Consider the following 56,486-nt stretch of genomic DNA (forward strand, 5'->3'; position numbering starts at 1 on the left):
AGGACGGCACGCCCGGCGCGCGTGAGCCGTTCGACCGCTGGGGCCGGCCGCTCACCCGCGACGGCGCCCGGACGGTCGTCGCCAGGGAGCACGGTTTCGGGTCCTGGAAGGCACTCCGTGCGCACGTTCTGTCGCTTGTGGACAGCGGGGAGCCGTTCGCGCGCGCGTACCGGGCGGTCGAGGCGCGGGATCCGGAGCGGCTGGAAGCCCTCCTCGGCGAGTTCCCCGGCCTGGTCACCGCGCGCGGCACCAACGGCAACGACCTGCTCGGCATGGCCGGCGCGACCGGCGACGAGCGGCTCAGCCGCGTCCTGCTCGCCCACGGCGCCGACCCCGCCCGCGGCAACGTCCACGGCTGGACGCCGCTGCACCAAGCCGCGTACAGCAACCAGCCGCACCTGCTCGACCTGCTGCTGCGGCACGGCGCCCCGGTCGAGGTCTCCGCGCGCGGTGACGGCGGCACTCCCCTGGTCGTCGCGTTGTTCTGGGGCCACCGCGAAGCCGCGGAGACGTTGGCGGAGCACAGCCGGGCACCGGGCAACCTCCGCGTCGCGGCCGGGCTCGGCGACGCGGACCTGCTCGACGAGCTCCTGGCGCCGGGCCACCCGGCCGCCGGCGCGCACCGCGGCTTTTACCGGCCGCACAGCGGTTTCCCGGCCTGGACCCCGGCGGACGACCCGGCCGAGGTCCGCGACGAAGCCCTGGCGTGGGCGGCCCGCAACGACCGGACCGACGCGTTGCGCACGCTCGTCGCGCGCGGCGCCGACGTGAACGCCGACGTCTACCGCGGCACCGCGCTCGCCTGGGCCGCGGCGCAGGGCAGGGTCGAAGCCGTCCGGACGCTGCTCGACCTCGGCGCCGATGTCGACCGTCGCGGCACCTTCGGCGGGCCCACCCACGGCGACGGCGTCACCGCCCTGCACCTGGCCGCGCAGTCCGGGCACCTCGCCGTGATCGACGTGCTCCTCGAGAACGGCGCGGACCTCGGTGCCCGCGACGCGATCTGGGACAGCACCCCGGAGACGTGGGCGGAGGTGGGCGGGCAGCAGGCGACCCGGGACCGGCTGCGAACCCGGTAGACAACCGGAGTCTGCAGTCCGTATCTTCGGAGCCGGACTACAGACTCCGTTTTGCCCGCTGGGAGGACCCATGACCACACCCCGCGACGTCTTCACCGCGCTGTCCGACGGAATCAGCGAGGGACGCTTCGACGACCTGTCCGCGCTCTACGCCGAAGACAGCGTCGTCGAGCACCCGCAAGCCGTCCCGCGACCGACGCGCATCCACGGCCGCGCGGCGATCCACGAGCGGTTCATCCAGGCGTTGGCGACCAGCCTGCGGCTCGAGCGCAAGAACGTCGTCGTCCACGAGACCACCGATCCCGAGGTGATCGTCGCCGAATACGGCTACGACGCCGAGTCGGTGGAGACCGGCCGCACCACGACGACGGCGAACATCCAGGTGCTGCGGGTCCGCGACGGCCTGATCGTCCATTCCCGCGACTACCACGACTACTTGCGGCTGGCTGTCATCCGCGGCGGCGTCGACCAGCTGGTGAAGGCCTACGAGCAGGCGCCGCCGCGAGAACTGTCCCCGGTCACGCCGGAGAGCGCGGACACAGTGTTCGAACGGCTCGTGCACGGCGTCGCGGGCGGCCGCTGGGACGAGCTGCCGGAGTTGTACGCGACGATGACACACGTCACGCACCCGTTCCTGCCGGGGGCGCCGGTGCTGCGGACGCGCGAAGAACTACGCGAGCACTTCGCGGCGGGGAAGGCGCTCAACCCGCGCTTCACCGTCGCCGACCTCGTCACCTACCAGGGCACAGATCCGGAGGTGCTGATCGGGGAATTCGCCTACCAGGGCGAGTACGGCGGCCGCCCGGTCCGGGTCGCGAACATCTTCGCCATGCGCGTGCGCGACGGCCTGATCGTCGAATCCCGCGACTACGGCGACCACCTGGGCATCGCGGGCGACCTCGGCCAGATCCACGAGCTGGCGGCGAAGCTCTAGTCTCCGGGCAGGTCGAATTCGCCGTCGCGGACGCCTTTGACGAACGCGTCCCACTCCGACGGGGTAAAGACCAGGACGACGCCGTCGGCGTCCGTCGACTTCCGCATCGCGGTGTAGGTGACGCCGTCGGTGTGCGGGACGAACGCGTACTCGACGCACTCTTCGAGGGTCTCGCCCTCGGGCTCGGCGCGGATCCACTCGGCCCCGGAGAGGTCGAGTTCGTGGCGGATGTGCGCCTTGTCATCGGTCATGCGGCCAGCGTAACCAGCAGGAAGGGGACGCCCGGCCGGCGGGCGTCCCCTTCACGCGGCAGAACTCAGGCGGTCTCGGTGATCGGCCGGTCCACCCACGACATGAGCGAGCGCAGCTTCTTGCCGGTCTCCTCGATCGGGTGCTGGTTGCCCTGCTCCTCGAGCTTGGTGAAGTTCGGCCGGCCGGCCTCGTCCTCGGCGACCCATTCGCGGGCGAACGTGCCGTCCTGGATCTCGCCGAGGATCTTCTTCATCTCCTCCTTGACCGCCGGCGAGATGACGCGCGGGCCGCGGGTCAGGTCGCCGTACTCGGCGGTGTCGGAGATCGAGTAGCGCTGGCGCGCGATGCCGCCCTCGTACATGAGGTCGACGATCAGCTTCAGCTCGTGCAGCACCTCGAAGTAGGCGATCTCCGGGGCGTAGCCGGCCTCGGTGAGCACCTCGAACCCGGTCTGCACCAGCGCGGACGCGCCACCGCAGAGCACGGCCTGCTCGCCGAAGAGGTCGGTCTCGGTCTCTTCCTTGAACGTCGTCTTGATGACGCCGGCGCGGGCGCCACCGATGGCGGCGGCGTAGGAGAGGGCGAGCGCCTGGGCGTTGCCGGAGGCGTCCTGCTCCACGGCGATGAGCGCCGGGACGCCCTTGCCGTCGACGAACTGGCGGCGGACCAGGTGGCCCGGGCCCTTCGGGGCGACCATGGCGACGTCGACGTTCGACGGCGGCTTGATCAGGTCGTAGCGGATGTTGAAGCCGTGCCCGAAGAACAGCGCGTCGCCGTCCTTGAGGTTCGGCGCGATGTCCTGCTCGTAGATGAAGCGCTGCTTGGTGTCCGGCGCCAGGATCATGATCAGGTCGGCCTCGGCCGACGCCTCGGCCGGGGTGAGCACACGCAGGCCCTGCTCTTCGGCCTTCGCCCGCGACTTGGACCCCTCGGGCAGGCCGATGCGGACGTCGACGCCGGAGTCGCGCAGGCTCAGCGAGTGGGCGTGGCCCTGGCTGCCGTAGCCGATGACAGCGACCTTGCGCCCCTGGATGATCGAGAGGTCGGCGTCGTCGTCGTAGAAGATTTCCACTGCCATGGGGGTTACTGCTTCCTTTCCTGACTTACGTCTTTAACGCGGTGAAGTAGCGGTGATCGAGCGGGCGCCGCGGCCCACCGCGACCATGCCGGACTGCACCAGCTCGCGGATGCCATACGGCTCCAGCATCCGCAGCAGCGCGCCGATCTTGTCCGACGTCCCGGTGGCTTCGACGGTGAGCGCCTCCGGGGACACGTCCACCACCTTCGCACGGAAGAGCTGGACGGTTTCGAGGACCTGGCTGCGCACGGTGTTGTCGGCGCGGACCTTGACCAGCAGCAGTTCGCGCTGCACGGCGGTCGACTGCTCCAGCTCGACGATCTTGATCACGTTGACCAGCTTGTTGAGCTGCTTGGTCACCTGCTCGAGCGGTAGCTCTTCGACGGCGACCACGATCGTCATGCGGGACACCTCGGGGTTCTCCGTGGGCCCGACGGCGAGGGACTCGATGTTGAACCCGCGGCGGGAGAACAGGCCGGACACGCGCGCGAGCACACCCGGCTTGTTCTCGACCAGGACACTCAGCGTGTGGACGCTCATCGTCAGCGCTCACCTTCCGCAGTGGAGTCCAAGGCTTCGGCCTGCTCGACCGAAACCTCGTCGTCGTCGAACAGCGGCCGGATGCCCCGGACCGCCATGATCTCGTCGTTGCCGGTGCCCGCCGCGACCATCGGCCACACCTGGGCATCCTTCCCCACGACGAAGTCGATCACGACGGGACGGTCGTTGATCTCCATCGCGCGGCGGATGGTGGCGTCGACGTCTTCCTTCGTCTCGCACCGCAGGCCGGCGCAGCCGAGCGCCTCGGCCAGCAGCACGAAGTCCGGGATGCGGTGCTTGTGCGTGCCGAGGTCGGTGTTGGAGTACCGCTCCGAGTAGAACAGGTTCTGCCACTGGCGGACCATGCCGAGGTTGCCGTTGTTGATCACGGCGACCTTGATCGGCGCGCCTTCGATGGCGCAGGTGGCCAGCTCCTGGTTGGTCATCTGGAAGCAGCCGTCGCCGTCGATCGCCCACACCTGCTTGTCCGGGACGCCGAACTGCGCGCCCATCGCGGCGGGCACGGCGTAGCCCATGGTGCCGAGGCCGCCGGAGTTGATCCAGGTGCGCGGGTTCTCGTACTTGACGAACTGCGCGGCCCACATCTGGTGCTGGCCGACACCCGCGGCGTACACCGCGTCGGGCCCGACGATTTCGCCGATGCGCTCGATGACGTACTGCGGCGACAGCGAACCGTCGTCGGGCCACTCGTAGCCCGCCGGGTAGGTCTTGCGCCAGTCGTCGAGCTGGGTCCACCAGTCGGTCAGCTCCGGCTTGCCGCCGTGCTCGAACTCCGTCTTCACCGCGGTGATCAGCTCGCCGATGATCTCCTTGCAGTCGCCCACGATCGGGACGTCGGCCTTGCGGTTCTTGGAGATCTCGGCCGGGTCGATGTCGGCGTGCACGACCGCGGCGTCCGGCGCGAACGACGACAGCTGGCCGGTGACCCGGTCGTCGAACCGCGCGCCGAGCGCGACGAGCAGGTCGGCCCGCTGCATCGACGCGACCGCGGCGACCGAGCCGTGCATGCCCGGCATGCCGAGGTGCTGCGGGTGCGAGTCGGGGAACGCGCCGCGCGCCATCAGCGTCGTGACGACCGGGATGCCGGTCAGCTCGGCGAGCTGCTTCAGCTGTTCGTGCGCCTCCGCCTTGATGACGCCGCCGCCGACGTACAGCACCGGCCGGCGCGACTTCGCGATCAGCTTCGCCGCTTCGCGGACCTGCTTGCCGTGCGGGCGCAGCGTGGGGCGGTAGCCCGGCAGCCGCAGCTCGGTCGGCCAGGAGAACGAGGTCATCTCCTGCAGCACGTCCTTCGGGATGTCCACCAGGACGGGCCCGGGCCTGCCGGTCGCCGCCAGGTGGAACGCCTCGGCGATGGTCCGCGGGATCTCCGCCGGGTCCGTGACGAGGAAGTTGTGCTTGGTGATCGGCATGGTGATGCCGCAGATGTCGGCTTCCTGGAACGCGTCGGTGCCGATCAGCGACCGGGACTGCTGCCCGGTGATGGCGACGACCGGGACGGAGTCCATGTTCGCGTCGGCCAGCGGGGTGACCAGGTTGGTCGCGCCGGGGCCGGAGGTGGCCATGCAGACGCCGACCTTGCCGGTGGCCTGCGCGTAGCCGGTGGCGGCGTGGCCCGCGCCCTGCTCGTGGCGGACCAGGACGTGGCGGACCTTCGTCGAGTCCAGCAGCGGGTCGTAGGCGGGCAGGATGGTGCCGCCGGGAATGCCGAAGACCACCTCGGCGCCGACCGCCTCGAGCGAGCGCACGAGCGACTGGGCGCCGGTGACGCGCACCGGGGTTCCCGCCGGTGGCGCCGGCTTCGGACGTGCTCCGGGCGTTCCGGGCGTCGGCCCGGGTTTCGCGTCGCTGCGCGACGTGGCACTGGTCATCGGTTCTGCCTCGTGGGTCTCGGTGTCACTCGTTCGGGTCGGTTTTGTGCGGTAGGGCCGGGAATCGCTTCCCTTGGGCAACAAAAAACCCTCGCCGACCGTAAGGTCGCACGAGGGTTCGCGCGTCGACGCAGCGGAAAGTCTTCCCTAAGCGTCGACGCGCTTGGGAAGTACGAGGCCGGTCAGCGGTGTCACGGCGATGACGCTAGCCCGAACGCCGCGCGGGTGTCAACTCTGCGGGACGATCCGTCCGCATCGTGGACGCGGGTCACATCCGCGCCACCCGGGTCCGGGCCGGTGAGCGGCGCGGTGCACCATTTCCGGGTGGCCGAAAAAGAGCAGGACGAAGGCCGGAAGGCCGTCTTCCGCATCCCCCGCACGTCGTTCATGGCGATCGCCCTCCTGACGGTCTGCGTGACGCCGGTGGCGCTCGGGGACATCCCGTACCTGCAGTGGCTCTACGTCTTCCCCATCGCGCTGACGGTGTTCGTGATCCGGACGCGCACCGTCGCGACGCGCGAAGGTCTGGCGGTCCGCACGGTGTTCGGCCACCGCGACGTGCCGTGGTCGGCGTTGAAGGGCCTCGCGATCACGAAGAAGGCGCGCGTCCAGGCGGTGCTCAAGGACGACACGAAGGTGCCGCTGCCGACCGTGCGGACCCGGCACCTGCCGGTGCTGTCGCTGGTGAGCGAGGGTCTCGTCGCGGATCCGAGCGGGCAGCTGAAGCAAGAGGACATCAAGCCCGGGACACCGGGTCCGGCCACCGCGGAGTAACCCGGTCCCCGCCCGCCCCCACCCTCGGCGGACGGGTTTCGCCCGGCAGCGTAAATTGGTCCTACCAGTTTCGCCGGCCACCCTTTGACCTGGGAGTTCCCGTGCCGCCTCTCCGTTCCCGGACCACCACCCACGGCCGCAACGCCGCGGGCGCGCGCTCGCTCTGGCGCGCCACCGGCATGACCGACAGCGACTTCGGCAAGCCGATCGTGGCGATCGCCAACTCCTACACGCAGTTCGTGCCCGGGCACGTGCACCTCAAGGACCTCGGCGAGATCGTCGCCGGCGCGGTCAAGGAAGCCGGCGGCGTCGCGCGCGAGTTCCACACCATCGCCGTCGACGACGGTATCGCCATGGGCCACTCCGGCATGCTCTACTCGCTGCCTTCGCGCGAGATCATCGCCGACTCGGTCGAGTACATGGTCAACGCGCACCAGGCCGACGCGCTGGTGTGCATCTCCAACTGCGACAAGATCACCCCGGGCATGCTCAACGCGGCGATGCGGCTGAACATCCCGGTGGTGTTCGTCTCCGGCGGGCCGATGGAGGCGGGCAAGGCGGTCGTCCTCGACGGCGTCGCGCACCCGTCGTCGGACCTGATCACCACGATCGCGGCGTCGGCGAACGCGGCGGTGGACGAGGACGGCCTCGCGGCCATCGAGCGATCCGCCTGCCCGACCTGCGGTTCCTGCTCCGGCATGTTCACCGCGAACTCGATGAACTGCCTGACCGAAGCACTGGGCCTTTCCCTGCCGGGCAACGGCTCCACGCTGGCGACGCACGCCGCGCGCCGGGCGCTGTTCGAGGAGGCCGGGCGCACGGTCGTCGAGCTGTGCCGCCGCTGGTACGAGCAGGACGACGAGTCGGTCCTGCCGCGCTCGATCGCGTCGAAGGCGGCGTTCGAGAACGCGATGGCGCTCGACATGGCGATGGGCGGCTCGACGAACACCGTGCTGCACATCCTCGCCGCCGCGCAGGAGGGCGAGGTCGACTTCACGATCGCCGACATCGACGCGATCGGCAGGCGTGTGCCGTGCCTGTCGAAGGTGGCGCCGAACTCCGACTACCACATGGAGGACGTCCACCGCGCCGGCGGCATCCCGGCGATCCTCGGCGAGCTGTACCGCGGCGGGCTGCTGAACACCGACGTGTGGTCGGTGCACTCCCCCGACCTCGAGTCGTGGCTGGCCGAGTGGGACATCCGGGCCGAGTCGCCCTCCCCCGCCGCGGTCGAGCTGTTCCACGCGGCGCCGGGCGGGGTCCGCACGACCGAGGCGTTCTCGACGTCGAACCGCTGGTCGTCGCTGGACACGGACGCGGCGAACGGCTGCATCCGCGACGTCGAGCACGCGTACACGAAGGACGGCGGCCTGGCGATCCTGCGCGGCAACCTCGCCGAGAACGGCGCGGTGATCAAGGCGGCGGGGATCGACGAGGACCTGTGGCACTTCGAAGGCCCGGCGCGGGTGCTGGAGAGCCAGGAGGAAGCCGTTTCGGCGATCCTGAAGAAGGAGATCCAGCCGGGCGAGGTGCTGGTGATCCGCTACGAGGGCCCGGCGGGCGGCCCCGGCATGCAGGAGATGCTGCACCCGACGGCGTTCCTGAAGGGATCCGGCCTCGGCAAGAAGTGCGCCCTGATCACCGACGGCCGCTTCTCGGGCGGCTCGTCGGGAATCTCCGTCGGCCACATCTCGCCGGAGGCGGCCGCGGGCGGCCTGATCGGCCTGGTGGAGAACGGCGACCGCATTCTGCTGGACGTCCACGAGCGGCGCCTGGAGCTGCTGGTGGACGAGTCGGTGCTGGCGGAGCGCCGCGCGAAGATGGAGGCGTCCGAGCGGCCGTGGCAGCCGAAGGACCGCCAGCGCCCGGTGACAGCGGCCCTGCGCGCGTACGCCCGCATGGCTACGTCGGCGGACACGGGCGCGGTCCGCGACGTCACCAAGTAAGCCCCCTGGCGATGGCCGCCCTTTCGCGGGCGGCCATCGTCGTCACCGCGTCAAGACGATGACCACCACGGCGGCCGCGGCGGCCAGCAGCAGCGACACGAGCCCCAGCGGCAACGGCCGCTTCCGCCACGGCGTGTTCCGCTCCAGCGAAACCGGCCCGGCGCCGGTGAAGACCAGGCTCAACGCCGAAGCCGCCAGCAGCAGCTCGAACTCGAAGCCCTGGCCCTGGCCTTCGAAGAAGCCGCCGTGGAACTTCGCGTACACGGCGTTCGCCGCGACACCGAGCAGGCCCGCCGCGGCCAGCGGCGTGAACAGCCCGACGATCACCAGCAGTCCGCCACCCACTTCGGTGATGCCGGTGAGCCACGACAGCAGCGTCGTCTGCTTGTGGTAGCCGAACGTCTCCAGCACCCGCGCGAACCCGCCGATGCCCGGCCCGCCGAACAGGCCGAACAGGTGCTGCAGGCCGTGCGCGCCCATGGTGACACCGAGCACCAGCCGCAGGATCAGCAGCCCGAAGCCGAGCCCGCCCTGCCGCGGGGTGTCGTCCGCCCCGTCGTCCTCGACACCCGAGAGAAGGCTGGTGGGCTGCTGCGAAAAGTCGTCTCCACTGCTCACGCGCGAAGAGTAGCGGGCGCGGCGGGCTCAGTACTCGCCGTGGACGAGGTTGTCCGGCAACTCGCCGCCCGCGTACCGCGCGATCTCGGCCGCGGCGACGGCGTACGACCGCCCTCGCACCCCGCGCACGGCCCCGCCGACGTGCGGGGTCAGCACCAGGCCCGGCGCCGTCCACAGCGGGTGCCCGGGCGGCGGCGGTTCGGGGTCGGTGACGTCGAGGGCCGCTCGCAGCCGTCCCGTGGCCAGCTCGGCGACCAGGGCGCCGGTGTCCACGACGGCGCCGCGCGCGACGTTGACCAGCACCGCGCCGTCCCGCATCTCGGCCAGGAACGCCGCGTCGACCATCCCGCGCGTGCGCGAGGTCAGCGGCACCATGAGCACGACGACGTCGTGCAGCCCGAGCAGCGAAGGCAGCTCGCGGACGCCGTGCACGCCCTCCCGCGCGGTCATCGCGACCATGGTGCATCGCGCGTCGAACGGCTCGAGCCGGCGCCGCAGGTGCCGGCCCAGGTCGCCGGCGCCGATGATCAGCACGCGCTTGCCCTGCAGCGTGTCGGCGCTCTGCCGCTCCCACCGCCCTTCCCGCTGGGCCGCGGCGAAGACGTCCAGCTTGCGGTACATCGACAGCAGCACGGCGACGACCCACTCGGCGGTGCTGCCGCCGTGCGCGCCGCGGCAGGTGGACAGCAGGACGCCGTCGGGCACCTTGCCGACCCAGTCCTCGGCGCCGGCGGACAGCAGCTGGATCAGCTTCAGGTTGGGCAGCGTGCGCCACAGCTGCTCACCCGGCGGGTGCTTCCCCGGGATCAGCACCTCGGCCTTCGCGGCCTCGGGCGGCACCGGCTCGCCCCACTGGTAGCGCACGGGCAGGACCCGTGGCACCTCGGCGAGCACGGTCATGCCCTCGTCGTCGGGCACCAGCACGGTCAGCGTCATGATCCCCAACGTAATCGAGGAGTACTCACCCATGGTTCACGCACCGGCCCCTAGGCTGGGGGATCATGCGCACTCGGTACCGGTCGGCCCTGCTGGCCATCCTGGCCTGCGGCGTCCTGCTGCCGGCCGGCTGCGCGCGGTTCGACGACACCGCGGCGGGCCAGACGTTCAGCCCCGCGCCCGTGCCCAGCCCCGAGTCGCCGCCCGAGGTCCAGGGCCCCGGCGCGGACTCCGGCGGCGGCGACCACCAGGTGCAGCCCGGACAGGCCACGCCGGTGCCGCCGCCGCAGGGCTGCAAGGACTTCAACCCGGCGGTCATCGGGACCTGCCTGGACACCGTCGCCGCCGTCGCCGGCCTGCCGGGTGACGGCGCCACGCCGAGCGCGCTGGCCGGCGAGCGCAAGAGCGGCCGGGTCCTGCTCGCGACGGCGGGCAAGGACGCCACCGACTTCGCGAAACTCGACGTCCAGGCGGCCGGCGACGGCGGGCTGACCGGGCTCGCGCTCTCGCCGTCGTACGTCGAGGACCAGCTGGTGTTCGCCTACGTCACGACGGCGACGGACAACCGCGTGGTGCGGTTCGCGAAGGGCCAGCCCGCGAAGCCGGTGCTGACCGGCATCCCGAAGGGCGCGACGGGCAACCGCGGCACGATCAGCGCGGACAACCGCGGCGCGCTGCTCGTCGCGACCGGCGACGGCGGCAACCCGAACGCCGCCACCGACCCGGGTTCCCTGGCCGGCAAGGTGCTGCGGATCGACACGTCCGGCAAGGCCGCGGCGGGCAACCCGAACGGCTCGCTGGTGGTGGCGGCGGGCCTGCACGCACCCGGCGGCCTGTGCGCGTCGGCCGACGGCGGCCGCGTCTGGGTCACCGACCGGCTGCCGGACAAGGACGCCCTCTACCGCGTGCAGGCCGGCCAGCCGCTGACGACGCCGGCGTGGACGTGGCCGGACAAGCCGGGTGTCGCGGGCTGCGCGGACTTCGTCGAAGCGAACGGCTCGGTCTTGGTCGGCACGTCGCTGGCCGGGAACCTGCAGAACCTGCCGGTGACGGCGGAAGGCGCCGTCAGCGGGAAGCCGACGGTGAGCCTCGACGGCAAGACGGGCAAGCCGCCGGAGACGTTCGGCCGCCTCGCCGGGATGAGCATGATCAACCCGCAGCTGGCGGTGGCGGGCACGGTCAACAAGGACGGCGGCACGCCGGTCTCGAGCGACGACCGCGTCGTGCTGATCACCCCGGCCACATCCGGCGGCGGAAACGGCAAGGACTGACCCGGCCGGAGTAGCAGGCCCGTCTATTTCTCACCGAACGTGACATTGATCCGCCCCTTCTGGCTCACGATCCGGTGATCTTCGCCCTGTTAAGGTCACGTCCGGGCGGATCCTCACCGTGGTCCGCCGAGGGGGATTTCCGGATGTTCACGTCTTTTCGTGCTGCCCGGACGACGACGCGCGTTTCGCCGTCGGCCGGCTGACGCCTTTCCGGTCTTTTCCCACGCCCGAGCACCGGACGGTGTGGCGCCGGTGCGCGTCCACGGAAAGAGAGCCATGAGACCGGTGAAAAGACTTCGGCGGCTCCGGCGCGGCGGCCTGGTCGTCGCGCTCGTCGCCGCACTGACCACCCAGACCGTTCAGCAAGCCACGGCGGCACCCGCGGCGGCACCCAGAGCCGCCGCGGCCACCACCACCGAGCTGACCCCGCGCGCCAAGGTCCTCACGATCTGGCGCAGCGCCGGCTCCCAGGTCAAGGCCGAAGCCGAAAAGGCGCTGATCGGTTCCGACGCCGACGTCACGGCGTTCCTGAACGACAAGCTGGGCCGCCTCGCCGCACTCGACGACCGGCTGTCGGTCAACCAGATCCTCAACGCCGGCGGCCCGGCTGTGAAAACCGCGGCGCAGCAGGCCCTCGACGCCGCGGACAGCGACCCGGCCGCGCTGCGCACCTTCATCAACGAAACGTGGGTGACCGCGTCGGTCACCGACCTGCGCGTGCGGGTCAACCAGATCATGGCCGCGGGTGGTTCCCAGGTCAAAAAGGCCGCGCAGGCCGCCCTCGACAACGGAAGCTACGACGCGCTCCACGAGTTCCTCGACAAGACCGCGGCGAGCGCCGAGGCGACCGACCTCCGGCTGCGGGTCAACCAGATCCTCGCGATCAGCGGCCCGGAAGCGAAGGCCGCCGCGCAGGACGCGCTCGACGACGGGACGCCGAACCGGCTGCGGTTGTTCATCGACCGCGAATGGGAGGTCGCCGCCGCCCGCGATCAGGAGACCGCGAGCATCCAGCAGCTGGTGGACGCGGCGAAGATCGCCGGCGCCCAGGCCGCGCAGGAGACCCAGGAAGCGAAGGACGCCGCCGATCGCGCGGTGAAGGAAGCCGACCTCGCCCGGCAGGCGAGCGAGCTGGCCGCCCAGGCGGCGGAGGCGGCCAAGGACAACGCGGCGGGCGCGGCCGAAGCGGCAGGCCGGGCCGCCACCGCGGCGGACCGGGCGGCGAGCGCGGCGGTCACCGCGATCGGCGCGGCGAACGCGGCGACGTCCGCGGCCAGGGTCGCCGCCAATGCGGCCACGCGGGCCGCCACGGCCGCGTCGAAGGCCGGACAGGCGTCGACCGCCGCGTGGAACGCCGCCGCGGCCGCCCGCGTCGACCGGGGCAAGGCCGGGGACGCGTCCAAGGCGGCCCTCGACGCGGCCGCGGCGTCGACCAGCGCGCAGCAGGCGGTCGACGCGATCGACCAGGCGAAGGTCGCGCTGGGGCACGCGAAGGAAGCCATCGACGCGGCCAACTCGGCCGGCACCAACGCCTCGAATTCGGCGGCGGCGGCACGCGAAGCCGTCAAGTGGGCGAAGGCGGCGGGCGCGGACGCGCGGCAGGCCGAAGAGGCTGCGGCGACCGCACAGCGGCAGGCCGACCGGGCCAACCGGGCGGCGGCCTCGGCACGCGCGTACGCGGACGAAGCGGCGGACGCGGCCGCCCAGGCACGCGAGCTGGCCGCACGTGCGGCCGCGGATGCCGCTGTCGCCGCCGCGGCGGCGAAGGACGCGGCGGACCACGCCGTCAACGCCGACCAGGCGGCCCAGCTCGCTACCGAACACGCGAACGCGGCGAGCACGGCCGCGCAGATCGCGGTCGACTCCGCCAAGCAGGCCCAGCGGATCTACGACGCGGCCCGCAAGGCCGACACGGACCGGATCGCCCTGCAGGCCGACCAGGCGACCGAAGCCGCGCAGCAGGCGCTCGGCGTCCACGACCAGCTGGGCCTGACCCGCAACTGGAACGCGGCACAGGAAGCCCAGCGCGACGCGGAAACCAACCGGCTGCTGGCGGAGGCGAACGCTCCCGGCACCGACCCGGCACTGGTCACCCTCGACGGCCGCAAGGTCGCCCTGCGGCTGCTGACCACCGGCGGCCCGTGGACGAAGTCGGCCGCCGAAGGCGCGCTTTCCGGCGCCGACCGCGAAGTCCAGGAGTTCGTCCACACCGGACTCGCCCGGGCGGCGGCGCTGGACGACCGCGAGACCCTGCAGGAGATCGCCGACGACGCGAACCCGGCCAAGAAGGCGGCGGCACAGCAGGCACTGGCGGGCAGCGACGCCGACGTCAAGCGGTTCCTCGCCGACCCCGGCTATCCGACCGAGGGCACCGACCTGCGGCTGCAGGTCAACCAGGTCCAGGCGACCGCGCGCGCCGAAAGCAACGCCGTCGTCGTCTCCGAGGCGCAGAAGGCGCTGGACGCCGGGACGGTGGCGGCGTACCGGCAGTTCCTGGACACCGGGCAGAACCTCGCCCGCGAGAAAGACGAGCGGATCGCGCTCAACCAGCTGATCGCCGACTCGGCGACCGGGCCCGAAACCCGGATGCTGGCGCAAGCGGCGCTGGCCGGCCCGCCCGACATGGTCCGGATGTACCGGCTCAACGGCCAGTACGTCGCGGCTCGCCACGACCGGGAATCCGCAGCGCACAACGCGGTCGTCGCCGGCCTGGTCGCCGAAGCCACGTCGGTCGCGGCGACGGCGTCGCAGAACGCCGCGCTGGCCCAGTCCGTCGCCGCGAACGCCCGTCACGCCGCCGAGCAGGCGCTGGAGTACGCCAAGCAGGCCGACGCGTTCGCCGCCAACGCCATCAATTCGGCGAAGGACGCAGCGAAGTCGGCACAGGACGCGCGGGATTCGGCGATCCAGGCCGCGCAGTCGGCCGACACCGCGCAGCAGGCCGCGGCGCGGGCCTCCCAGGCGGCGGTCCGGGCGACGCAGTCGGCGGTCTCGGCGCGGCACTCGGCCAACCTGGCGAACCAGTACGCGCAGAGCGCCATCCAGGCGGCGCACCAGGCGTACCAGGACGCGATCGACGCCGGCAAGGACGCCGACGCCGCCGTCGCGGCCGCGAACGACGCCCGTGACAAGGCGATCGCCAAGGCCAACGCCGAGATCGACGCGGCGAAGAAGAAGTTCGCCGACGACGTCAACGGGGCCTGCAACGCCGTGCCGGCCGGGCCGGAGCACGACGACTGCGTCGCCCGCGCGACGCGGATGATCAACGACCCCAAGGGCGAGTCCGAGCGCAACGTCGCGGTCTGCAACCAGCTCAAGCAGTACAGCGAGCAGACGTTCAACGACTGCCTCAAGGGAGCGTACAACCCGGCGCTGACCTACGTCATCAACAAGGCCATCGCCGACGCCAAGCAGAAGGCCGAGGACGAGGCCGACTCGGAACGCTGGTGGTCGATCGCGGGCACGATCGTCGCGGGCGCGGTGGTCGTCGGCGCGGGCATCTTCTGCGCGGAGGTCTGCACGGCCCCGCTGGTGGGCGCGCTGGCCGGAGCCGAAGCGGGCTTCCTCGCCGAAGCGGCGGGCGCGGGCATCGAGCTGACGATCGGAGCCGAGTTCGTCACCGGAATCGCCAGCGACTCGTTCCTCGCGTCGCGGTTGAGCGCGCTGAGTTCGGAGGAGTTCCTTTCCGGCATCGCCGTCCGGAACACGCTCGGCGACCTCGCCCGCACGATCATCAGCAAGATCGGCGGGGCGTGCGTACCCGGCTTCGCGGCGGCCCACAGCGCCGCGGCGGCCGGGGGTTACTGCCTCAACCCGATCCAGTACGAGCGCTGGGGCAGCGAGCTGGCCGACAAGGCGTACGAACTGCGCCGGACGATGGGTCTGCTCGGGAAGCCGGAAATCAACGTCGCGGTGGCGAAGATCCCCGGTTACACGGATCCGGTTCTCGGCGAGGGTTACGTCGGCGCGATCAGCGGCAGCGGCAAGCACGCCGAGGAACGCATCATCGACACGCTGCGGCAGAAGGGGTTCGACACGAAGGCGATCGAGCGCCTGTTCACCGAGCGCAGCCCGTGCCAGGACACCTGCGCGCCGCTGCTCGGTGAGGCGCTGGCGAACGGAACCACGGTGGACTTCGCGGTCTACTACCTGAAGGAAAGCAAAATGGAAATCGAATCCCTGGAAGCGCTGATCGCCGAGCGCGCCCGGGGATATCGCTGACGGTGAGATCGCCGGTGGCGGCCGCGCGCTACGGCGCCGGCCACCACCGGCCCGGTGTTAAGGTGCCAAAGTGACCGACCCGTTCCGTTACGAGAAGGCCGCGCTCGTCGCCGACGACCCGATGTTCCGCGCCCCGGCCGAGGCGGTGTCCGCGTGGCGGGAACTGGCCGAAGCGGTGCGCGCGGAACTGGCCAGGATGGGCTTCCCGGCCACGGTCCTCGACCGGTTCAGCCCGGCCCCGTGGCCGACCGGCGCGCGGATCCACGTCAACGACATCCAGCCGTTCGGCGTCACGCTGGACTGGCACGCCCCGTTGCAGGAAACGGATTCTTACCGCGAGCACGCCCGCCGCCAGGATCCCGAGGACCCGCTGGTCGGCTACGTGATCACGGCCAACGAACTGATCGTCCGGTCGCTGCTGGAAGTAGTGCGGGCGGCGGGTTTCCGGACGCTCATCGACCACGAAGAACGCCAGACGTACCACTACCGCGTGCTGGAAGCACCCCGGTTCCCGAAGGCCTGACCGAATCCGTTCCACGCTAGGCCAACGGCTTCAGCTCCACCCGCCGCCCCTCGGCCGACGACGTCAACCCGGCCTCCGCCAGCTGCAACCCGCGCGCGGCCGAGAAGAAGTCGTACTGGTGCTGCCGCCCGGCGACGACGTCCCGGACGAACTCCTCCCACTGCGCCTTGAAGCCGTTGTCGAACTCGGCGTTGTCCGGCACCTCCTGCCACTGGTCGCGGAAGCGCTCGGTCGCCGGCAGGTCCGGGTTCCAGACCGGCTTCGGCGTCGCCGAGCGGTGCTGGACGCGGCAGCGCCGCAGGCCGGCCACCGCGCTGCCCTCGGTGCCGTCGACCTGGAACTCGACCAGCTCGTCGCGGAAGACCCGCGTGGACCACGACGAGTTGATCTGCGCGATCACCCCGGACTCGAGCTCGAAGATGCCGTACGCGGCGTCGTCGGCCGTCGCCGGGTACGGCTCGCCTTTTTCGTCCCAACGGCGCGGAATGTGCGTGACCGCCTTCGCCGTCACGGCGGCAACACGGCCGAAGAGGTTCTCGAGCACGTAGTTCCAGTGGCAGAACATGTCGAGCACGATCCCGCCGCCGTCCTCGGCGCGGTAGTTCCAGCTCGGCCGCTGCGCCTCCTGCCAGTCGCCCTCGAAGACCCAGTAGCCGAACTCGCCGCGCACCGACAGGATCCGTCCGAAGAACCCGCCGTCGACCAGCCGCCGCAGCTTCCGCAGGCCGGGCAGGAACAGCTTGTCGTGGACGACGCCGTGACAAATCCCCGCGTCACGCGCGAGCCCGGCCAGTTCCAGCGCCGACGGCAGCGTCTCGGCCAGCGGCTTCTCGGCGTAGACGTGCTTGCCCGCGGCGATCGCCGCCCGCACCGACGGCTCGCGCGCCGACGTCAGCTGCGCGTCGAAGTAGATCAGCGCGTCGTCCAGCGCCGAGGCGACGTCTGTCGTCCACGCGGTCAAGCCGTGCCGATCGGCGAGTTCTTTCAGCTTCGCCGCGTTGCGGCCGGCAAGGATCGGTTCGAGTTGCACGCGGGAGCCGTCGGGCAGTTCGACGCCGCCTTGCTCGCGGATGGCCAGCACCGACCGGAGCAGGTGCTGCCGGTAGCCCATCCGGCCGGTGACGCCGTTGAGCAGCACTCCGACGCTCGTCTGGTTCATCGCTGACGGCCCTCCTGGTCGATGTCGTATCCGGCGCGGCGTCCGCACATGCCGTAGCCGTCCGGTTCGGACGGCGTCGCGACGCGGACACCCGACTGTCCGAGGTGGCTCCCGTCGCCGTCGGCGAGGGCCTTGAGATGCACGCCGGTCAGTTCCGCGGCCTTCAGGGCGCCGGCCCGCCAGCGCGGCACCCAGTCTCCGATTTTCGGCGAAACCAGCGCGACGGCCGCCCGGTGGAACCTGCGCAGCGGCTCCGGATCGCCGTCCAGGAGCGCCTCCCGCAGCGGCAGGTAGCCGCGAATGGCCAGGTCACGGCGTTGCCGCGCGGCGTGGTCGGTTTTCGGCAACGCGGCCGCTGCGGCGTAAGCGGCGGGATCGGCGAGCACGTCGGGCGGGAACGTGAAGACGGCATCGCCCGCCTCGGGCAGCCCGCCGTTCTGCATGAGGACGGTGACGCGCAGGCCGCCGCCCTGCACCATCCGGTGCACGGTGCCCGGCGCGAACCACGCGATCACGCCGGCTTCGAGCGGCGTCTCCGCATACCCGCCGGTGCTCAACGTCTGGACGGCGCCCCGCCCGGCCGTCACGACGTAGGCCTCGGTGCAGGCGAGGTGCAGGTGCGGACTGCCGCCGCAGACGCCGTCCTCGGCCTCCCAATCGTAGGCCCGCAGGTGCGAGACGCCGATGCCGCCCGGTAGCGGGAATTCGTTCATGACCATCCGTGCCTGCCGAGGTATCGGGTCACCTGTTCGCGGTCCCACGCCCCATCGGCGACGACGATCCGGTAGCGGTAGGTGAAGCTCTCCCCCGGCGGCAGGACGAATTCGTCGAAAAACGCCCACGAGAAGGCCACCATCGGCGTCTCCCGGGAGCGGACGAACCAATGCGATTCGTGGATGGCGTGGTCGTTCTCCGGCGCGTGGACGAAGACGAGCGTCGAATGCGCGTCGACGTCGTCGTGTTCGCCGACGAAGGCCAGCCACGGCGCCTGCGCCCCCATCATCGTGTCGCCGCCGAGGTCACCGGGCCCGAAGACGCGGCCGCCGCTGAAGTCGCGCGGACCCCGCCAGTGCAGCCCGGTGTACCCGGCCTGCGCGCGGCCGGCGGTGGTCGGGCTGCCGAACACGAGCGGGGTGCCGCGGATGTTGGTCAGCTCGATACCCCAGTCGATAGCCCAAGCGCCCTCGTCCGGCTCGACGGCGTGAACGACGATGTCCCGCCGCTCGCGCGCCCACTCGTCACCGCGGTTGGCGACCCAGGTGAGCCGTTCGGTGAGGGCCAGCCGGTCCGCCTCGACGGCGAAGGCGGCGAACCCGTCGTGCCGCATGGAGCCGATGCGGTCGGGCAGGTCCTGGTACCAGTGGCCGGGAACGTAGGTGTGGCCACCCCAGAAGTTCTGGCCGGACAGGTGGCTCGCGGTCATCTGCAGGCCCTTGTGCCACCGGTGGTCGGCCGGCCGGTACCCGCTGACGCGCCGGCCGCGCAACGTGCGCAGCGGGTGGGTGTAGGGCTTGCGCGACTCGTAGGCGACGGGGTCCGGCTTGTACACGTAGGACATCAGTGCGATCCCGTCAGCCTCGACGGTCACGCGATCGCCGTGCCGGTGCGTGACGGTGATCGGCCCGCTCACGCGGCATCAACCCCGGCCATCGAGCGGTAGAAGGCGTCCCCGGGCCGGATCTCACCGCGACGAACGCGCTGCCCGGTGAAGGCGGCCTTGTACAGAGCGGCGACGAATTCCAGCACCCGCCGCCCATCAGCCCCACCACACGGCGGCCGCCGCCGGGCACGGTAGGCGTCGAGCACGGGCTTCAACGCAGCGGTGTGCGAGCTGCCGAAGTCTCGCACCGGGGCCGTCTCGACCTGGGCATTGTGCGGCGCGAGGGTGTATCGCCAATTTTCGGCAACGTACCCGTAGAGGTGCGTGAGCTCGACGGTGGCGAGTTCACAGTCGATCCGAATCCGGCTCACTTCGTCGGGCGAGAGGACACTGTTGACGACGGTCGCGAGCGCCCCCGATTCGAACCGGACGAGCGCGGTGGAGACGTCCTCGGTCTCGACGTCGTGCACAAGCCGCGCGGACATCGCCTGGACCTCGGCCCACTCGCCGGCCTGCTTACCATCACCGGCGAGCAGGTGGAGCAGCAGATCCATCTGGTGGATGCCGTGCCCCATGGCCGGCCCGCCACCTTCGGTCGCCCACCGTCCCCGCCACGGAACCGCGTAGTAGCCGGCATCGCGATACCAGGTGGTCTGACAATGCGCGACAAGCGGGCGGCCCAGCTTCCCCATGGCGAGCAGATTCCGGAAGTGAGCAGCGGCGGCCCCGGACCGTTGCTGGTAGACGAAGGAGACATACGGCCCCCCGTCCCGCTCGGCGGCGACCACCTCGTCGTACTCGGCGAGCGAACGACACGGCGGCTTCTCGCACCAAACCCAGGCGCCACGCTCGAGCGCCATCTTGGTCTGCTCGACGTGCAGCCCTGGCGGCGTACAGACGGAGACAAGGTCGGGTTCCTGCTCGGCGAGCAGGGTCTCGAGGTCGCGGTACGGCTTGGCATGCTCGGTCGCGGCGCAGAAGGCCACGGCTCGCGCTTCATCGACGTCCGCGGCGGCGACGAGTTCGACATCATCCCGGAGGGCTCGATAGGCAGCCCGATGCCGCTCGGCGATCGCCCCTGCCCCGACTACGGCGACCCGTAAGCGCTTTCGCTGAGCCAACCTCGGACCTCCCTCCGCGCCCTACCGAGCCGGCGCGACGAACTTCACCGATGTGGGTGGACGTTCTCGGGTCACCGACGCCACAAACGTCTCAGAAAGCGCTTTCTCACGCAACGGCCGCCTCGGATGCCAACGTTGTCAACGCCAGCGTCAACCGAACGGACCACAGATCGCCTCACGCTTCGCGGTAAAGCCCGCAGTCGACAGGCTCCCTTCGCCGAGGACCAGGCGACCGCCACCCACGGGTCAGCGGCTCTTGCTGCGAGGCTGACGTTTCCGCGGCTGCCGGCTTTCGGCCCGCACCGCCCGGATGTCCAAGAAAGCGACCACACCCGAGAGGAGCGCGGCGAGCAGCCCGAGAAACCGGCCGAAGCCGGGCCCGATGGCGATGCCGGCAGCGTCGAAGATGCCGCGCTGGTCGGCGTCGAACTCCCAGTCGATGGTGAACCAGCCGAGCACCATCAGCAGCAGCGACGCGGCGGCGACCACCAGCCACAGGTGCGGCAGGCCGCTGACCCGCACTTTCCGGATTCGCCCGAAAACGACCACGATCAGCCCGGCCAGCAGCAACGGCAGCGGCGGGCACCACGCGAAGAAGCTCGAGTGCCACGCGTCGCGGACGACGTCACTGTGCGGCAACTGCGCCAGGACGACCTCGATGTCCGGCTTGTTGGTGCTGAGCGTGGTCCACGGGAGGAACGTCGACCCCAGCGCGAGCAGCCCGGCCGCCAGGCCGAGCCACTCGCGCCAGGTGACGCTCTTGACCGAAAACGGCTGTGTCATGAAAACGGTCAAGAACCGACGCGTTCGATGATCAGCTCGCGGACCCGCTTGGCGTCGGCCTGACCCTTGGTCGCTTTCATGACCGCGCCGACGATCGCGCCCGCCGCGGCCACCTTGCCGCCGCGGATCTTGTCGGCGACGTCCGGCTGCGCCGCCAACGCCTCGTCGATCGCCGCGAGCAGGGCCGAGTCGTCCGAGACGACCTTCAGCCCGCGCTTCTCGACGACCTCGCGCGGCTCGCCCTCGCCGGCGAGCACGCCCTGGACGACCTCCTTGGCGAGCTTGTTCGTCAGCTCACCGGACGACACCAGCCCGATGACCTCGGCCACCTGCTTCGGCGTGATCGGCAGGTCGGCCAGCTCGACCTCGCGGGCGTTCGCCTCCTGGGCCAGCGTGTTGACCCACCAGCCGCGCGCCTCGTCCGGCGACGCGCCCGCCTCGACGGTCGCCGCGACGAGGTCGACGGCGCCGACGTTCAGCAGGTCACGCAGGGCTTCGTCGGAAAGTGACCATTCCTTCTGGATCCGCTTCCGCCGCTCGGACGGCATCTCCGGCAGCGTCCCGCGCAGCTGCTCGACCCACTCGCGCGACGGCGCGATCGGAACCAGGTCCGGCTCCGGGAAGTACCGGTAGTCCTCGGCGGTCTCCTTGGTCCGGCCCGGCGACGTGGTGCCGTCGGCCTCCTGGAAGTGCCGCGTCTCCTGCTTGATCGTGCCGCCCTCGGCGAGGATCGCCGCCTGCCGCGTCATCTCGTAGCGGACAGCGCGCTCGACACTGCGCAGCGAGTTGACGTTCTTCGTCTCGGTGCGCGTCCCGAACTCGGTCGCGTCCTTCGCCATCAGCGAAACGTTCGCGTCGCAGCGCAGCGAGCCCTGGTCCATCCGGACGTCCGACACGTCGAGCGCGCGAAGCAGGTCACGCAGCGCCGTGACGTAGGCCCGGGCGACCTCGGGCGCGCGCGAGCCGGTGCCGGTGATCGGCTTTGTCACGATTTCGATCAACGGCACGCCGGCCCGGTTGTAGTCGAGCAGCGAGTGCTCGGCGCCGTGGATCCGGCCGGTCGCGCCACCGACGTGCAGCGACTTGCCGGTGTCCTCCTCCATGTGCGCGCGCTCGATCTCGACGCGCACGACCTCGCCGTCGTCCAGCGTGACGTCGAGGTAGCCGTTGAACGCGATCGGCTCGTCGTACTGCGACGTCTGGAAGTTCTTCGGCATGTCCGGGTAGAAGTAGTTCTTCCGCGCGAAGCGGCACCACTCGGCGATCTCGCAGTTGAGCGCCAGGCCGATCCGGATGGCGCCCTCGACGGCCTTGCCGTTGACGACCGGCAGGGCCCCGGGCAGGCCGAGGCACGTCGGGCAGACCTTCGTGTTCGGCTCGCCGCCGAACTCGTTCGGGCAGCCGCAGAACATCTTCGTGTTCGTGTTCAGCTCGACGTGCACCTCGAGCCCGAGCACCGGGTCGAACCGCTCGACGACGTCGGCGTAGTCCATCAACTCGGCCACGGCAGTCACTTCGTTCCTCCCAGCTCCGGGACCTTGTGGATGAGCGCCCCACCGGCGGCGGCGTCACGGGCGGCCTCATAAGCGGCGCCGACCCGGTAGAGCCGGTCGTCGGCGAGCGCCGGGGCCATGATCTGCAGCCCGACCGGCAGCCCGTCCTCGTCGGACAGCCCGCTCGGCACGCTCATCGCGGCGTTGCCGGCCAGGTTCGACGGGATCGTGCACAGGTCGGCGAGGTACATCGCCATCGGGTCGTCGACGCGCTCGCCGATCTTGAACGCCGTGGTCGGCGTCGTGGGCGAAACGAGGACATCGACCTTCTCGAACGCGGCGTCGAAGTCACGCGTGATCAGCGTGCGCACCTTCTGCGCCGAGCCGTAGTAGGCGTCGTAGTAGCCGGACGACAACGCGTACGTGCCCAGCATGATCCGCCGCTTGACCTCGGCGCCGAAGCCCTTCTCGCGGGTCAGCGACATGACCTCTTCGGCGCTGTGCGTACCGTCGTCGGCGACGCGCAGGCCGTAGCGCATGGCGTCGAACCGCGCGAGGTTCGACGAGCACTCGCTCGGCGCGATCAGGTAGTACGCGGGCAGCGCGTAGCCGAAATGCGGACAAGAGACCTCGACGACCTCGGCGCCCAGCGCCCGCAGCTGCTCGACGGCGGCCTGGAACGACCGTTCCACACCCGGCTGGTAGCCCTCGCCACCGAACTCCTTCACGACGCCGACCTTGACGCCCTTCAGGTCACCGGTCATGCCCTGCCGGGCCGCGGCGACCACCGGCGGCACCGGCGCGTCGATGGAAGTCGCGTCCCGCGGGTCGTGCCCGGCGATGACCTCGTGCAGCAGGGCGGCGTCGAGCACCGTCCGGGCACAGGGACCGGCCTGGTCGAGCGACGACGAAAAAGCGACGAGGCCGTACCGCGACACGCCACCGTAGGTCGGCTTCACCCCGACGGTCCCGGTGACGGCGCCCGGCTGCCGGATCGACCCACCGGTGTCCGTGCCGATCGCGATGGCCGCCTCGAACGCCGCGATCGACGCCGACGAGCCACCGCCCGAACCACCCGGGATACGGGCGTGATCCCACGGGTTGTGCGTCGGCCCGTACGCCGAGTTCTCGGTCGACGACCCCATGGCGAACTCGTCCATGTTCGTCTTGCCGAGGATGACGACACCGGCCTCGCGCAGCTTGCGCGTCACGGTCGCGTCGTACGGCGGGATCCAGCCTTCGAGCGTTTTCGAACCACAGGTCGTCGGGATGCCCTCGGTGGTGAGGACGTCCTTCAGCGCGAGCGGCACGCCGGCCAGCGGCGACGCGGGCGCCCGACCGGCGGCGATGCCCTCGTCGACGGCCTTGGCCGCGGCCAGCGCGCCCTCGGTGTCGACGTGCAGGAACGCGTGGATGTGGTCGTCGACCTCGGCGATCCGGTCCAGGTGGGCCTGGGTCACCTCGACCGCGGACACCTCGCGCGCGTGGATCTTCTCCGCCAGCTCGGCGGCGGTCAGCTTGATGAGCTCGGTCACTGCTCTTCCCCCAAGATCCGCGGCACCCGGAAACGCCCGTCTTCGGCGGCCGGCGCACCGGCCAGCGCCTGCTGCTGCGTGAGCCCGGGGACGACGACGTCCTGTCGGAAGACGTTCGTCAGCGGCACGGCGTGCGACGTGGGCGGCACGTCGTCGGCGGCGACCTCGCTCACCTTGGCCACCGAGTCCAGGATCTGGTCGAGCTGGCCGGCGAAGACGTCGAGCTCGTCGTCGGTCACGGCCAGCCTGGCCAGCTTCGCGAGGTGCGCGACCTCGTCTCGGGAAATGTTGGGCACGCGGGTGACTCCCGGGTTGTGCTGTGCGGGTTGTCTCGGAAGCTGCAAGTCTATGGTGACGGCGCGGGCGGACTCGACTGGGTTACGCCCGGCGCAGGCCGGGTGCCGTCCGGCGACGCTCGCATCCCGCCCGGCGGACAGCGGGTCCCGCGGGCCGGGTGGGTCTGTCACAATCGGCGACCGGCATCGAGCGTCCCACGGCAAGGCTGGGACGCCAGAGGCGAGAGGGGCGCGTGGTGTCGTTCCTGATCCGGGTCCTCCTTCCGGACAGCCCGGGGACCCTCGGCGCGGTCGCCACGGCGCTCGGCACGGTAGGCGCCGACATCCTCAGCGTGGACGTCGTCGAGCGCGGCACCGGAGTGGCGGTGGACGACCTGGTCGTCGAGCTGCCGTCCGGCCGCCTGCCCGACGCGCTGATCACGGCGGCGGAGAGCGTCGAAGGCGTCGAAGTGGACGCGGTCCGCCCGTACGCGGGCGTACTCGACACGCACCGCGAGCTGGAGCTGGTCGAGGAGATCGCCGCGCAGCCGAAGTCCGGCCTCGACGTCCTCGCCGAGGGCGTGCCGCGCATCGTGCGCGCCGGCTGGGCGATGATCGTCGAACACTCCGAGACCGGCGCGCTCCGGCTCGCGTCGTCGAGCGCCGCCCCTGAGACGCCGATCACGGACCTGCCGTGGCTACCGCTCGAGCGCGCGACCGTCCTCGACGGCGAAGAAGCCTGGATCCCGGAGACGTGGAAGGAGCTCGGCACCGAGCTGGCGGCGACGCCGCTCGGCAAGCCGGGCAAGGCGCTGCTGGTCGCCCGCCCGGGCGGGCCCGCCTTCCGCGCCGCCGAGGTCGCCCGCCTCGCCCACTTGGCGGGGATCGTCGCGGTCGTCCTCGACGGCTGACGCTGCCGCGACCGTTGTCGAGAAGTGGTCGATTTTCGACAACGCGCAGGTCAGCGCGGCTTCAGACGTCGATCTGGTAGGCGATCAGGCTGATGTGCGGGTACGGCCGCCAGTCCCGCTCGGGCAGCCGCGCGAACCCTAGACGCTCGTACAGCCGGTGCGCGCTGCGCATCCCCGCGAGGCTGCTCAGGACGACTTTGCGGACGCCGAGCGCCCGTGCACGGTCGAGCACGGCTCTGGTCAACGCCTCGCCGATGCCGCGTCCCCGCGCCGACGGCGCCACCGCGAGCATCCGGAACTCCAGTTCGCCCGGACGCGAAATCTCGGCGTACGGCGACCCGGGCTGCACGACGGTCACCGTGCCGAGCACGTCGCCCGCCTCATCGACGGCGACCAGCACCTCGGCGAGTTCGACGCGCCGCGCGACTTCGCGCAGCTCCGCGTCGTACCCGACGTCGTCGGCCAGGTGACCGTCGACCTCGTAGGCCTGCACCGTGACCTCGCCCGCCGCGGCGTAGTCCTCCGGCCGCGGTGGCCGGATCTCGACGTCACTCATCCGTTCCCCCAGTCTCGTCTTCGCCGGTTTCGTCACCGGCCGGCAGCGCCACCTCCCGCGCCGCCTCGGGCCCCTGCTCCAGCAGGACGCGGAAGCCGGCTTCGTCGAGCACCGGCACCTTGAGCTGAACGGCCTTGTCGTATTTCGAACCAGGGGAGTCCCCGACGACGACGAAGGCCGTCTTCTTCGACACCGACCCGGCGGCCTTCCCGCCGCGGGCCATGATGACCTCCTTGGCCTCGTCGCGGGAGAAGCCGTCGAGCGACCCCGTCACCACGATCGACAGGCCTTCGAGGTTGCGCGGGATCGACTCGTCCCGCTCCTCCTCCATCCGCACACCGGCGCGTCGCCATTTTTCGACGATTTCCCGGTGCCAGCCGACCTCGAACCACTCCCGTGTCGCCCGCGCGATGGTCGGCCCGACACCGTCGACGTTCGCCAGCTCCTCTTCGGTGGCCTGCTCGATGCGTTCGATGGAGCCGAACTCGCGAGCCAGTGCCTGCGCGGCGGTCGGCCCGACGTGCCGGATCGACAGAGCGACCAGCACTTTCCACAACGGCCGGTCCTTCGCCACGTCGAGGTTGGCGAGCAGCTTTCGCGCGTTTGCCGACAACTCGCCGGCCTTGGTCCGGAACAGCTCGACCTCGGCGAGGCTGTCTTCGTTCAGGTCGAAGACGTCGCCCTCGTCGGCGACCACGCGTGCGTCGAGCAGGGCGACCGCCGCCTCGTACCCGAGGACCTCGATGTCGAAGGCGCCGCGCCCGGCCAGGTGGAACAGCCGTTCCCGCAGCTGTGCGGGGCAGAACCGCGTGTTCGGGCAGCGGATGTCCTTGTCGCCCTCTTTCTGGTAGGCGAGCTCGGTGCCGCATTCCGGGCAATGGGTGGGCATGACGAACTCGCGCTCGTTGCCCGTGCGCGCGTCGACCACCGGCCCGAGGACTTCGGGGATGACGTCGCCGGCCTTGCGGATGACGATCCGATCGCCGATCAGCACGCCCTTGCGCTTGACCTCCTCCTGGTTGTGGAGGGTGGCCCGCGCGACGGTCGACCCGGCGACCTTGACCGGCTCGGTGACCGCGAACGGCGTCACCCGTCCGGTCCGCCCGACGCCGACCTGGATGTCCAGCAGCGTGGTGATCGCCTCTTCCGGCGGGTACTTGTAGGCAATCGCCCACCGCGGGGCGCGCGACGTCGTGCCGAGCCGTCGCTGCAACGCCACCTCGTCGACCTTGATGACGACGCCGTCGATCTCGTGCTCGGCGTCGTGCCGGTGCTCGCCCCAGTAGGCGATGTGGTCGGTGAGTTCCTCGGCGGTCCTCAGGACCTTGCTGTACGGCGAGACCGGGAGACCCCACGCGGCCAGCGCCTCGTACGCCTCGGACTGCCGCTGCGGCTCGAAGCCTTCACGCTTGCCCAACCCGTGACAGATCAGCCGGAGCCTGCGCTCCCGTGTGATCTTGGGGTCCTTCTGCCGCAACGAGCCGGCCGCGGTGTTGCGCGGGTTCGCGTACGGCTCCTTGCCGGCTTCGACCATCTTCGCGTTGAGCTCGAGGAAGTCCTCGACACGGAAGAAGACCTCGCCGCGCACCTCGACCAGTGCGGGCACCGGGAACCGGTCGGTGCCGGTCAGCGTCTCGGGGACCTGGTCGAGTGTGCGGACGTTGAGCGTGACGTCGTCACCGGTCCGGCCGTCGCCCCGTGTGAGCCCGCGGGTCAAGTGGCCGTTTTCGTACAGGAGGTTGATCGCCAGGCCGTCGATCTTCAGCTCGGCGAGGAACTCGGTGCGCCCGACTTCCTTCTCGACGCGTTCGAGCCAGGCCAGGAACGACTCCTGGTCGAACACGTTGTCCAGGCTGAGCATGCGCTCGAGGTGGTCGTACGGGGTGAACTCGGTCGAGAACGTGCCGCCGACCCGCTGGGTCGGCGACTCGGGCGTGACCAGCGCCGGGTGCGCGTCCTCCAGCCGCTGCAGCTCGCCCAGCAGCTCGTCGAACTGCCCGTCGGAGATGATCGGCGAGTCGAGGACGTAGTAGCGGTACTGGTGGTCACGCACTTCCTCGGCGAGGGCCTTGTGCCGCTCGCGGACGTCGGCCGGGACGTCGGTGACGTCCTCCGCGGCCACCGGGGCGTCGACCGCCGCGACCTGGTCCTGGGGAAGTTCGGTGCTGCTCACGGGTGGTAACCCTAGTCGGCGGCACCGACATTTTCGGCGTGGTCGCCGCCCAGCCCGCGGACCAGTTCACGGAACTCCAGAAGGGTGATCGCGCCGGCCGGCTCGGTCGCCGCGGTCTCGACGCGCCGTAACCGTTCGGCGGCGAGCCGTTCACCCAATGTCGCGTCGAGCGGCAGGAACGTCATGGTCTGCCGCGCACCGTCGTCGAGGTCGCCGAACCGAGGGTGGAAGACCGCGACGTCGACGACCTGCTCCTGGTCGTCGACCTGCGCGACGACGCGGACGTCGGCCAGCGCGATCCGGTGTTCGCCGAGGTTCACGGTGACCTCGGTCGGATCGGGCACCGGCGGCACCGAGTCGTGGTACTCCCAGATCGCGTCGTCCGGCGGCGCGGCAGCACGCCACGCGTCGGTGAACGGCCGCAGCTCCGGGTCCTCCTGACCGGTCACGACCAGGGCGTAGATCGCCTGGCGACCACGTTCGAGCGAGAAGTGCAGCCGCGGGTGCAGCGCCTCGACCAGCTGGCAGAGCTCGTACTCCACGCGGTGCGGCTCGCCCTCGCCGAGGGCCGCGCTGATCATCGGAAGCAGGTCGAACCACCCCTGCCAAAACGCCTCCGCGGCGGCCTCCGGGTCCGCCGGCACATGCTGCTCAGGCCATGGCGTGCGCGGATCAGGCGGATCGGCGGCGGTGGTCTTGCGGCGGAACAGGCGCATGGTTACGGGTGGTCCTCGTTCGGTCGGCTACCCCGACACGCTACTTGCCGGGCGACGCCCACGTCGGCGAGTTGCCGGATTCGGTCACCAGTCTTCCGGCGGCTCGACGAAGGCCTTGCCGAGGTCACGCGTCAGCGACAGGGCCCGGCGCATCCACTCCGGCGTGGCGCCGGCGAGGCCGCACGCGGGAGTCGGCACCGCCCGTTCGGCGAGGACGCTCCGGTTGAAGCCGAGCCGGTCGGCCAGCCGGAACACCGGTTCGCCGACGTCTTTCAGGGTCGGCGGGGACGCGGGCGCCGTCGGCGGGACTGCGCCCAGGAACAGCGTCGCGCCGCCGTCCCAAACTTCGCCGATCTCGTCGAGGAACGCGGCGGAGGCGCCGTCGAGCGCGGCGATGTCGAAGGCCAGAGCGTCTGCACCGGCTTGGCGCAGCAGGCCCAGCGGGGGCTTCCCGGCACAGCAGTGCACGATCACCGGCCGGCCGGTGATCGTCTTCGCCCCGTCGATCATCGTCGTGAGCAGCTCGCGGGCCTCGGGCTCCGGCACCGCGGGAACCCTCCCGTAGCCGGACGGCGTCGACAGGTCGCCGGCCAGCACCGCGGGCAGCGACGGTTCGTCGAACTGGACGACCACCGGCGCCCCGGTCCGCGCCTGGACCTCGGCGACGTGCTCGGCGAGGCCGTCCAGCAGGGACGACGCGAAGTCCCGCAGCGCACCGCGGTCGGTGAGCACCCGGTGTCCCCGGGGCAGCTCGATCCCGGCGCCCAACGTCCAAGGCCCGGCCAGCTGGACTTTGAACACCGGCGGGGCGGCGCCGGCTTTCTCCCGCGCCTCCTGCACGGCGTCGAGATCCCAACGCAGCAGGTCGACAGCCCGGCGGTGCTCGTGACCAGGCCGTGCGGCCACGCGGTAGCCGCTCGGCACGACGTCGACGGCCAGGTCCACCAGCAGCGCGGCCGTCCGGCCGAGCATGTCCGCGCCGACGCCGCGGGCCGGCAGCTCCGGCAGGTGCGGAAAGTCCGGCAGCTCACCGAAGACGATCGCCGCCGCTTCCGCGGGATCCGTACCCGGCATCGAGCCGATCGCCGTCGCGGCACCGCTGGCCCACACTCGCTCAGTCACGACCCCTGATTCTGGTCGACCACCCACCGGCCACGCCCACCGGGCTGCCGCACCCGCACCACCGGCGGACGGACATTCGCCGCAATTGCCTTGATCGCCACCATGGCCGGACAAGCGCGGATAGGCTCACCCGCCATGACGAGTTCGCCACCGCAACCGGGCTGGTATCCCGACGCGCGGGATCCCCGTCTGCACCGCTGGTGGGACGGCCAGACCTGGACCGCCAACACGCGGCCGGCCTACCAGGCACCGCCGCCGAGCGACTCCGAGCCGATCGAGCTGGACATCGAGCGCGCCCATGACCCGGCCCGGATCCAGGACCAGGTCAACCGCGCGACCCGCGGCCGGGGCGCCGCCCGCAGCGGTGGCGGGACGCTGTTCACCGAGCCGGTCCTCGTCGTCAACCAGCGCGCCAAGCTGATCGAAATGGCGAACGAGTTCGGCGTCTTCGACCAGCACGGCAACCGGATCGGCGGAGTCGTGCAGGTCGGCCAGAGCGCGCTGAAGAAGGCGATCCGGCTGCTGACCAACTACGACCAGTTCCTGACCCACAAGTTCGAGGTCCGCGACGCCAACCACAGCACCGTGCTGAAGGTGACCCGGCCCGCCAAGGTCTTCAAGTCGCGGTTCCTCGTCACGCGGGCCGACGAGACGCCGATCGGCGAGATCGTCCAGGAGAACGTCTTCGGCAAGATCCGCTTCGGTTTCGTCGTCGACGGCCGCCCGGTCGGTGGGATCTTCGCCGAGAACTGGCGCGCCTGGAACTTCTCGATCCGGGACCACAACGGCACCGAGGTCGCGCGGGTGACCAAGACGTGGGGCGGGTTCCTCAAAGCCGCCTTCACCACCGCGGACAACTACGTCGTCGAGATTCCCCACCCTCTTCCGGATCCGCTCGCCAGCATGGTCGTCGCCGCGGCCCTCACGATCGACACCGCCCTGAAGCAGGACACCGACTGATCGAGTGACCGGCGTCTCAGCTTCTCCAGGTGGACAGCGGGCGCGGTACAGCTCAGGGTGAAGAAAGGCCGGGACACCGCAGTCTCGCCGGGACGGAGGTCACCGTGGAACCGTTGCCGGAAAGCAGCGACAGGAACTGGACCGAGCCCGGAATCTACGAGGTCTCGGCCGGCGTCTACCGGATCCCGTTGCCCCTGCCCAACGACGGTCTGCGCGCGGTGAACGTCTACGCGGTCACCGACGGCGAGAAGCTGCTCCTGGTCGACTCGGGCTGGGCGCTGACGGTGGCACGGCAACAGCTCGCGAGCGCGCTCGGCGGGATCGGCGCCGAACTCGCCGACGTCAGCGAGTTCCTCGTCACGCACGTGCATCGCGACCACTATTCGCAGGCTGTCGTCCTTCGCCGCGAGTTCGGCTCGAAGATCGCCCTCGGCCAGGACGAGGAACCGTCGCTGAAGGCGTCGAACAACCCTGACAGCCTGCCGATGGAGGCCCAGGTCGACCTGTTGTTCCAGGCGGGAGCCGGCGAAGTCGTCGAAGCACTGGCCCGGGACTTCGGCACGGACCGGCGGCACACGGAAGCCGACCTCTGGGAAGCACCCGACGAGTGGCTGACGCCGGGACCACGCGCCATCCTGCCCGGCCGCGAGTTCGACGTCGTCGCCACTCCGGGGCACACGGCCGGCCATGTCGTCTTCGTCGACGACACCGCGGGCCTGTTGTTCTCCGGCGACCACGTCCTGCCGCACATCACGCCTTCGATCGGCTTCCAGCCCGTGCCGGCGGAACTGCCGCTCAACGATTTCATCGGCTCGCTGCGTCTGGTACGCGCGATGCCGGACCGCCGCATGCTTCCCGCGCACGGTCCCGTGTCCGAAAGCGTGCACACGCGGGTCGACGAGCTGCTGGACCATCACAGGCAACGACTCGAGACGATCGGCGCGCAGATCGCAGCCGGAGCGAGCACGGCCTTCGAGGCCGCACACCGCATCGGCTGGACTCGCCGCAACCGCAAACTGTCCGAAATGGACTCGTTCAACCAGATGCTCGCGGTCCTGGAGACGGCCGCGCACCTCGACCTGCTGGTGTCGCAAGACAAACTGAAAGCACAGCTCGTCGACGGCGTCCGGCACTACACGACTACCTGAAGAATGCCGCGTCCAGCACGGCGAGTAGTGACGTCGTAGCAGGTGGGACCTTCGACAGGCTTCCTGCATACTGGGTGCAATGGATGTCATCAGACGTGCCAGGGCAACGGACATCGAGGCGCTCGTGCGCTTGTTCGGCGCACCGGGCGAGCCGCTGGCAGCCGCGCTCCGAGAGCTCATGGCCACACCGCACGTCACGCTCGTCGTCGCCGAGGATGACAACGGCGTCGCCGGCACCGCCCAACTGACAGTGTTGCGCGGGCTCGCGTGGGAAGGCGCGACCCGCGGCCTGCTCGAAGGCATCCGCGCCGCTCGTCGCGGAGTGACGAGCGCACTTCTGACCTGGGGCGTCGACGAAGCGCGGCGACGAGGTTGCTCCCGCCTCCATCTCGACTCCGGCCTCGGTCGCTCCGACCTGCGAGAGTTCTACGCACGCTTCGGGTTCGAGCACAGCTACCAAGGGTTCACTCGCGTCCTGTGATACTGGCGCAGTGACCGGCTACACCATCCGCAGGGCACGACGCGAGGACGTCGGCGCGATCGTCCGCATGCTGGCGGACGACCAGCTCGGCGCGGCCCGCGACGACCCCGACGACCTCCGGCCCTATCTCAGGGCGTTCGAAGACATCGACGCGGACCCGAACCAGGCTCTGGTGGTCGTGGTCTTCCGCGACGAAGCGGTCGGAACACTGCAGCTGACGATCATTCCCGGCCTCGCCCGCCGCGGCGCGCTTCGCGGCCAGATCGAGGCCGTCCGGATCCGCGCCGATCACCGGGGCTCCGGACTCGGTGCCGACCTCGTGCGCGGGGCGATCGATGAGTCGCGACGACGCGGATGCGCACTCGTCCAGCTCACCTCGGACGTGTCGAGGGTGGCCGCGCACCGGTTCTACGAGCGCCTCGGCTTCGTGCCGAGCCACACCGGGTTCAAGCTCAAGCTCTGACAACGGAATACCTTGGCATTCAAGCGATTCCTGTCCGTCCACAAAGGACATATTTGATCCAGCATCTCTTCATTCAGCCGCACGCGTCCGCGTCGACACGAACGACGATCCCCAAATCAATCGGCCAAGTCAAGCCGCGAAGGGCGCGAATGGACCGTTCGCTCCCTTTTACCACCCGATTTTGCGAACCTTTAGGACTTTTCGCGCGAGCGCCCGTACCGTCGCTCTCATGACATCTGCACAACCACTCCGCAAGCTCACGCCTCCGGCGCAGCCCCGGAACACCTACGACAAGCTGCCGTTCATGTTGAGGACGGTCCGCGCCGCCCCGGATACGTTGCAGCGCTTGAAAGACGACCAAGTCATCGACCTCATCCGCGATGCCGACGCCGAGATCGCCAAGCTGCAGGCTCTTCAGCTACGGGCGATCTCGAACCTGAGCGTGCGCCGGAGACGGGCACCCAGCGCGGCCTCGGAAGTGGCGTTGGCCTTGTCCATTACGGAAAATCGGGCCGGCACCATAGTGTCGGCGGCCAACGCGCTGATCGGCCGGCTGCCCCGCATGCTCAACCTCATGGACGACGGCAGGCTCGACCTCTACCGCGCCATGAAGATCACGGATGCGACAGCGTGGCTGTCAGAAGAACACGCACGCGTCGTCGACGCGATGCTCGAGGACCGTGTTCCGGGACGCAACGCCACCCAGGTCCGCCGCGCGGCGGCGTACGCGGCCGCGAAAGTGGATCCCGAAGGCGCCGCGCAACGGACGGAACGAAGCCTCGTCGAGCGCCGGCTGACCTTGCACCACCAGGACACGGGAGTGACCAGTCTTTCGGTCAACAACACGCCCACCGAGAAGGCGACCGCCGCCTACGCGCGTATCGACCGGGCCGCTCGAGCCCTGAAGACTCCCGACGAGCCGCGAACGCTGGATCAGCTCCGCGCGGACGTGGCCATGGACCTGTTGCTGAGCGGAACGGGCGGCCCGCGCGAGCGCAGCGAGGTGTTCCTGCACATCGACCTGGGTACGTACCTTGGGCTGAACGACTTCCCGGCGGCTCTGGCCGGCCGCGGCCCCGTCGCGGCGTCGGTGGCCCGCCGCATCATCAGCGGCTCCGACACGACGCTGCGGCGAGTCCTCACTGATCCGCGTTCCGGCCAGGCGCTCGAACTGTCGCCGACCCGCTACCCGCTGGACCCGGCGCACGAGGAGTTCATCCGCGTCCGGGATCGCGAGTGCCGTCAACCCGGTTGCACGCGCCCTGCGCAGAATTGCGAGGTCGAAGCAACTCGGGCGCGCGGCGAGGCCAAGGAGGCCGCTGACCAGCCCGTCACGTACTGCTCGCGGCACCGACGGTTGAAGAACGAAGCCGGATGGGACTACGAAGTCACGCCGGATGGCATCGTGAACGTCGCCACTCCGACCGGCCGGGTGCACTCGACGACGCCACCGTCGTTGGACGGGGGCCGAGCGAGGACGAACCGAAACCGGAAGAAGTCCCGGAAGTGACCGACGGTCAGCGCGTGCCCGAGATCTTCGCGCTGCCGAGGACGATGTCCCCGCCCTCGGCATCAGGCCGGTAGAGCACGACGACCTGCCCGGGAGCGACTCCACGCAGCGGTTCGCGCAGGTGCACGGTCATGGTGTCGGAGTCGACGTCCGCGACTGCGTCGACGATGCCTCCGTGGGCCCGGACCTGGACCACGCACTCCGTCGGCTCGGTCAGCGGCTTGCCACTCGGCCAGATCGCACGGTCAGCCTCGATCACCTTGACGCCGAGCCCGGCTGCGGAGCCGACCTTGACGGAGCCGGAGACCGGTTCGAGCGACAGGACGTACCGAGGGCGGCCATCGGGCGCAGGAGCGTCGATCCCCAGGCCCTTGCGCTGCCCGACGGTGAAACCGTGAACCCCGGTGTGCCGGCCGAGCACCGCGCCGGTTTCGGCGTCGACGAGCTCGCCAGGACGCTGCCCCAGCCGGTTCTCCAGGAACTTCTTCGTGTCACCGTCCGGGATGAAACAGATGTCGTGGCTGTCCGGCTTGTTGGCGACGGACAGACCCCGGCGCTCAGCTTCGGCGCGAACGTCGGTCTTCCACGAGTCACCCAGCGGGAACATGGCATGGCTGAGCTGCTCGGCGGTAAGGGAGGCCAGCACGTAGGACTGGTCCTTGCCGCTGTCCGCGCTACGACGCAACTCGGGCACGCCGTCCACCACGGAGAGGCGTGCGTAGTGGCCCGTCGCGACCGCGTCGAAGCCGAGCGCCATCGCCTTTTCGAGGAGAGCTTCGAACTTGATCTTCTCGTTGCAGGTGACACACGGGTTCGGCGTACGGCCGGCAGCATATTCACCGACGAAGGTCTCGACGACCTCTTCGGTGAAGCGCTCCGCGAAGTCCCAGATGTAGAACGGGATCCCGAGGATGTCGGCCGCCCGCCGGGCGTCGTGCGAGTCTTCGATCGTGCAGCATCCGCGCGATCCGGTCCGCAAAGTGCCGGGTTTGGCGGATAGGGCCAGGTGCACGCCGACGACGTCGTGCCCGGCGTCAACCGCACGCGCCGCGGCGACTGCCGAGTCGACTCCTCCGCTCATCGCGGCCAAAACCCGCATTGCCTTACACCTCTTGCTTCTGGGTCTGCTTGCGCATTCCGGCCAGTCCGGCCTGCCGGGCGCGCGTGACGACTCCGCCGATCTCAGCGGCCACAGCCTCGACATCGGCGGCAGTGGACGTGTGGCCGAGGGAAAAGCGGAGGGAGCCCCGGGCCGCCGCGGGGTCGGCTCCCATGGCGAGCAGAACGTGGCTGGGCTGTGCGACGCCTGCGGTGCACGCGGAGCCCGTCGAGCATTCGATGCCTTTGGCATCTAGCAGCATCAGAAGGCTGTCGCCGGCGCAACCTGGGAACGTGAAATGGGCGTGACCTGGCAGCCGCTCGCCGTCTCCACCGTTCAGGATGGCATCAGGGACCTCGCGGTGAACCGCCTCGATCAGGCCGTCTCGGAGCTCCTCGACGCGCTTGGCGTATTCGGCGCGGGTCGCGACGCTGGCCCTGACGGCAGTCGCGAATCCGACGATCGCGGGCACGTCCAGGGTGCCGGATCGGACGCTGCGCTCCTGGCCTCCGCCGTGTAGCAGGGGCACGCAGGTCACGTCGCGGCCGAGCAGCAGCGCTCCAACGCCGAACGGACCACCGAGCTTGTGCCCGGTCAAGGTCAGCGCGGCGGCGCCACTGGCCGCGAAGTCGACCGGAACGGCGCCGACGGCCTGAACGGCGTCGGTGTGGAACGGGATGTCGAACTCCGCGCAGACCGCAGCCAGCTCGGCGATCGGGTTGATCGTGCCGACCTCGTTGTTGGCCCACATGATCGTCGCCAGCGCTACGGAGTCGGGATCCGTGGCGATGGCGGCACGCAGGACGTCGGGTGAGACGCGGCCCTGGCTGTCGACGTCGAGCAGGGTGATCTCGGCGCCGCAGTGAGATTCGAGCCACTCGACGGTGTCTAGCACGGCGTGGTGCTCCGCAGCACCGCACAGAACGCGGCGGCGCTGCTCGTGCTCGTCGTGGCGGGCCCAGTAGATGCCCTTGAGCGCGAGATTGTCGCTCTCGGTGCCGCCGCCGGTGAAGATGACCTCGGAGGGACGGGCGCCCAGGGCCTCGGCGATGGTCTCGCGTGCTTCCTCGACCATCCGGCGGGCGCGGCGGCCCGAAGAGTGCAGCGCGGAGGCGTTGCCCACGTTGGACAGCGCCTCGGTCATCGCCGCTACGGCTTCGGGCAACATCGGAGTGGTTGCCGCGTGGTCGAGATAGGTCATCGCCCCATCAGGGTAGTCCGCTTCACCGCGTGACGAAGCCCACCCTCGGCCTGGAAGTGGGCTGTCACACCTTCGACGGCCAGCGTCCCGTCAGCCGGACGCCCAGCAGCGCGAGGGCCACCAAGGCCACGGTGAGCAGGGCCATCGCCGACGACGGCGCGGTGACTGAGCCGATCACGCTGAGCAGGACTCCGCCCAGGCCGATGAGAAGGGCCGAGCCCACCCAGTCGGCCAGTTGCATCGCCGAAGTGTTGAATCCGCGCTCGCCCTCGGGCGAGTAGCGCAGGAGGAGGACCGAGATCGCCGGCATCGCGATCCCCATACCGGCGCCGCCGACCGCGCACGCGACGAACGCCGGCCAGCCCGGGAACCAGGGCTGGGATACCAGGCCGAAGCAGACCAGCCCGGCCGCGACCAGCCAGAAGCCCGTACGCAGTGATGCCTCTCTCGACCAGTTGAGGAACCGGCCTTGCGCCGCAGACGCCGCCGACCAGCCCAACGCCGTGATCGTCAGCGGCAGGCCGGCGAGGGCCGGGCTGTAGCCGTGGACCGCACTCATCGTCAAGGGCAGATACGCCTCCATCCCGGCGTAGGCGCCGGCGATCAAGGCGCGGGAGGCGACGACCGTTGGCAGGCCCGGGCGGGACGACAGCGTTCCGGCCGGGAGCAGCGTCCGGAGCGCGTAACCCAAGGCCACCAGCCCGGCCGTGCCGTAGGCGAGGGCCGGAAGCGACTGGTGCTGGGCCGCCCACGTCAACGCCGCGACGCCAAGGGCGGCGATCACCGCCTGGACCACACCAGCGCGGCGGGCTCCCGCGGCGGGCGTGTGCGCGGGAAGGCGGCGGACGACCACCAGCAGCATCGCCACTCCGACGGCTACCAGCGGGACCAAGCCGAGGAAGATCCAGCGCCAGCCGACGCTGACCGTCACCACTCCCGCCAGGAACGGGCCGATCACCGCCGGCAGGACCCAGGCGGCCGCGTTGGCCGCGTAGATCACCGGGCGTTCCTCGTCGGTGAACGTCAAGGCGATCAGGAGCGAGACCGAGACCAGCAGCAGGCCCGCGCCGAACCCCTGCAGTGCGCGGCCGAGGAGGAACGCCGGCATGCCGCTCGCCGTCCCCGCGACCACCAAGCCCGCCGCGAACAGCGCCGGGCCCGCCAGCAGTGCCGGCGCCGGGCCGCGGCGGTCGCCGATCCGGCCGGACAGCACCGTCGCCACCACGCTCGAGATCAGGAACGTCGTGAACGGCCACGAGTACAGCGACATTCCGCCGAGGTCGGCGACCAGCGTCGGCATCGCCGTCGCGACGCCCATGCTCTCGAACGCCACCAACGTGACCACCAGGAGCAGCGCGATCGTGGTCAGCCGGTGTTCCGCGGTCCAGAGCACACCGCGGCGGCGAGGTGTGGAGTCGAGCGTCGAAGCCATGATCGTCAGCGTGCAACCTCCAGCCCCCTGGAGGTCAAGCCGATTTCACGCCGAGCGGTGCGCCACCGGCTCCAGACGCAGGTCGCGGGCCAGGGCCGCGGCCTCGCCGCGGGACGTCACGTCCAGCTTGCCGAGGATGTTGCGGACGTGGAACTTCACCGTGTGCTCGCTGAGCTGCAGCTGTTCGGCGATCTGCCGGTTGCGCAGGCCCTGCGAGATCCCGGTCAGGACTTCGACTTCGCGCGGGTTGAGCCGGTCGAGCGGGCGCAGCTCCGGCGGTTCGGCGACGCCGAGCGGGAGGACCGCGGTGACCGTCGTGCCCCAGCCGGGCACCGCGTCGACCTCCCAGTGGCCGCCGAGGGTCGTGAGCCGTTCGGTCAGGCCGCGGGCCGGGACGGCGCCCGCGGCTTCGGGGCAGTCGTCGCGGACCGTGATCCGCAGCAGCGGGCCCTCCAGGCGCCACGACGCCCGCAGCCGCGTGGTCGCCGGACGGTCCAACGCGGCGAGCACCAGGCCACGGGTCAGCGTCAGCGCCGTGTGGGCGATGTCCTGCGGGAGCGACGCGTCGCCGACCGGGTCGACGAGGTCCACGTCGACCTCCGTGTGGCGCACCAGGTCGGCCAGCTGGGCCCGCAACGCCGCGAAAGCCACGCTCGCCCGCTCTTCGGACAGCGCCTGGTCCCGATCGACGACACTTTTGAGGTCGAGCAGCGCGTCGGCGGCGAGGTCGGTCGCGGTGCGGCGGGCTTCGGCGTCGGCGAGGCGTCCGGACCGCAGCACCGCCAGGAGCGTGGTCAGCGTCGCGGCGTGGGTCTGGCCGAGGTCCGTGATCGCCTTGGCCCGCGCTGTGGCCGCCGCCAGGTTGCTCGCCAGGACGTCGGGGCCGGGGTCGGCCGCGCGCTGACCCGCGTCCGTGCTGAGGACGTTCCACAGCTGGGAGCCCAGCTCCAGCTCGGCGGCCGGCAGCTCGACGTCTTGCGGGACGACGACCAGCACGGCGCCCTTGCCGACCGCCGGCATCGACGAAAACAGGACCAGACGGCGTTCGAGGCCGCCCAGCACGCCGTCGACCACCAGCGGCTTGCCCGGTTCGCTGCGGTCGGCCAGCCGTCGCAGCTCGGCGCTCGTCACGGCCCGGGCGATCGCCTCGTCGCCGACCACTTTGAGCGGGCTGCGGGGACAGTCCCCGGTCTGCATGGCCGCCGCGCGATGCGGGATCAGCTTCTCCAGCTCCTCGGAGAACCGCTGGAGCAGGTGCGGCCGCGGGGCCGACAGCAGCCGCTCGACGACGGCCAGTACGTGACGCGGATTCGACCAGGAAGCGTCCATGCGTCCAAGGTAGGCGCGAGCGCACTACGACGGCCTGCTCGGCCGGCTAGTGAACACTGCTCGTCCGAGTGGTTCGGTGAGCCCGCCGGACGAGTTGACTCCGTGCAGAGGACATGCGAATCCACGACCCGAGGAGCACAGAGACCACCATGCGAGCGATCACCTTCTCCACCTACGGCGGGCCCGAGGTCCTGCAGCTGTCCGAGGTGCCGGTGCCCGAGCCCGGCCCGGGGCAGGTGCGGCTGGCCGTCCGCGCCGCCGGGATCAACCCGATCGACTGGAAGATCCGCAGCGGCGCCATGCCGAACTTCCAGGTCAGCTTCCCGCACGTCCCCGGCCTCGAGGTGGCCGGTGTCGTCGACGCCGTCGGCGAGGGCGCGGACTTCGCCGTCGGTGACGAGGTGTTCGGCTGGTCCGAGACCGGCGCCTACGCGGAGTACGCGCTGGCGAAGACGGTCGCGCCGAAGCCCGCGAGCATCTCGTGGGCGGACGCGGCGGCCCTGCCGGTCGCCGGGGAGACGGCGCTGCGCGTCCTCGGGCTGCTCGACGTCCGTGAAGGCGAAACGCTGCTGGTCAACGGCGCCAGCAGCACGGTCGGGCGGTTCGGCGCGCAGGTCGCTGTGGCGCGGGGCGCGACCGTCATCGGCACCGCCGGCAGCCGGAACTTCAACGATCTGAAGTCGCTGGGCGTCGTGCCGGTGCCGTACGGCGACGGCTGGGTGGAGCGAGTCCGCGAGGCCGCGCCTGGGCCGGTGGACGCCGTGTTCGACGCCGTCGGCCACGGCGTGCTGCCCGCCGCGATCGAGCTGCGGGGCACGAAGGACCGGATCGTCACCATCGCCGACGGTGCCGCGTTCGAGCTGGGCATCCCGTTCTCGAGTGGCGGCACGCAGTCGCGTGAGGTCCTGACCGAGATCGCCGGCTGGGTGACCGACCGCGGGGTCCGGATCGCGCAGGGCAACAGCTACCCGCTCGACAAGGCGGCCGACGCGCAGATCGAAAGCGAGGGCGGGCACCCCGGCGGGAAGCTCACCCTCACGATCGGCTGAAGCCGTCCAGGAACAACCCGGGCCTGTCGCCGGATCGCGGCGACAGGGCCCGGATCACTTCGCGGGAGGCGAAGCCAGCGGTGCGGGACGGCGGTCCGTGACGCGGCGCTTCCGCTGGGCCGGGATCTTCACCGTGCCCAGCGCGGAGTGCACCGCCGCCTCGGCGAGGGCGGCCAGCTCACGACGGTTTTCCGCGCGGCCCGGCGCGATCTCCGGGCAGATGTGGATCTCGAGCACGAGCCCGCGCAGGGCCGCGACCCGGCGCAGCGACGCGATCAGCGACTCCGGGCCGATGAACGCCGGGCGGCTCGTCTCGCGGCCGTCGGCGAGGCGGTATCGCAATGCGATCGGGCGAACCGGGACGCCGCCGTCGATGGCCGCCTGGAACGTCGCCGTCGTGAAGCGGCCCGAAGCCAGGCCGCACCACGTCGTGCCTTCCGGGGTGACGCTGACCAGTGACCCCGTCCGGAGGGCGTCGGCCAGGGCCGCCATGGTCGCGGGCAGCGCCGTCAGCCGTTCGCGGTCCAGGAAGATGCTGCCGCCGCGGCGGACCAGGCCGCCCAGCACGGGCCAGCCCGCGATCTCCTTCTTGGCCAGCGCGCGCATCGGCCGCAACGCGTTGATCGCGACGATGTCCAGCCACGAGATGTGGTTGTTGACCACCAGCGCGCCACGGCCGGCGGGCGCGGTGAGGAAGTCGGCGCCGCCCCGGATGTCCAGCCGGACGCCGAACGCGCGCAGCACGCCGCGGAAGATCAGCCGGATCCGGCGCTCGCGGCCCCACGACACGAGCAGCAGCGGCGCCGACGCCAGCGCTGCGACGACGACCAGGATCGCCGCGGTGAACCGCAGCACCCGCCGCGGGAACGCGACGACCGGCTCGCTGCCGGTCAGGCAACCGTCGCCACACGGGGACGTCGGCATCCACGCGTGGCTCATGCCTGGACCCCGAGGAAGAACTTGAGGTACCGCTCGTCGACGTGGTGCAGGTCGAGGACGACGAAGAAGTCCGCGACGCCGAAGTCGGCGTCGAGTGCGGGCGGCCCGTAGGCCTTGGCGCCGAGGCGGATGTAGCCCTTGATCAGCGGCGGCAGGATCGAGCGGTCCGGCCGTTCGATCCCCGAGGCGTCCCACGGGATCAGCGGCGACACGCGCGTGTCCTCGGCCGAGTAGTGCTTAGTGCGCAGGACGTCCCAGACGCCGGCGGCGAAGGCACCGCCGTCGACCAGCGGGACGGACGCGCAGCCGGCGAGGTAGCGGTGGCCCGAAAGCAGCATGTACCGGGCGATCCCGGCCCAGACCAGGCTGACGACGGCGCCGCTGCGGTGGTCCGGGTGCACGCACGACCGGCCGGTCTCGACGAGGTGCGGGCGCAGGCCGTCGATCGCGCTGAGGTCGAATTCGCTGTCGGCGTACAGCTTCCCGGCCTGGGCGGCGCGCTCGGGCGGCAGCATCCGGTAGCAGCCGACGATCTCGCCCGTGTTGTCGTCGCGGACGACGAGGTGGTCGCAGAACTCGTCGAACTCGTCGACGTCGAGACCGGGCGTCGGCGAGTGCAGCCGCGCGCCCATCTCCTCGGCGAAAACCCGGTGACGCAGTTTCTGCGCGGCGACGACTTCTTCGTTCGCGTGGGCGACGAGAAGCGAGTACCGGGGAGCGTCCGCGGGGAGGTCGGCACCCGCCTGATCAGTGCTGACGAGGAGCTGTGACGTCGTCATGGTCAAGGTGTACCTGCGCGGAGGAAGCCGCGGAGAGTGTCATCCGATGACCGGTAAATGCACGTTCAGTTAATGGCGGGTTCTCTGTCCCGAAAACGCACGAAGGGCCTTCCGGGGTGTCCCGGAAGGCCCTTCGGAAAGAGCTGTCAGCCCTTGCGCTTCTCGACCGCTTCGGTCAGCTGCGGCGCCACGTTGAACAGGTCGCCGACGATGCCGAAGTCGGCGATCTCGAAGATCGGCGCCTCCGGGTCCTTGTTGACGGCGATGATCGTCTTCGACGTCTGCATGCCGGCGCGGTGCTGGATCGCGCCGGAGATGCCGAGCGCGATGTACAGCTGCGGCGACACGGTCTTGCCGGTCTGACCCACCTGGAACTGCGCCGGGTAGTAACCGGAGTCGACAGCCGCACGCGACGCGCCGACCGCCGCGCCGAGCGAGTCGGCCAGCTTCTCGACGACGTCGAACTTCTCCGCCGAGCCGACGCCGCGGCCACCGGAGACCACGATCGAGGCCTCGGTCAGCTCCGGACGGTCACCGCCGGTCACCGGCTCGACACCGGTGATGCGAGTGGCCTTCGCCGCGTCGACCGCCGGCAGCTCGACGGTTTCTTCGGCCGCCGCGCCCTCGGCGGGCTCGGCCTCGACCGCGCCCGGGCGGATGGAGACGACCGGCGCGCCCTTGGCGGACTTGGACTTGACCGAGAACGCGCCGCCGAAGATCGACTGGTCGATGACGCCGTCGCCGTTGACGCCCACGGCGTCGTAGATCAGGCCGGAGCCCAGGCGCACGGCCAGGCGGGCGGCGACCTCCTTGCCCTCACCGCTGGCGGTGACCAGGACGGCGGCCGGGGACACCCGCTGCGCGAGCGCGGCGAGCACGTCCACCTTGGGCGTGACCAGGTAGTTCGCGGCGTCGTCGCCTTCGGCGACATAGACCTTGGCGGCACCGTGCGAAGCCAGCGCCTCCTTCGCCTTGCCCGCGGTGCCGGCCGGGCCGACGACGACGGCCGACGGCTCGCCGAGCGCGCGGGCGGCGGTCAGCAGCTCGAGCGTGACCTTCTTGACCTCACCGTCGACGTGGTCGACGAGGACGAGTACTTCAGCCATGGTTCTACTTCCTCCTCGAAGGACCGTTGTCAGATGAGCTTCTGCGCGACCAGGTACTCGGCGACCTTGGTGCCGCCGTCGCCCTCGTCCTCGACCTTCTCGCCGGCGGTGCGCGGCGGCTTGGGCGCGGATTCGGTCACGGTCGACCACGCGTTGGCGAGGCCGACCTCGCCCGCGTCGATGCCCAGGTCGGCGATGGTGAACGTCTCGACCGGCTTCTTCTTCGCGGCCATGATGCCCTTGAAGGACGGGTAGCGCGGCTCGTTGATCTTCTCGCCGACGCTCACGATCGCGGGCAGGCTCGCCTCGAGGTGGGTGAGGCCGTCCTCGGTCTCGCGGGTGGCCTTGATCGTCGAACCGTCGACGGTCAGCTCACGCACGTAGGTGACCTGCGGCAGGCCGAGCAGCTCGGCGAGGATCGCCGGGACGGCGCCGCCGCGGCCGTCGGACGACTCGTTGCCGGCGATGACCAGGTCGAAGCCCTCGACCTTGCCGATCGCGGCGGCGAGCACCTTGGCGGTCGCGATCGCGTCGGAGCCGTGCAGCGCCTCGTCGGAGACGTGGATGGCCTTGTCGGCGCCCATGGACAGCGCCTTGCGGATGGCGTCGGTCGCGCGGTCGGGGCCCACGGAGATCACGGTGACCTCGCCCTCGCCGGCTTCCTTGATCTTCAGCGCCTCTTCGACGGCCTTCTCGTTGATCTCGTCGAGCACGGCGTCGGCGGATTCGCGGTCAAGGGTGTGGTCGGTCCCGTTGAGCTTCCGCTCCGAGTAGGTGTCCGGTACCTGCTTGACCAGGACAACGATGTTCGTCATGGGTCTGCTTCGACCTCCCGGTTGTGCCCCGCGGACGACCACGGGTCAGTGCTCTACTGGCCGGTAGATTAGGGCCATTCGGGGCGCAGGACCCGTCGAGGTGACGCCATTCACCTGGATGCGCAATTTAGTGGGACGATCGTCCCGGTAGTCGACCGGTTACCCCACCCGATCGGCCGTTCGTCCGATCGGACCAACCACGGCCTACTCGCAGTGGGTGTCACGGGTTAACCTCCGGCACCATGCCCGCGCGCATCGCCGTCATCACCGACTCGAGCTCCTGCCTGCCCGACATCGTCGCTTCCCGCTGGGCCATCGGCGTCGTCCAGATCCAGCTGAACCTGGATGGTCAGTTCGACGACGAAAACCGCTTCGACCGCGGCGACGTCATCGACGCGATGAGAGCAGGCCGGACGATCACCACCGCGCCCCCGGATCCGGGGGCGTTCTTCTGGACCTACCAGGAGGCGGCGGCCTCCGGGGCGACCGCCATCGTCAGCATCCACATCTCCGGCCGCATGTCCGACACCGTCCGCGCCGCTCGCGAGGCCGCGCAGCAGGTCCGCATCCCGGTGCACGTCCTCGACAGCCGGACCACCGGCATGAGCCTCGGCTTCGCGGCGGTGGCCGCGGCCCGGACCGCCGCGGCGGGCGGCGACGCCGACCGTGTCATCGAAGCCGCCGAACGCCGCTGCGCGAGCAGCACCGAGTTCATCTACGTCGACACGCTGGAGTACCTGCGCCGCGGCGGCCGGATCGGCGCGGCGCAGGCCATGCTCGGCACCGCGTTCTCGATCAAGCCGCTGCTCACGGTGAAGAACGGCGAGGTCGCGCCGCTGGCCCGCGTCCCCGGCACGCGGCGCGCGCTGGCCAAGATGGTCGACCTCGCGGTGAAGAAGTCCGGCGGCTTCCGGGCCGACATCGCCGTGACCCGGTTCGGCGCCAGTGACCACGAGCTGGAGATCGGCAGGCAGATCGAACGGCGTGTGCCGGCGATGGCCGAGAGCCTGGTGGTCGAGGCGAGCACGGTCATCGGCGCGCACCTCGGCCCCGGCGCGCTCGGCATCACGGTGTCCCCGGTGGGTTGACCCGCCGGCCGGGGACGGCCAGCAGGACGAGCGGCACGACCACGCCGAGCCCGGTCGTCGCGACGATCAGCACCTGGTCGATCCGGGCGAAGTGCGCGACGTGCCCGAGGTGGTACCCGAAGTGCGGCAGGCCGAACAGCAGCGCCGAGACGGCCGCGAGCCGCGCCACACTTGTGGTGCCCATCACGGCGGCCCCGAGCAGCAGGGCCGCGAGCGCCAGGTTGAGGCCGCCGAAGTCGCGCAGGAGGTGCTCGTCGAAGGCGCCGTCCGGCCACCCATCCCGTGCGGAAGCCGGGAAAGTCCTGGTAGAAGCCGGTGGGCGAGACCAGTGGCCAAATTCCGACCACGGCCTCGACCAGGCCGGAGAACACGAGCAGAACGCGGGTGATGGTCCGTTGCATGACCACGGAACGAGACGGCCGGGCCCGGCGTGACACCCGCTAGGGTCGCGGAGGTGACCACCCCAGCCACCCGGGCCGAGGCGCTGCACCTGACCGGCGAACGAACCGTCCCCGGCATCCCCGAGGAGAACTACTGGTTCCGCCGTCACGAGGCCGCCTACCTCGCCCTGCTCCCCCACTGCGCGGACGCGACGGTGCTCGAAGCCGGCTGTGGCGAAGGCTACGGCGCGAGCCTCCTCGCGACGACGGCCCGCCGGGTGCTCGCGCTGGACTACGACGTGCCGACGACCGAGCACGTCGCCCGCCGCTACCCGGAAGTCGGCGTCGCGCGGGCGAACCTGGCGGCGCTGCCGGTGCGCGACGGTGTGGTCGACGTCGTGGCCAATTTCCAGGTCATCGAGCACCTGTGGGATCAGGCGGGGTTCCTCGCCGAGTGCCGGCGCGTGTTGCCGCGAAACGGCAAACTGCTGGTCACGACCCCGAACCGGCTGACTTTCACCCCGGACAGCGACACGCCGCTGAACCCGTTCCACACCCGCGAGCTGGCGCCGGACGAGCTGGCCGGGCTGCTCACCGACGCGGGGTTCGACATCGAGACGCTGCACGGCCTGCACCACGGCGAGGCCGTGCGCGCGCTCGACGAGCGGTACGGCGGTTCGATCATCGACGCCCAGCTCGACGTGGTCATGGGCTCGCTGCCCGGTCAGGCGGTCTGGCCGGAGGCGCTGCTCGCCGACGTCGCCGCGATCGAGGCCACGGGCTTCGCCATCCACGGCGACGACCTCGACGCCAGCCTCGACCTGGTCGCCGTGGCGGTGCGCCGATGAGCGAAGGCACGTTCTGCCTGGTCCTGCACAGTCATCTGCCGTGGCTGCCGCACCACGGGAGCTGGCCGGTCGGCGAGGAATGGCTGTACCAGGCGTGGGCGCATTCGTACCTGCCGATGGTCGAGCTGCTGGAGCGATTCGCCGCCGAAGGCCGCCGGGACGTGCTGACGCTGGGTGTCACGCCGGTGCTCGCCGCGCAGCTCGACGACCCGTACAGCATCCGCGCGTTCCACGACTGGCTCGGCCACTGGCAGCTGCGCGCGCAGCACGCGTCGACGCTGTGGCGCGGCGACCCGGTCCTGCGCGAGCTGGCGGCGGCCGAGCACCGGACCGCGGTCCGCGCGGCCGAGGAGCTGGGGACGCGCTGGCGCCACGGCTTCTCCCCGGTCCTTCGTTCGCTGGTCGACAATTCGACGATCGAGCTGCTCGGCGGCCCCCTGGCCCACCCGTTCCAGCCGCTGCTGGACCCGCGGGTGCGCGAGTTCGCGCTCAACGCCGGCCTGGCCGACACCGCGTTGCGCCTCGGGTCGCGGCCCGAGGGAATCTGGGCGCCGGAGTGCGGCTACGCGCCTGGTATGGAAAACGACTACGCGGCCGCCGGCGTGCGGCGGTTCATGGTCGACGGGCCGTCGTTGCGGGGCCGGACCTGGGCCGCGCGGCCGGTCGGCGACAGCGACGTGGTCGCGTTCGGGCGCGACCTCGAAGTGACCTACCGGGTCTGGTCGCCGAAGGCCGGCTACCCGGGCCACGCCGCCTACCGCGACTTCCACACCTGGGCGCACGAGGTCGGGCTCAAGGCGTCGCGAGTCACCGGCAAGACGGTCGAACCGCCGGACAAGGCGCCGTACGACCCGTCGCTGGCCGCGGACACCCTCGGACTGCACGTCAAGGACTTCGTGGACACCGTCGTGACGCGGCTGCGTTCGCTGAAGGCGCAACACGGCCGCGAAGCGCTCGTTGTCGCCGCGTACGACACAGAGCTCTTCGGGCACTGGTGGCACGAAGGGCCGGCGTGGCTGGAGGGCGTGTTGCGCGCTTTGCCTGAGGCCGGCGTCCGCGTGACGACGCTGAAGGGCGCCCTCGAAGCGGGGCACATCGGCGAGCCGATCGACCTGCCCGCGTCGTCGTGGGGGTCGGGCAAGGACTGGCGCGTGTGGGACGGCGAGCAGGTCAAGGACATGGTCGCCGCCAACGCGGCGCTGCAGGAACGGCTCCTCGACCTCGTTGCCGGTTTGGCGACCACGGCCCGCGACACCGTCGCCGACCAGGCCGTCGCGGAGGCGATGCTGGCGCTGGAGAGCGACTGGGCGTTCATGGTGACGAAGGATTCGGCCGCGGACTACGCGCGTCGTCGCGCGGCGGTCCACACCGAGCGCTTCGACGCTTTGGCCGATTTGCTACGCCGCGGCGACCGCGCCAGGGCCGAGGAGCTCGCCGCCGCCTACCGCGCCGACGACGGACCGTTCGGGCACCTCGACGCCCGGGCGCTGAAGCACGACTGAAAGGTTCTTCGGATGGGGATCCACGAAATTCCGGTCAAGACCCTCGACGGGCAGGACAGCTCGCTCGGCTCGCTGACCGGCAAGGCGTTGCTCGTGGTCAACGTGGCGTCGAAATGCGGCCTGACCCCGCAGTACTCGGGCCTGGAGCGGCTGCAGGAACGCTTCGGCGACCAGGGGTTTTCCGTCGTCGGGTTTCCGTGCAACCAGTTCGCCGGTCAGGAGCCGGGCAGCGCGGAGGAGATCCAGACGTTCTGCTCGACGACCTACGGCGTCACGTTCCCGCTGTTCGAGAAGATCGAGGTCAACGGCGAAGGCCGGCACCCGCTGTATGCGGAGCTGACCAAGACGGCCGACGCGGACGGCGAAGCAGGCGACGTCCAGTGGAACTTCGAGAAGTTCCTGATCAGCGCCGACGGCGAGGTCCTGGCGCGGTTCCGGCCGCGCACCGAGCCCGAGGACGAGAAGGTCGTCAAGGCGATCGAGGCCGCGCTTCCGGCGTGAGACGCTGGTGCCGCGCCGGATGAGCGTCCGGCGCGGCACGGACCTGGTGCTGTTGAGCGGTTCCGGCGGGGAGCCGGCCGGCGCTGATGGCCGAAATCCGGCGAACGGTCCACGCGGCGGCGCCGGGACCGGTCCGGGTGGAGGCGGCCGCGGTGACGGACTCGGCGGCCCTGCGCGGGGCGCTGTTGTCGGCCTTTGACCACGGACGCGACGGCCTCGTCAGAGGCCGTCGCCGAAAATCGACCACAGGGGCGACAGGCTGGCCGGAGCATCGGCCAAGACGACCACGGCTGGCGGCTGGGTAGTGGTCGGAAATCGGCGACAGCGGCTCAGGCGGAACCCGCGTCGATCACCGAGCGGGCGCACTTCGCCACCACCTCCGGATCGACCTTGACCACGCGGCGGTCATACGTCAGCAGCCCGTTGACCTCGTTTTCGACATCGGTCGTCTGCGTGTAGACCGCGCCCGACAGCCCCCGCTCGGTCACCACTCGCTCCAGAGCGGTGCTCACCTCCGCGTAGCGCTCGGTGAGCCGCTCGCGCGTCGGCGTCATTTCGTAGGCGTTCGGCGGCCCGGGCCAGCGGTGGTCGTCCAGGACCAGGCCGAGGCCGCCGTACTCGCCGTCGACGATCGCTCGGCCGTCCGAGATCACCGGTGTGCCCGGGCCGACGTACGTGTGGTCGTCGTAGACGTCGCCCGCGCCCGTGTCCGGGCGGGAGAAACAGCAGTTCACGCCGCTGTTCGCGATCATCAGCCGGGCCGGGTCGAGGGTTTTGACCAATTCCGCGACACGGGCCGTGTCGAACTCGCCCCAGCCCTCGTTGAACGGCACCCAGCCCACGATCGACGGGGCCGCTCGCAGCTGGTTGATCATTTTGATCAGTTCAGCTTCGAACCGCTCCTTCGCCCGCGGGACCGGGTCCGGGGCGATCCCGGGCGGCCCGTCGAACGACACGGTCAGCGACGGCATGTCCTGCCAGACGACCAAACCCAGCGTGTCGGCCCAGAAGTACCACCGAGCCGGCTCCACCTTGACGTGCTTGCGGACGAAGTTGAAGCCCAGCTCCTTTGTCTTCTCGAGGTCGAAGCGCAGGGCTTCGTCGGTGGGCGCGGTCGAGACGCCGTCGGGCCAGTAGCCCTGGTCGAGCGGACCGTGCAGGAAGGTGATCCGGCCGTTGAGCGCGATCCGCGGGCGGCCTTGACCGTCCGGGAGCAGGCCGATCGTCCGGAGACCGGTGTAGCTGCCGACCTCGTCCAGCACCGCGCCGTGCCCGTCGAGGAGCTGGACGCGCAGCGTGTAGAGATGCGGATCTTCTGGCGTCCAGAGGCGCGGTTCGGGAACGTCCACGCGCACCGCTGTCCCCGCCTTCCCCGAGCCGCGGGCGACTTCGCCGTCCGTGGTCGAAATGACGACAACGATCTCCGAACCGCCGGTGACCTGCGGGAACACCGTCACGCCGGTGAGGTCCGGGGTCAGGTCGAGCCGTTCGACGCGGACCTTGGGCACCGGCTCGAGCCACACCGTTTGCCAGATCCCGGACGACGCCGTGTAGCAGATCCCGCCGGGCGCGTTGCGCTGCTTGCCCACCGGGAACGTCTCGATGTCGGTGCGGTCCTCGGCCCGGACGGTCAGCTCCTGCGGCCCCGGCTGCCGCAGGACGTCGGAGATGTCCGCGCTGAACGCCGTGTAGCCGCCTTCGTGCGTCGCGACGAGCTGGTTGTTGACCCACACCTTCGCCGTCTGGTCGACCGCGCCGAAGTGCAGCAGGATCCGTGAGCCGCGCCAGTCGACGGGGACTTCGAACAGCCGCCGGTACCAGAGGACCTCGTCGCGTCGTCCGATTCCGGACAACGCCGACTCCGGCGGGAACGGCACCAAGATCCGCTCGGCGTAGCCGGACGGCCGTGGTTCGTCCGGCGACGACGGCCAGCCCGCGTACTCCCAGACGCCGTTGAGGTTCAGCCAGCGCGGCCGCGTCAGCTGGGGCCGCGGATACTCGGGTAGCGCGTTGCCGGGGCCGACGTCGCTGGTCCACGGCGTCGACAGCGGCGGGTCGAGCCGGCGCCAGCCGGTGTTCTCCGGAACAGTCATCCCCGCCGATGGTGGCAGAGATCGCCCCGGGCGCCAGTGATCCCGGCCACAGATCGGCCGGCGGCTGGCCGGTCGGCTGGCACGGGGGCCGCCGAACCCTTCCGACTCGCGAGTAACCTCTGCCCATGCGTGTGCTGATGCTGTCCTGGGAGTACCCGCCGGTGGCCATCGGTGGCCTGGCCCGGCACGTGCACGCGCTCGCCACCAACCTGGCCCGGCAGGGTCACGACGTCGTGGTCCTCTGCCGGCACGCGGCGGGCACCGACGCCGGGACGCACCCGCGCACCGACCGCGTCGTCGAGGGCGTGCGGATCATCCGGGTCGCCGAGGACCCGATGCACGTGACGTTCGAACGCGATCTCGTCGCCTGGACGCTGGCCATGGGGCACGCCATGGTCCGCGCCGCGAACGACCTGCTGCGCGGATGGCAGCCCGACGTCGTCCACGCTCATGACTGGCTCGTCGCGCATCCGGCCATCGCCATCGCCGAGGTCGCGCGGGTGCCGCTGGTCGGCACGATCCACGCGACCGAGGCCGGGCGGCACTCCGGCTGGCTGTCGCATCCGCTGAACCAGCAGGTTCACTCCGTCGAGTGGTGGCTCGCCAACCGCGCCGACGCGTTGATCACCTGCTCGCAGGCGATGCGCCGCGAGGTCGCGCACCTTTTCGAGGTCGAGGCCGACGACGTCACGGTCATCCACAACGGCATCGAGGAACGCGGCTGGCAGGTGCCGGCGGCCGAGATCGCCCGCGCGCGCGAGGTCTACAGCCCGGCCGGGGCGCCGCTGTTGCTCTATTTCGGACGGCTCGAGTGGGAGAAGGGCGTGCAGGACCTGCTCGCCGCGCTTCCCCGGATCCGGCGGCGTCATCCCGGCACGCGAGTGGTCGTTGCCGGAAAAGGACGACACTTCGACGAGCTGGTCGAGCAGGCGCGGAAGCTGCGGGTGCGGCGCGCGGTCGACTTCGTCGGGCACCTTTCCGACCGTGACTTGCGTGCCGCGCTCGCCGCGGCCGACGCCGTCGTGCTGCCCAGCCGGTACGAGCCCTTCGGGATCGTCGCGCTGGAGGCCGCGGCCGCGAACGCGCCGCTGGTGGCGTCGACCGCCGGTGGGCTCGGCGAGGTCGTCGTCCACGGCGAGACCGGGCTGGCCTTCAGCCCGGGCGATGTCGCGGAATTGGCCAACGCGGTGACGGCCGTGCTCAGCGACGCGGACGCCGCGGCGAAGCGTGCGAAGGCGGCGAAGTCGCGGTTGGCCGCCGACTTCGACTGGGGACGGATCGCCGAGGCGACCGTCGCCGTCTACAAGCGGGCCAAGCCGGGTGAGCCGGTCGAACTGCCGCGGCCGAAGATCGCCACCGGCAACGCGTTCGAGCCAGTCGCGGCCGGGGTGCCGGAACTGTAGGTAGCGGCCCGCTCAGAAGTGGCAGGGCCGGACGCAGTCCGGCTGCGCCGCGGTGGGCGCGGCCGTGGTCACGACGGCGCCGAACGAAAACGACAACACGACGAAGGCAGCGGCGACGGCAGCTCTCAACCTGCTGGTCATGGGGACTCCTCGGGAAGATCGGCGCGAAGGGCGCCTCGGTGCGAGCATCCGCGCCGCGTCCCGGCGAAACAATCAGGAAAACAGTACGGACCAGTACGTATTCGCCTTCCGTGACCGGTTCGGCTGAATCAGCGGGTTCCGGTCAGGACACGCACCCGGACCTGCTCGCGCAGCGGTCCGTGCGGGGCAACGGCGGCCCGGACGCGCTCGGTGAACGCCGGCCGGTCCGCGGCCGCCGGGAGCTGCTCCGGGTTCATCGCCGAAAAAACGCCACCGACGATTTCCTCGGCGCTCAGCGGCGCGACATACGAGATGACCTGCGAGTCGACCGCGTACCCGGCGGCCGACAGCGCGTCCGCGTAGCGGGCCTGGCTCGCCGCGTCGGTGCCGCACGTCCGGTGCACGGGTGTCCCCAAATACGACGACACCACCTCGCGCACGGCGGCCGACCACGCCGTGTCCTGCAGCCAGAGGGGTTCGCCGTTGGTCACGACCGCGATGCCGCCGCCCGGGCGCAGCAACGGCCGTGCCGCCGCGAACAACCGCTCGTGATCCATCCAGTGCAACGCCTGGGCCACCGTCACCGCGGCCAGCCGGCCCGCACCGACGACCGGTGCCAGCGCGCCGATGTCCGAGTCCGCACCCAGCAGCCAGGTCACGTTCGGCGCCGGCGTCGCGCGGCGGCCCTGGTCGAGCATCGCCGGTTCCGGGTCCATGCCGAGCACCGCGCCCACCCGGGGCGCCAGGCCCCGGGTGAGCTGGCCGGTGCCGCAGCCGAGGTCGAGCACGACGTCGTCGCGCGTCAACGCGAACGCCGTGACCAGCGCGTCCGCCACCGCCGGGGCGTAGCCGCGGCGGAACCGCTGGTAGTACTCGCTCACTTCGCCGCCGAACCCGGGTGCCGTCATGGCCCGAGAATGCCCACGGCCGGACTCCGCCGGGGACGGTTCCGCTCGAAGCGGACTCAGAAGATCGGCAGCAGGACGCCGTGCTCGGACTCCGGACGCGGGCCGAAGATCCGCCGGTCCGCCTCCGCGATCGGGACGTCGTTGATGCTGGCCTCGCGGCGGCGCATCAGACCTTCGTCGCTGAACTCCCACAGCTCGTTGCCGTAGCTGCGGAACCACTGCCCCTCGGCGTTGCGGGATTCGTACTGGAAGCGGACGCCGATGCGGTTGCCGCGGAAGCCCCACAGCTCCTTGCGCAACGCGTAGTCCAGCTCCCGCTCCCACTTCGCCGTCAGGAACCTCACGATGGCCGCGCGGCCGACGACGTGCTCGTCGCGGTTCCGCCACACCGAGTCCTCGGTGTACGCGAGCGAGACGCGTTCCGGGTCGCGCGTGTTCCACGCGTCCTCGGCGGCCTGGACCTTCTGGCGGGCGGTGTCCTCGTCGAACGGCGGGAACGGCGGACGCGGGGTCATGACGGCTCCTTCCACAAGCGGAGAACGTGCGTTCTCCACACCTGCCGCTAGACTAGAGAACGCTCATTCTCCCCACCAGAGGCAGGTGACATGACTCCCACGGAGGCGACCGGCCGGCTCCTGGAAGCCGCCGAGGAACTCTTCTACGCCCACGGAGTCCAGGCGGTCGGAATGGACGCCGTCCGCGCGCGCTCCGGCGTCTCGCTCAAGCGGCTCTACCAGACGTTCCCGGCGAAGAACGACCTGGTCGAGGCCTACCTCCGGCGCCGCGACGAGCGGTGGCGGGCGTCGCTGCGCGATTACGTCCACGCCCGCGGCGACGATCCCCTGGCGGTGTTCGACTGGCTGCGGAACTGGTTCGCCGAGCCGGGCTTCCGCGGCTGCGCGTTCATCAACTCCTTCGGCGAGTTCGGCGAACCCGCCCCCGGCGTCGCGGCCGCGATCCGCGAGCACAAGGAGCACGTCCGGGCCTACCTGCGCGGCCTCGTTCGCGACCACGCCACCGCTGACCAGCTGTTTTCGCTGGTCGAAGGCGCGACCGTGCTCGCCGCGATCACCGGCAACCCACGCGAAGCGAACACGGCCCGCGAAGCCGCGAAGGCCATACTGACCGCTCAGGGGTAAAGCGTCAGCGCGGGATCGAGCGCGACCTCGGTCAGCTGGGCCAGGCTCAGCGGGGGCGACGGCATGTCCGGCGGGATCCGCTTCTTCGCGCTGTCGGCGACGTTCTCCGCCTCGACGATCACGCCCGTCCCGTCGGGCTTGGCGACGTCGACCTGGTTGACCGTCGCCTCTCCGGGCGACGTGAACGTCTGCGCGACGATCGTCTCCCCGTGCGGCCCGCTCGTCCGGTCACACGATCCCTGCGCGCCTTCGGGCGGCGGGCCGCATTCGGTGGCGGGCGTCGCGTTCCCGCCGAGGCGTGTGACGATCGCCCAGACGTTGCCCTTGCGCGGCCCGTCGGCCGTCGTCGCCGCGGCCATGAAGTAGTCCTCGCCCCCGCTGCACGTGCGCTCGTGCCGGACCCGCGCGGAAAACACGTGGTAGAAGGTCAGCGGCCCGTGCTGCTCGCCCTTCGGGTACTCGCCCTGGGCGTGCGGCTGCAGCCGCGTGCCGGGCGTGACGCGCTGCTGGACGGCGGCGGTCAGCACGCCGGTCAGCCGGTGCGCGGCGACGTCCGGGCGCTCGGGGATCGGCGCTCCGGTCTGCGGCGGGAAGGGGTTGACGGCGCACGGATCGGCCGAGGGCGACGGCGGCGCGCTGCCCGGCATCACCGCCCGGCCCGGATCGGCGGGCGCGAACACCAGCGCCGCGCCGACGACCACCGCCGCCACGCCCGCGCCCGCGGCGGTCCACGGGTTCACCACCCGGCGCACCCGCGCGCGGCGGCGTTCCCGGTCCACCACCGCATCGACGTCCACTGTGGACGGTGGCACGGCGCCCATCACCGCGTCGAACTGTTCCTTGCTCACGGTCCCTCCTTCAGCTCTGGCTCGCGGCGACGAGCGCGCGCAGCGAGTCGAGCCCGCGCGCGGTCTGGCTCTTCACGGTTCCCGGCGAACACTCGAGGATCTCGGCGGTCTCCTCGACGGAAAGGTCGCAGTAGTAGCGCAGCACCACCGCGGCCCGGCGCCGCGGTGGCAGCGCGTCGAGCAGTTCGAGCAGGCCGATCCGCTCGACGACGTCGTCACCCGGAAGCACCGCCGGCTCCGGCAGCGTCTCGGCCGGCTCCTCCCGCCGCCAGGCTCGGCCCTTCTCGTCCAGCCACGTCCGGACGAGGATCCGGCGCACGTAGGCGTCGAGGTGCGCCATCCGCCGGGCCCGCGGCCAGTGCCGGTACAGCTTGCCGATGGTGATCGACACGAGGTCGTCGGCGAGGTGCCAGTCCCGGCACAGCAGGAAGGCCGTGCGGCGCATGACGTCCATGCGGGCCATGACGTAGTCGCGGTACCCCGCCTCTTCCGGCCGTTTCACGTAGTCCTCCTCGTCGCCCCCACACCGTGTTGAACGGGGTGCGCGGCCGCCGAGGTTGCTCGTAGCTCGAAAACCGGGCAACCCGCGGGCGCGCGGAGTCCGTTTCACGGGCCGAGGGATCCCGACAGTGAGGAAACATCCCATGAAACGACCGATCGCCGCGATCATCGCGGCGGCACTGGCCGCGGGTGTGCTCGGCGCCCCCGAGGCCGCGGCGGCCGAATCGCCCGTCGCCGCGCCGGACCGCATCACGCTGATCACCGGCGATCAGGTGCTGGTCAGCGGCCGGGACGTCCGCGTGCTGCCCGCGCGCCGGGACCGCCCGGTGCCGTTCCAGCAGTACACGCGGCGTGGCGACGAGTACGTCGTGCCCGGCGACGCCGCCATGCTGGTGAAGGCCGGGCGGCTCGACGAGCAGCTGTTCAACGTCACCGGCCTGCTGCGCCAGGGCTACGACGACGCCCGCACGCCGCACGTGCCGCTGCTGGTCCGCCAGGCGGGGCCGGCGGTCGCCGCGCGGACCGGCGTGGCAGCCCGGCCGTCCGGGCTCGGCTACACCGCGCTCGACGAGCCGAAGCCCGGCGCCGCCGCCTTCTGGAACCGGCTCACCACCGCACCGGCGACGCTCGCGCAGGACAACTCGAAAGTGTGGTTGAACGCGAAGGTGCACGCCAGCCTCGACCAGAGCGTGCCCCAGATCGGGGCGCCCGCGGCGTGGCAGGCGGGTCTCACCGGCCGCGGGATCCAGGTCGCGGTGCTCGACAGCGGCGTCGCGACCGGGCACCCCGACCTGGCCGGGCGCGTGACGCTGAGCAAGGACTTCACCGGCAAGGGCAGCGTCGAGGACGGCGCCGGCCACGGCACGCACGTCGCCTCGACGATCGCCGGCTCCGGCGCGGCCTCCGGCGGCAAGTACAAGGGCGTGGCGCCCGACGCGACGCTGGCCGTCGGCAAGGTCCTCAACGACTCCGGCGACGGCACGTTCGACGAGGTCCTGGCCGGCATGCAGTGGGCGGTGACCGAAGCGCACGCCCGCGTCGTGAACATGAGCCTCGGCGGCGGGCCGTCCGACGGGACCGATCCCGTGTCGGAAGCCGTGAACACCCTCACCCGCCAGTACGGCACGCTCTTCGTCATCGCCGCGGGCAACCTCGGCCAGGACGAATCCGTCGCGACCCCGGCGGCGGCCGACGCGGCGCTCGCCGTGGCCAGTGTGTCCAAAAAGGACGTCCTGAGCGGGTTCTCCAGTCGCGGGCCCCGCCTCGGCGACGGCGCGGCCAAGCCGGACGTCGCCGCGCCCGGCGAGTCCATCAC

53 protein-coding genes and 1 pseudogene (2 of these 54 cut by a window edge) are annotated in these 56,486 nt (G+C 71.0%); 21 read left to right on the top strand and 33 right to left on the bottom strand.

Features of this window, described 5'->3' with window-relative positions; all coding sequences use genetic code 11:
* Together BT341_RS40085 and BT341_RS40090 are read left to right on the top strand one after the other, a co-directional pair.
* Nucleotides 1-1,079: the 3' portion of an ankyrin repeat domain-containing protein gene (locus tag BT341_RS40085; RefSeq protein WP_177329010.1), read on the top strand. The gene continues 241 nt to the left of window position 1, outside the view; only the last 1,079 of its 1,320 coding nucleotides appear in the window; the start codon falls outside the window, past its left edge; the stop codon is at nt 1,077-1,079.
* Between the two features lie 70 nt (nt 1,080-1,149).
* Nucleotides 1,150-2,013 carry a nuclear transport factor 2 family protein gene (locus BT341_RS40090; RefSeq protein ID WP_072481183.1) on the top strand — a complete coding sequence of 288 codons (864 nt, stop codon included), beginning with the start codon at nt 1,150-1,152 and terminating at the stop codon, nt 2,011-2,013.
* On the opposite strand, the gene BT341_RS40095 is transcribed toward BT341_RS40090, so the two are convergent.
* The 4 genes from BT341_RS40095 to BT341_RS40110 form a co-directional block, all read right to left on the bottom strand.
* On the bottom strand, nt 2,010-2,264 hold the full coding sequence (locus BT341_RS40095; protein WP_072481184.1) for a DUF397 domain-containing protein: 255 nt from the start codon (nt 2,262-2,264) through the stop codon (nt 2,010-2,012). The genes BT341_RS40090 and BT341_RS40095 overlap by 4 nt on opposite strands.
* Before the next feature lie 65 nt (nt 2,265-2,329).
* Nucleotides 2,330-3,343 (bottom strand): ketol-acid reductoisomerase, encoded by a 1,014-nt coding sequence (gene ilvC, locus BT341_RS40100; protein WP_072481185.1) that lies wholly within the window; start codon nt 3,341-3,343, stop codon nt 2,330-2,332.
* Between the two features lie 33 nt (nt 3,344-3,376).
* Entirely contained in the window at nt 3,377-3,883 is a 507-nt protein-coding gene (gene ilvN / locus BT341_RS40105) for an acetolactate synthase small subunit (protein WP_003080760.1), read from the bottom strand.
* Nucleotides 3,884-3,885: 2 nt separating this feature from the next.
* Nucleotides 3,886-5,775, bottom strand: coding sequence for an acetolactate synthase large subunit (locus BT341_RS40110; protein WP_072481186.1), 1,890 nt, complete (start codon nt 5,773-5,775; stop codon nt 3,886-3,888).
* Between the two features lie 324 nt (nt 5,776-6,099).
* Between BT341_RS40110 and BT341_RS40115 the strand changes: the two genes are divergently transcribed.
* Together BT341_RS40115 and ilvD are read left to right on the top strand one after the other, a co-directional pair.
* Entirely contained in the window at nt 6,100-6,549 is a 450-nt protein-coding gene (locus tag BT341_RS40115) for a PH domain-containing protein (protein WP_084743305.1), read from the top strand.
* A gap of 101 nt (nt 6,550-6,650) precedes the next feature.
* Nucleotides 6,651-8,495 (top strand): dihydroxy-acid dehydratase, encoded by a 1,845-nt coding sequence (gene ilvD / locus BT341_RS40120; RefSeq protein ID WP_072481187.1) that lies wholly within the window; start codon nt 6,651-6,653, stop codon nt 8,493-8,495.
* 42 nt (nt 8,496-8,537) lie between these two features.
* Here the strand turns inward: ilvD and BT341_RS40125 are convergent, their stop codons facing one another.
* Together BT341_RS40125 and BT341_RS40130 are read right to left on the bottom strand one after the other, a co-directional pair.
* Nucleotides 8,538-9,113 (bottom strand): DoxX family protein, encoded by a 576-nt coding sequence (locus BT341_RS40125; protein WP_072481188.1) that lies wholly within the window; start codon nt 9,111-9,113, stop codon nt 8,538-8,540.
* Nucleotides 9,114-9,140: 27 nt separating this feature from the next.
* Nucleotides 9,141-10,049: an NAD(P)-dependent oxidoreductase gene (locus tag BT341_RS40130; RefSeq protein ID WP_072481189.1), complete on the bottom strand. Its 909-nt coding sequence runs from the start codon at nt 10,047-10,049 to the stop codon at nt 9,141-9,143.
* Nucleotides 10,050-10,114: 65 nt separating this feature from the next.
* Between BT341_RS40130 and BT341_RS40135 the strand changes: the two genes are divergently transcribed.
* From BT341_RS40135 to BT341_RS40145, 3 genes are all read left to right on the top strand, one after another.
* Nucleotides 10,115-11,320: a PQQ-dependent sugar dehydrogenase gene (locus BT341_RS40135; protein ID WP_072481190.1), complete on the top strand. Its 1,206-nt coding sequence runs from the start codon at nt 10,115-10,117 to the stop codon at nt 11,318-11,320.
* A gap of 276 nt (nt 11,321-11,596) precedes the next feature.
* Complete coding sequence (locus tag BT341_RS40140; protein ID WP_084743145.1) at nt 11,597-15,541, top strand: nucleic acid/nucleotide deaminase domain-containing protein; 3,945 nt, start codon at nt 11,597-11,599, stop codon at nt 15,539-15,541.
* A 70-nt stretch (nt 15,542-15,611) separates the two neighbouring features.
* Nucleotides 15,612-16,064: a hypothetical protein gene (locus tag BT341_RS40145; RefSeq protein WP_072481192.1), complete on the top strand. Its 453-nt coding sequence runs from the start codon at nt 15,612-15,614 to the stop codon at nt 16,062-16,064.
* Nucleotides 16,065-16,080: 16 nt separating this feature from the next.
* Here the strand turns inward: BT341_RS40145 and BT341_RS40150 are convergent, their stop codons facing one another.
* From BT341_RS40150 to gatC, 8 genes are all read right to left on the bottom strand, one after another.
* Nucleotides 16,081-17,223 carry a Gfo/Idh/MocA family protein gene (locus BT341_RS40150; protein ID WP_072481193.1) on the bottom strand — a complete coding sequence of 381 codons (1,143 nt, stop codon included), beginning with the start codon at nt 17,221-17,223 and terminating at the stop codon, nt 16,081-16,083.
* Nucleotides 17,220-17,936 (bottom strand): cupin domain-containing protein, encoded by a 717-nt coding sequence (locus BT341_RS40155; RefSeq protein ID WP_072481194.1) that lies wholly within the window; start codon nt 17,934-17,936, stop codon nt 17,220-17,222. The genes BT341_RS40150 and BT341_RS40155 overlap by 4 nt, the downstream gene beginning before the upstream one ends.
* Nucleotides 17,933-18,853, bottom strand: coding sequence for a DUF6807 domain-containing protein (locus tag BT341_RS40160; RefSeq protein ID WP_072481195.1), 921 nt, complete (start codon nt 18,851-18,853; stop codon nt 17,933-17,935). The genes BT341_RS40155 and BT341_RS40160 overlap by 4 nt, the downstream gene beginning before the upstream one ends.
* On the bottom strand, nt 18,850-19,944 hold the full coding sequence (locus tag BT341_RS40165) for a Gfo/Idh/MocA family protein (protein WP_072481196.1): 1,095 nt from the start codon (nt 19,942-19,944) through the stop codon (nt 18,850-18,852). The genes BT341_RS40160 and BT341_RS40165 overlap by 4 nt, the downstream gene beginning before the upstream one ends.
* 246 nt (nt 19,945-20,190) lie before the next feature.
* The gene (locus BT341_RS40170; RefSeq protein ID WP_072481197.1) at nt 20,191-20,727 is read right to left on the bottom strand and encodes a hypothetical protein; all 537 of its coding nucleotides are present in this window, start codon (nt 20,725-20,727) and stop codon (nt 20,191-20,193) included.
* Between the two features lie 8 nt (nt 20,728-20,735).
* The gene (gatB, locus tag BT341_RS40175; RefSeq protein ID WP_072481198.1) at nt 20,736-22,241 is read right to left on the bottom strand and encodes an Asp-tRNA(Asn)/Glu-tRNA(Gln) amidotransferase subunit GatB; all 1,506 of its coding nucleotides are present in this window, start codon (nt 22,239-22,241) and stop codon (nt 20,736-20,738) included.
* Nucleotides 22,238-23,755 carry an Asp-tRNA(Asn)/Glu-tRNA(Gln) amidotransferase subunit GatA gene (gatA, locus tag BT341_RS40180; protein ID WP_072481199.1) on the bottom strand — a complete coding sequence of 506 codons (1,518 nt, stop codon included), beginning with the start codon at nt 23,753-23,755 and terminating at the stop codon, nt 22,238-22,240. Before gatA ends, gatB begins: the two co-directional genes overlap by 4 nt.
* Nucleotides 23,752-24,051, bottom strand: coding sequence for an Asp-tRNA(Asn)/Glu-tRNA(Gln) amidotransferase subunit GatC (gene gatC / locus BT341_RS40185; RefSeq protein ID WP_003080804.1), 300 nt, complete (start codon nt 24,049-24,051; stop codon nt 23,752-23,754). The genes gatA and gatC overlap by 4 nt, the downstream gene beginning before the upstream one ends.
* 236 nt (nt 24,052-24,287) lie before the next feature.
* On the opposite strand from gatC, the gene BT341_RS40190 reads away from it, so the two are divergent.
* Nucleotides 24,288-24,941, top strand: coding sequence for an ACT domain-containing protein (locus tag BT341_RS40190; RefSeq protein WP_072482441.1), 654 nt, complete (start codon nt 24,288-24,290; stop codon nt 24,939-24,941).
* Nucleotides 24,942-25,002: 61 nt separating this feature from the next.
* Here BT341_RS40190 and BT341_RS40195 read toward each other — a convergent pair whose 3' ends face one another.
* The 4 genes from BT341_RS40195 to BT341_RS40210 form a co-directional block, all read right to left on the bottom strand.
* Entirely contained in the window at nt 25,003-25,497 is a 495-nt protein-coding gene (locus BT341_RS40195; protein ID WP_072481200.1) for a GNAT family N-acetyltransferase, read from the bottom strand.
* Nucleotides 25,490-27,670, bottom strand: coding sequence for an NAD-dependent DNA ligase LigA (ligA, locus tag BT341_RS40200; protein WP_072481201.1), 2,181 nt, complete (start codon nt 27,668-27,670; stop codon nt 25,490-25,492). The genes BT341_RS40195 and ligA overlap by 8 nt, the downstream gene beginning before the upstream one ends.
* Nucleotides 27,671-27,681: 11 nt before the next feature.
* Nucleotides 27,682-28,386, bottom strand: a complete 705-nt coding sequence (locus tag BT341_RS40205) for a hypothetical protein (RefSeq protein ID WP_072481202.1) — start codon at nt 28,384-28,386, stop codon at nt 27,682-27,684.
* An 84-nt stretch (nt 28,387-28,470) separates the two neighbouring features.
* The gene (locus BT341_RS40210) at nt 28,471-29,508 is read right to left on the bottom strand and encodes a methionine synthase (protein WP_072481203.1); all 1,038 of its coding nucleotides are present in this window, start codon (nt 29,506-29,508) and stop codon (nt 28,471-28,473) included.
* A 135-nt stretch (nt 29,509-29,643) separates the two neighbouring features.
* Here BT341_RS40210 and BT341_RS40215 point away from each other — a divergent pair, with 135 nt between their 5' ends.
* The 5 genes from BT341_RS40215 (at nt 29,644) to BT341_RS40235 (ending at nt 34,070) form a co-directional block, all read left to right on the top strand.
* Entirely contained in the window at nt 29,644-30,468 is an 825-nt protein-coding gene (locus BT341_RS40215) for an LURP-one-related family protein (RefSeq protein WP_072481204.1), read from the top strand.
* A 104-nt stretch (nt 30,469-30,572) separates the two neighbouring features.
* Nucleotides 30,573-31,616 (top strand): MBL fold metallo-hydrolase, encoded by a 1,044-nt coding sequence (locus BT341_RS40220; RefSeq protein ID WP_072481205.1) that lies wholly within the window; start codon nt 30,573-30,575, stop codon nt 31,614-31,616.
* Between the two features lie 79 nt (nt 31,617-31,695).
* The gene (locus BT341_RS40225; RefSeq protein WP_072481206.1) at nt 31,696-32,097 is read left to right on the top strand and encodes a GNAT family N-acetyltransferase; all 402 of its coding nucleotides are present in this window, start codon (nt 31,696-31,698) and stop codon (nt 32,095-32,097) included.
* Nucleotides 32,098-32,107: 10 nt separating this feature from the next.
* On the top strand, nt 32,108-32,560 hold the full coding sequence (locus tag BT341_RS40230; RefSeq protein ID WP_143168791.1) for a GNAT family N-acetyltransferase: 453 nt from the start codon (nt 32,108-32,110) through the stop codon (nt 32,558-32,560).
* A 229-nt stretch (nt 32,561-32,789) separates the two neighbouring features.
* Nucleotides 32,790-34,070 carry a DUF222 domain-containing protein gene (locus tag BT341_RS40235; protein ID WP_072481207.1) on the top strand — a complete coding sequence of 427 codons (1,281 nt, stop codon included), beginning with the start codon at nt 32,790-32,792 and terminating at the stop codon, nt 34,068-34,070.
* 7 nt (nt 34,071-34,077) lie between these two features.
* Here the strand turns inward: BT341_RS40235 and mnmA are convergent, their stop codons facing one another.
* From mnmA to BT341_RS40255, 4 genes are all read right to left on the bottom strand, one after another.
* Nucleotides 34,078-35,169, bottom strand: coding sequence for a tRNA 2-thiouridine(34) synthase MnmA (gene mnmA / locus BT341_RS40240; protein WP_072481208.1), 1,092 nt, complete (start codon nt 35,167-35,169; stop codon nt 34,078-34,080).
* A gap of 4 nt (nt 35,170-35,173) precedes the next feature.
* Complete coding sequence (locus BT341_RS40245) at nt 35,174-36,370, bottom strand: cysteine desulfurase family protein (protein ID WP_072481209.1); 1,197 nt, start codon at nt 36,368-36,370, stop codon at nt 35,174-35,176.
* A 64-nt stretch (nt 36,371-36,434) separates the two neighbouring features.
* Entirely contained in the window at nt 36,435-37,802 is a 1,368-nt protein-coding gene (locus tag BT341_RS40250; protein ID WP_072481210.1) for an MFS transporter, read from the bottom strand.
* A gap of 45 nt (nt 37,803-37,847) precedes the next feature.
* On the bottom strand, nt 37,848-39,131 hold the full coding sequence (locus BT341_RS40255) for a helix-turn-helix transcriptional regulator (RefSeq protein ID WP_072481211.1): 1,284 nt from the start codon (nt 39,129-39,131) through the stop codon (nt 37,848-37,850).
* 149 nt (nt 39,132-39,280) lie between these two features.
* Between BT341_RS40255 and BT341_RS40260 the strand changes: the two genes are divergently transcribed.
* Nucleotides 39,281-40,180 carry an NADP-dependent oxidoreductase gene (locus BT341_RS40260; protein WP_072481212.1) on the top strand — a complete coding sequence of 300 codons (900 nt, stop codon included), beginning with the start codon at nt 39,281-39,283 and terminating at the stop codon, nt 40,178-40,180.
* A gap of 54 nt (nt 40,181-40,234) precedes the next feature.
* On the opposite strand, the gene BT341_RS40265 is transcribed toward BT341_RS40260, so the two are convergent.
* The 4 genes from BT341_RS40265 to BT341_RS40280 form a co-directional block, all read right to left on the bottom strand.
* Nucleotides 40,235-41,119 carry a lysophospholipid acyltransferase family protein gene (locus BT341_RS40265; protein WP_072481213.1) on the bottom strand — a complete coding sequence of 295 codons (885 nt, stop codon included), beginning with the start codon at nt 41,117-41,119 and terminating at the stop codon, nt 40,235-40,237.
* Nucleotides 41,116-41,898, bottom strand: coding sequence for a GNAT family N-acetyltransferase (locus tag BT341_RS40270; RefSeq protein ID WP_072481214.1), 783 nt, complete (start codon nt 41,896-41,898; stop codon nt 41,116-41,118). The genes BT341_RS40265 and BT341_RS40270 overlap by 4 nt, the downstream gene beginning before the upstream one ends.
* Nucleotides 41,899-42,044: 146 nt before the next feature.
* Entirely contained in the window at nt 42,045-43,004 is a 960-nt protein-coding gene (locus BT341_RS40275) for an electron transfer flavoprotein subunit alpha/FixB family protein (protein WP_072481215.1), read from the bottom strand.
* 29 nt (nt 43,005-43,033) lie between these two features.
* Nucleotides 43,034-43,819 carry an electron transfer flavoprotein subunit beta/FixA family protein gene (locus tag BT341_RS40280; RefSeq protein WP_072481216.1) on the bottom strand — a complete coding sequence of 262 codons (786 nt, stop codon included), beginning with the start codon at nt 43,817-43,819 and terminating at the stop codon, nt 43,034-43,036.
* 242 nt (nt 43,820-44,061) lie between these two features.
* Here BT341_RS40280 and BT341_RS40285 point away from each other — a divergent pair, with 242 nt between their 5' ends.
* A complete protein-coding gene (locus BT341_RS40285) occupies nt 44,062-44,907 on the top strand; it encodes a DegV family protein (RefSeq protein ID WP_072481217.1) in 846 nt (281 codons plus the stop codon).
* Here BT341_RS40285 and BT341_RS40290 read toward each other — a convergent pair.
* Nucleotides 44,885-45,308 (bottom strand): annotated as a pseudogene (locus BT341_RS40290) (hypothetical protein). The gene BT341_RS40285 and the pseudogene BT341_RS40290 overlap by 23 nt on opposite strands.
* Nucleotides 45,309-45,361: 53 nt before the next feature.
* Between BT341_RS40290 and BT341_RS40295 the strand changes: the two are divergent.
* The 3 genes from BT341_RS40295 to BT341_RS40305 are packed head-to-tail and all read left to right on the top strand — an operon-like array spanning nt 45,362 to nt 48,138.
* Nucleotides 45,362-46,135, top strand: coding sequence for a class I SAM-dependent methyltransferase (locus tag BT341_RS40295; protein ID WP_072481218.1), 774 nt, complete (start codon nt 45,362-45,364; stop codon nt 46,133-46,135).
* Entirely contained in the window at nt 46,132-47,637 is a 1,506-nt protein-coding gene (locus BT341_RS40300) for a 1,4-alpha-glucan branching protein domain-containing protein (RefSeq protein WP_072481219.1), read from the top strand. The genes BT341_RS40295 and BT341_RS40300 overlap by 4 nt, the downstream gene beginning before the upstream one ends.
* A gap of 12 nt (nt 47,638-47,649) precedes the next feature.
* Complete coding sequence (locus BT341_RS40305; RefSeq protein WP_072481220.1) at nt 47,650-48,138, top strand: glutathione peroxidase; 489 nt, start codon at nt 47,650-47,652, stop codon at nt 48,136-48,138.
* A 329-nt stretch (nt 48,139-48,467) separates the two neighbouring features.
* Here BT341_RS40305 and BT341_RS40315 read toward each other — a convergent pair whose 3' ends face one another.
* On the bottom strand, nt 48,468-50,231 hold the full coding sequence (locus BT341_RS40315; RefSeq protein ID WP_072481222.1) for a glycoside hydrolase family 2 protein: 1,764 nt from the start codon (nt 50,229-50,231) through the stop codon (nt 48,468-48,470).
* Between the two features lie 125 nt (nt 50,232-50,356).
* Between BT341_RS40315 and BT341_RS40320 the strand changes: the two genes are divergently transcribed.
* The gene (locus tag BT341_RS40320) at nt 50,357-51,634 is read left to right on the top strand and encodes a glycosyltransferase family 4 protein (protein WP_072481223.1); all 1,278 of its coding nucleotides are present in this window, start codon (nt 50,357-50,359) and stop codon (nt 51,632-51,634) included.
* 12 nt (nt 51,635-51,646) lie between these two features.
* Here BT341_RS40320 and BT341_RS47545 read toward each other — a convergent pair whose 3' ends face one another.
* From BT341_RS47545 to BT341_RS40330, 3 genes are all read right to left on the bottom strand, one after another.
* Nucleotides 51,647-51,775 (bottom strand): hypothetical protein, encoded by a 129-nt coding sequence (locus tag BT341_RS47545; protein WP_281256029.1) that lies wholly within the window; start codon nt 51,773-51,775, stop codon nt 51,647-51,649.
* 128 nt (nt 51,776-51,903) lie between these two features.
* Nucleotides 51,904-52,683 carry a class I SAM-dependent methyltransferase gene (locus BT341_RS40325; RefSeq protein ID WP_072481224.1) on the bottom strand — a complete coding sequence of 260 codons (780 nt, stop codon included), beginning with the start codon at nt 52,681-52,683 and terminating at the stop codon, nt 51,904-51,906.
* 56 nt (nt 52,684-52,739) lie between these two features.
* A complete protein-coding gene (locus BT341_RS40330) occupies nt 52,740-53,198 on the bottom strand; it encodes a nuclear transport factor 2 family protein (RefSeq protein WP_072481225.1) in 459 nt (152 codons plus the stop codon).
* Nucleotides 53,199-53,288: 90 nt separating this feature from the next.
* Between BT341_RS40330 and BT341_RS40335 the strand changes: the two genes are divergently transcribed.
* The gene (locus BT341_RS40335; RefSeq protein ID WP_072481226.1) at nt 53,289-53,822 is read left to right on the top strand and encodes a TetR/AcrR family transcriptional regulator; all 534 of its coding nucleotides are present in this window, start codon (nt 53,289-53,291) and stop codon (nt 53,820-53,822) included.
* Here BT341_RS40335 and BT341_RS40340 read toward each other — a convergent pair.
* Both BT341_RS40340 and BT341_RS40345 read right to left on the bottom strand, forming a co-directional pair.
* Nucleotides 53,813-54,670, bottom strand: coding sequence for a hypothetical protein (locus BT341_RS40340; RefSeq protein ID WP_072481227.1), 858 nt, complete (start codon nt 54,668-54,670; stop codon nt 53,813-53,815). The two genes, BT341_RS40335 and BT341_RS40340, sit on opposite strands and share 10 nt — an antisense overlap.
* Before the next feature lie 10 nt (nt 54,671-54,680).
* Nucleotides 54,681-55,172 (bottom strand): SigE family RNA polymerase sigma factor, encoded by a 492-nt coding sequence (locus tag BT341_RS40345; protein ID WP_072481228.1) that lies wholly within the window; start codon nt 55,170-55,172, stop codon nt 54,681-54,683.
* 142 nt (nt 55,173-55,314) lie between these two features.
* On the opposite strand from BT341_RS40345, the gene BT341_RS45780 reads away from it, so the two are divergent.
* Nucleotides 55,315-56,486, top strand: the 5' end (the start) of a protein-coding gene (locus BT341_RS45780) for a S8 family serine peptidase (RefSeq protein WP_084743146.1). 2,428 nt of this gene lie beyond the right edge of the window; only the first 1,172 of its 3,600 coding nucleotides appear in the window; it begins with the start codon at nt 55,315-55,317; its stop codon lies beyond the right edge, outside the window.

Source organism: Amycolatopsis australiensis, assembly GCF_900119165.1.
Lineage (GTDB): Bacteria > Actinomycetota > Actinomycetes > Mycobacteriales > Pseudonocardiaceae > Amycolatopsis > Amycolatopsis australiensis.

Coding starts and splice junctions, on each gene's coding strand:
- BT341_RS40300 (WP_072481219.1), top strand. CDS start 46,132: ATGAGCGAAGGCACGTTCTGCCTGGTCCTGCACAGTCATCTGCCGTGG.
- BT341_RS40195 (WP_072481200.1), bottom strand. CDS start 25,497: ATGAGTGACGTCGAGATCCGGCCACCGCGGCCGGAGGACTACGCCGCG.
- BT341_RS40215 (WP_072481204.1), top strand. CDS start 29,644: ATGACGAGTTCGCCACCGCAACCGGGCTGGTATCCCGACGCGCGGGAT.
- mnmA (WP_072481208.1), bottom strand. CDS start 35,169: ATGCGGGTTTTGGCCGCGATGAGCGGAGGAGTCGACTCGGCAGTCGCC.
- BT341_RS40250 (WP_072481210.1), bottom strand. CDS start 37,802: ATGGCTTCGACGCTCGACTCCACACCTCGCCGCCGCGGTGTGCTCTGG.
- BT341_RS40150 (WP_072481193.1), bottom strand. CDS start 17,223: ATGAACCAGACGAGCGTCGGAGTGCTGCTCAACGGCGTCACCGGCCGG.
- BT341_RS40315 (WP_072481222.1), bottom strand. CDS start 50,231: ATGACTGTTCCGGAGAACACCGGCTGGCGCCGGCTCGACCCGCCGCTG.
- BT341_RS40140 (WP_084743145.1), top strand. CDS start 11,597: ATGAGACCGGTGAAAAGACTTCGGCGGCTCCGGCGCGGCGGCCTGGTC.
- BT341_RS40275 (WP_072481215.1), bottom strand. CDS start 43,004: ATGGCTGAAGTACTCGTCCTCGTCGACCACGTCGACGGTGAGGTCAAG.
- BT341_RS40110 (WP_072481186.1), bottom strand. CDS start 5,775: ATGACCAGTGCCACGTCGCGCAGCGACGCGAAACCCGGGCCGACGCCC.
- BT341_RS40225 (WP_072481206.1), top strand. CDS start 31,696: ATGGATGTCATCAGACGTGCCAGGGCAACGGACATCGAGGCGCTCGTG.
- BT341_RS40170 (WP_072481197.1), bottom strand. CDS start 20,727: ATGACACAGCCGTTTTCGGTCAAGAGCGTCACCTGGCGCGAGTGGCTC.
- BT341_RS40090 (WP_072481183.1), top strand. CDS start 1,150: ATGACCACACCCCGCGACGTCTTCACCGCGCTGTCCGACGGAATCAGC.
- ilvC (WP_072481185.1), bottom strand. CDS start 3,343: ATGGCAGTGGAAATCTTCTACGACGACGACGCCGACCTCTCGATCATC.
- BT341_RS40325 (WP_072481224.1), bottom strand. CDS start 52,683: ATGACGGCACCCGGGTTCGGCGGCGAAGTGAGCGAGTACTACCAGCGG.
- BT341_RS40335 (WP_072481226.1), top strand. CDS start 53,289: ATGACTCCCACGGAGGCGACCGGCCGGCTCCTGGAAGCCGCCGAGGAA.
- BT341_RS40305 (WP_072481220.1), top strand. CDS start 47,650: ATGGGGATCCACGAAATTCCGGTCAAGACCCTCGACGGGCAGGACAGC.
- BT341_RS40260 (WP_072481212.1), top strand. CDS start 39,281: ATGCGAGCGATCACCTTCTCCACCTACGGCGGGCCCGAGGTCCTGCAG.
- BT341_RS40130 (WP_072481189.1), bottom strand. CDS start 10,049: ATGACGCTGACCGTGCTGGTGCCCGACGACGAGGGCATGACCGTGCTC.
- BT341_RS40330 (WP_072481225.1), bottom strand. CDS start 53,198: ATGACCCCGCGTCCGCCGTTCCCGCCGTTCGACGAGGACACCGCCCGC.
- BT341_RS40205 (WP_072481202.1), bottom strand. CDS start 28,386: ATGCGCCTGTTCCGCCGCAAGACCACCGCCGCCGATCCGCCTGATCCG.
- BT341_RS47545 (WP_281256029.1), bottom strand. CDS start 51,775: ATGACCAGCAGGTTGAGAGCTGCCGTCGCCGCTGCCTTCGTCGTGTTG.
- BT341_RS40265 (WP_072481213.1), bottom strand. CDS start 41,119: ATGAGCCACGCGTGGATGCCGACGTCCCCGTGTGGCGACGGTTGCCTG.
- ilvN (WP_003080760.1), bottom strand. CDS start 3,883: ATGAGCGTCCACACGCTGAGTGTCCTGGTCGAGAACAAGCCGGGTGTG.
- BT341_RS40155 (WP_072481194.1), bottom strand. CDS start 17,936: ATGAACGAATTCCCGCTACCGGGCGGCATCGGCGTCTCGCACCTGCGG.
- BT341_RS40280 (WP_072481216.1), bottom strand. CDS start 43,819: ATGACGAACATCGTTGTCCTGGTCAAGCAGGTACCGGACACCTACTCG.
- BT341_RS40135 (WP_072481190.1), top strand. CDS start 10,115: ATGCGCACTCGGTACCGGTCGGCCCTGCTGGCCATCCTGGCCTGCGGC.
- BT341_RS40320 (WP_072481223.1), top strand. CDS start 50,357: ATGCGTGTGCTGATGCTGTCCTGGGAGTACCCGCCGGTGGCCATCGGT.
- BT341_RS40255 (WP_072481211.1), bottom strand. CDS start 39,131: ATGGACGCTTCCTGGTCGAATCCGCGTCACGTACTGGCCGTCGTCGAG.
- BT341_RS40245 (WP_072481209.1), bottom strand. CDS start 36,370: ATGACCTATCTCGACCACGCGGCAACCACTCCGATGTTGCCCGAAGCC.
- BT341_RS40235 (WP_072481207.1), top strand. CDS start 32,790: ATGACATCTGCACAACCACTCCGCAAGCTCACGCCTCCGGCGCAGCCC.
- BT341_RS40285 (WP_072481217.1), top strand. CDS start 44,062: ATGCCCGCGCGCATCGCCGTCATCACCGACTCGAGCTCCTGCCTGCCC.
- BT341_RS40270 (WP_072481214.1), bottom strand. CDS start 41,898: ATGACGACGTCACAGCTCCTCGTCAGCACTGATCAGGCGGGTGCCGAC.
- BT341_RS40095 (WP_072481184.1), bottom strand. CDS start 2,264: ATGACCGATGACAAGGCGCACATCCGCCACGAACTCGACCTCTCCGGG.